A 57,671-nucleotide genomic window follows, 5' to 3' on the forward strand; every position below is an offset into this window, starting at 1 on the left:
CCATTGCGAACGCCGGCATGCCAATGCTGGTCAGCAACTCGTTCTCAAAAATCTTCTCCCTGTACGGCGAGCGCGTTGGCGGGCTGTCGATCGTCTGTGAAGACGCTGAAACCGCGATTCGCGTGCTGGGGCAATTAAAAGCGACCGTACGTCGCAACTACTCCAGCCCACCGAACTTTGGCGCGCAGGTGGTTGCTGCGGTGCTGAGCGACAGCGAGCTGAAAGCCTCATGGCTGGCGGAAGTGGAAGGGATGCGTACCCGTATTCTGGCCATGCGTCAGGAGCTGGTTAATGTGCTTAAAGAGACGGTGCCGGGCGGTAATTTTGACTATCTGCTGAAGCAGCGCGGAATGTTTAGCTATACCGGGTTCAGCCTGGCCCAGGTCGACCGCCTGCGCGATGAGTTTGGCGTCTACCTGATTGCCAGCGGCCGCATGTGCGTCGCGGGGCTGAATTCACGCAACGTACAGCGCGTGGCGCAGGCCTTTGCCGCGGTAATATAAATCCTTACTGACCGCTTTTACCCTCGCCAATATTTTGGTGAGGGTAATTCCCTCCCTGAAGTGTGATCATTCTCTTTTTATATGACATCTGAGCAGAAAAACCTTCCTATCCGCCTCAGCGGGGGGTAAGGTCTTGGTGCATTAATAAGCGTACACATTATTGAAAACTATAACGATTCGATTATTTAGGGAAAAATATGCGCAAGATCACCCTGGCCTTTGGGGCCATCTGCTTACTGTTCACGCTAAATAGCTCTGTCGTTGCTCGCGCCTCCACACCGCAGCCGCTGTGGACGGGCACCAATATGGCGAAACTCGCCGAACAGGCGCCAATACATTGGGTTTCCGTGGCTCAGGTTGAAAATAGCCTGCTGGGACGCCAACCGATGGCGGTCGGCTTTGATATTGATGATACCGTCCTGTTCTCCAGTCCGGGCTTCTGGCGCGGGCAGAAAACCTATTCACCCGGCAGCGATGACTACCTGAAAAATCCGCAGTTCTGGGAAAAAATGAACAACGGCTGGGATGAATTCAGCATGCCGAAAGAGGTGGCGCGCCAGCTGATTGCGATGCATGTGAAGCGCGGCGATAGCATCTATTTTGTCACCGGACGCAGCCAGACCAAAACCGAAACGGTATCAAAAACCCTGCAAGACGATTTTCTCATCCCGGCAGCGAACATGAATCCGGTTATTTTTGCCGGCGATAAGCCTGGTCAGAACACCAAAACGCAGTGGCTGCAGGAGAAGGGCATTAAAGTCTTCTACGGCGATTCGGATAACGATATTTCTGCCGCCCGTGAGGTTGGCGCACGCGGGATCCGCGTCCTGCGGGCATCCAACTCTTCCTATAAGCCGCTGCCGATGGCGGGCGCTCAGGGAGAAGAGGTGATTGTGAATTCAGAATATTAAGCTGACGACGGCTTAATTATGAATTGCTAAAACGGCAGCCAGCGAGCTGCCGTTTTTTTGTGCAAAATAGCGTGCCAAAGGTTTTACCTTTTCGCTTATTGCTGCACACTTAGGAAGGTTCATTAGTAGAAGGAGTCGCCTATGTGGCATCAGCAAACCCTGACGTTAGGCCCAAAATCACGGGGCTTCCATCTGGTCACTGATGAAATTCTCGGTCAAATCCGTGAACTGTCACGGGTGAAAACGGGCCTGCTGCATTTGCTGCTCCAGCATACATCTGCTTCCCTGACGCTTAATGAAAACTGCGATCCGACCGTCCGTTACGATATGGAGCAGCATTTTCTTACTGCCGTACCGGATAACGCGCCGTATGAACACGATTATGAAGGCCCTGATGATATGCCTTCGCACATTAAGTCGTCGATGTTGGGCGTATCGCTGATGCTGCCCGTTCGGGATGGGCGCGTCAGGCTGGGGACCTGGCAGGGTATCTGGCTCGGGGAGCATCGTATTCATGGCGGATCGCGCCATATCATCGCGACGCTGATGGGGGAATAAAAATGACAATTTCGGATTTATTGCAGTACTGCATGGCTAAGCCGGGCGCGGAACAAAGCGTACATAGCGACTGGAAAGCGACGCAAATCAAAGCGGCTGACGTACTGTTTGCGATGATAAAAGAGGTGGAGGACAACCGGCCCGCGGTCTCGTTAAAAACCAGCCCCGAGCTCGCAGAGTTGCTGAGGCAGCAGCATCGCGATGTGCGCCCCAGCAAACATCTCAATAAAGCCCACTGGAGCACGGTGTTTCTTGATGGCTCCTTGCCTGATTCACAAATTTACTATCTGGTGGATGCGTCATATCAGCAGGCGCTTGATTCTCTTACTGAGAACAAGCGTAAGCTGTTGTCATAAAGCGATATTCAACCCAGCAGCGCCATATCGATCAGACGAAGCAGCGTCGACTGAAGATGCGTCTGCATGGCGATATGCGCGTTGTTGGCGCGAATGCGGGCAATATCGCGCTGCCCTTGCAGAAGCAGAGCCAGGTCGTCATGGGTTAACCAGCCGCGCGTTTTCTCCTGCACGCGTAGATTATTCTGTCATAGCGCATCGCTATCGCTTAACGCCAGGCTAACTTGCTGACGAATCTGGCGATCTTCTTGCCTGAGTCATTGTCGGTCGACCGGCGCGGCCGCTGCATCGCTGATGAACTGCAGATAAGTTCTTCCAGCACCAGCACCAGCAGCTGCTGATATGCCGTGCTGCTGTAGCTATCAACCCAACTGCAGGCGGTCATCAAAAACAGCGCCGCGGCGAGGGGCAGGCGATAAACTCCAGGCTGTAAATACATGATGCATCCTGCAATTTATGGCTGTGGTGCTATCTGATAACAGATGCCGTCCGGCCGCAAATCACAAAATATCAGCGGGAAAAAATGAGAGGAAATGATGCCTCTTCCCGGGACGGGAAGAGGCAGATGAGATTACTTCAGCATGGGCTTGAGGAAGCGAGCCGTATAGGAGGCCTCGCACTCGGCGACCGTTTCCGGGGTACCGGAAACGAGGATCTCCCCGCCGCCGCTTCCGCCCTCCGGCCCAAGGTCAACGATCCAGTCAGCCGTCTTGATGACGTCCAGGTTGTGTTCAATCACCACGATGGTATTGCCCTGGTCGCGCAGCTGGTGCAGAACTTCCAGCAGCTGCTGAATATCGGCAAAGTGCAGACCGGTGGTCGGTTCATCAAGGATATACAGCGTTTGCCCGGTACCGCGTTTGGACAGCTCGCGCGCCAGCTTGACGCGCTGTGCTTCGCCGCCGGAGAGGGTAGTCGCTGACTGGCCCAGACGAATATAGGTCAGGCCGACGTCCATCAGCGTTTGCAGCTTACGCGCCAGCGCCGGTACCGCATCGAAGAACTCACGCGCTTCTTCGATGGTCATATCCAGCACTTCATGAATCGTTTTGCCTTTGTACTTAATCTCCAGCGTTTCGCGGTTATAGCGCTTGCCTTTGCACTGGTCGCACGGCACGTAGATATCCGGCAGGAAGTGCATCTCGACTTTGATCACGCCGTCACCCTGGCAGGCTTCACAGCGACCGCCGCGCACGTTAAAGCTGAAGCGGCCCGGCGTGTAGCCGCGCGAACGCGATTCAGGTACGCCGGCAAACAGTTCACGGACCGGCGTAAAGACGCCGGTGTAGGTTGCCGGGTTAGAACGCGGCGTACGACCGATGGGGCTCTGGTCGATATCAATGACTTTGTCGAAATGTTCCAGCCCCTGCACGTCGCGGTACGGCGCCGGTTCGGCGATAGTGGCGCCGTTGAGCTGACGCTGGGCAATCGGGAACAGCGTGTCGTTGATCAGCGTGGATTTACCCGACCCGGAAACGCCGGTAATGCAGGTGAAGAGGCCTACCGGCAGCGTCAGGGTCACGTCTTTCAGGTTATTGCCGCGCGCGCCGGACAGCTTCAGCACTTTCTCCGGATTGGCGGGCACGCGCTGTTTCGGCACTTCGATTTTACGCTTGCCGCTCATGAACTGGCCGGTCAGCGATTCCGGCACCGCCATAATATCTTCCAGCTTGCCTTCGGCCACGACCTGACCGCCGTGTACCCCGGCGCCCGGGCCGATATCGATAACGTGGTCGGCGGCGCGAATAGCGTCTTCATCGTGCTCAACGACGATCACGGTGTTGCCGAGATTTCGCAGGTGGATCAGGGTGCCAAGCAGGCGTTCGTTATCGCGCTGGTGCAGGCCGATAGAGGGCTCATCCAGTACGTACATCACGCCGACCAGGCCCGCGCCGATCTGGCTGGCGAGGCGGATACGCTGCGCTTCGCCGCCGGAGAGGGTTTCCGCCGAACGGGAGAGCGTCAGGTAGTTCAGACCGACGTTGACGAGGAACTTCAGGCGATCGCCAATCTCTTTCAGAACTTTTTCAGCAATTTGCGCACGCTGGCCGGAGAGCTTCAGGTTGTTGAAGAAGTCCATCGCGTGGCCGATGCTCATGTCCGAGATGGTCGGCAGCGGGGTATTTTCCACGAACACGTGCCGCGCTTCGCGCTTCAGGCGGGTCCCTTCACAGCTGGTGCAGGGACGGTTGCTGATGAATTTCGCTAACTCTTCACGTACCGCGCTGGATTCCGTCTCTTTATAACGGCGTTCCATGTTATGCAGCACGCCTTCGAACGGATGGCGGCGCACGGAGGTATCGCCGCGATCGTTCATATATTTGAATTCAATATTCTCTTTGCCTGAGCCGTACAGGACCACTTTTTGTACGCTGCTATTCAGCGTGCCCCAGGGGGCTTCAACATCGAATTCATAATGTTCCGCCAGCGACTTCAGCATCTGGAAGTAGTAAAAATTGCGCCGATCCCAGCCGCGAATCGCCCCGCCCGCCAGCGACAGCTCAGGGTTCTGAATCACGCGTTCCGGGTCAAAATACTGCTGCACGCCGAGGCCGTCGCAGGTCGGGCAAGCGCCCGCCGGGTTGTTGAAGGAGAACAGGCGCGGTTCCAGTTCGCGCATGCTGTAACCGCAAATCGGGCAGGCGAAGTTGGCGGAAAACAGCAGCTCTTCAGCTTTCGGATCGTCCATATTGGCGACGATGGCGGTGCCGCCCGACAGCTCCAGCGCGGTTTCAAAAGACTCGGCCAGGCGCGTGCTGAGATCGTCGCGCACCTTAAAGCGGTCAATCACCACTTCAATAGTGTGTTTCTTCTGCAGCTCCAGCTTTGGCGGATCGGAGAGATCGCAGACCTCGCCGTCGATCCTCGCGCGGATGTAGCCCTGCCCGGCAAGGTTTTCAAGGGTTTTGTTATGTTCGCCTTTGCGCTCTTTAATGATTGGCGCCAGCAGCATCAGGCGCTGACCTTCAGGCTGGGAGAGCACGTTATCGACCATCTGGCTCACGGTCTGCGCCGCCAGCGGGACGTCGTGATCCGGGCAACGCGGCTCGCCGACGCGAGCGTACAGCAGGCGCAGGTAGTCGTGAATTTCGGTAATGGTGCCTACCGTTGAACGGGGGTTGTGGGACGTTGATTTCTGTTCAATGGAAATCGCCGGCGACAGCCCTTCAATATGGTCGACATCGGGCTTCTCCATCAGCGACAGGAACTGCCGCGCGTAGGCGGAGAGCGACTCAACGTAGCGACGCTGCCCTTCGGCATACAACGTGTCGAAAGCCAATGAGGATTTGCCTGAACCCGAAAGCCCGGTGACGACAATGAGTTTGTCGCGCGGGATGACGAGGTTGATATTTTTGAGATTGTGGGTGCGGGCGCCCCGAACTTCGATCTTATCCATTCACCTTTCCCGGTAGATACGCGGATTGCCTGGTTTGTTAGAAGGACAAACGGCAGAAACGGCTAATTATGACACAATTTAACCTGTTTGAATATACAGTATTGGAATGCATTTTCCGGCGGGATGTGTAAAAATGTCGCACCGCGAGAGTTATCTGGAACCTACTTCCCAGCTATCAACATAGCACCTGGAAATGGTACACTCGCGCGTTTACACTATTAAGAAACGCATTCAGGAGACACAAACATGGCCAGCAGAGGCGTAAACAAGGTGATTCTCGTCGGTAATCTGGGCCAGGACCCGGAAGTACGCTACATGCCGAGTGGTGGCGCAGTTGCCAACATTACGCTGGCTACTTCCGAATCCTGGCGTGATAAAGCGACCGGTGAGATGAAAGAGCAGACCGAATGGCACCGCGTTGTGCTGTTCGGCAAACTGGCGGAAGTGGCCGGCGAGTATCTGCGTAAAGGTTCTCAGGTCTACATTGAAGGCCAGCTGCGTACGCGTAAATGGACTGACCAATCCGGTCAGGAAAAATACACCACCGAAGTTGTGGTTAACGTTGGCGGCACGATGCAAATGCTCGGCGGTCGTCAGCAGGGCGCAGGCGCCCCGGCAGGCGGCGGTCAGCAGCAGGGCGGTTGGGGTCAGCCTCAGCAGCCGCAGGGCGGAAACCAGTTCAGCGGCGGCGCGCAGTCTCGTCCGCAGCAGCAGGCTCCGGCAGCCCCTTCCAATGAGCCGCCGATGGACTTTGACGACGATATCCCGTTCTAATCGCGATTAACCGTTGTGAAGTCAGTTCTGAAAAAGCCCCAGCCCGGGGCTTTTTCTATTTTGAAACGCGGTTTTTCAGCGCTATTTCACCGTGAAGCGGGCGTGGCCGCAGCGGCTGGCGTAGCTGTCGCGGGCGGCATGACCGGATTTTTGGCGGCCGCTGTCGCCAGCTGCTTGCGCGCCATTTCATCCACAATCAGCCGGTAAGCGATGTAATATTTATAGATATTGCTGACATAGCTAACGGTCTCGGAACCGATCTTCTCGGCGGCCAGATATTCCACGTTGCCAAACCAGACGTTTGGATCAAAACCGCGCCTTTTGGTATCTGCCCGTAGCCGGGCAATGCGCGCGGGGCCCGCGTTATAGGAGGCGAACGAGAAAAGCGCCTTATCAAGCTGGGTCATCGGTTCATCGCCATAGTAGCGGTCTATCATCCAGCGCATATATTTCACCCCGGCATGAATATTGGGGTCGAGCAGTTTAATATCGCCGACGTTCAGCTCCCTGCCGGTGCCCGGCATTACCTGCATAACGCCAATTGCGCCGACGTGGCTACGTACAGACTGATTAAGCCGCGACTCCTGATAGCCCTGCGCCGCCATCAGCAGCCAGTCAACGTCGTAGCGATCGCCATATTTGCGGAAGATCTCCACCATGGTCAGAAATTTACGCCGCTCTTTTTGCGCTGCCGCGTTTTTAACATATCGGGCATCCTTCAGGTAGCGCAGCAGAATCGTATTACCCAGCTTGCTGCCCTGACGATTTTTGTTGATGAATTCATTAAGCAAGGCCAGCAGCTGCGGGCTGTTGTTGCGTACCGCCCAGCCGATATTGCCTTCGTTGCGCAGAATGATGTTTTGATGAACCTGAATGCTGGGGAAGACCTGCTTCCAGAACAGTGCCTTGTGGCGGTCGACGACGGTCAAGGGAATCAGGCCCGCGCTGAGCATCTCTATCAGATCTTCATCCTCCAGCGCTTCGGGCGCCGATGTGAGGGTGATGGGAGGCAAAGATTGCTGCGCAAAGCGCGCGTTGAGCGCAACCAGGCTCTCGTAATAGCTCGATGAGGTACGCACAAAGACCGTTTTACCGGAAAGCTGCTGCAGATTTTCCACTTTGGGGGAACCCGGGCCGGAAAGGAGCAGCTCCTGAACGTGAGAGTATATCGGCGCGGTAAAGGTCATCTCCTGCTGGCGGGCAGCGGTCTCCGTCAGGTTGGCGGCGATAATATCCCCTTTACCGGCGTTAAGCGCGCTGATGAGCTGGTCGCGGGCAACTGGCACAAAGATGATACGGACCTTAAGATGACGATGTTTAAGCTTTTTCTCCTTCGCCAGGCTTTGGTTAAGGCTACGTTCAAACTCCATAAAAATATCGTGAGTGGCGCCACGCTGAGTGCCTTTGTTAATAAAGAAAAAGGTTTTGCTGAAGGTGGTTAATACGCGAATAGTTCGCCGGTCGAGCATTCCGGGTAAATCTCCCTTCCAGGGCTGTAGCATATCGTCAACGTCGACCTTCAGGGCCTCTCGTTCCTCTGGCTCTGACAGTTTGTTCTCAGCGGCGGCGTAAACGGAGGTGAAGCATAGCAGGGCGGCAAAGCATGCGAGCCCGCCGACAAGGTATCGATAGAACGATGAAGTGTTCATGGCGCGGTGCTCCGCAGGGGGATTTTCTTATTTTAGTCAATTCCACGCCGTTAGCATCCCCGGCGATCGCGTATGCGAGTCGGCTAGTCCGCTATTTTAATTATTCTATTAATTTACAATGACGATATTTATCGTGAAATAATAAACCCACACGCCCTAATTAATTATGGAGATAATATGTCTGAATTGTGTTTTTTTAATGTGGATATACTTCAGTTATTTAACTGTTCTAAAAATAAAAAACGACTTTAGCTCTCTTATCTTTTTGTTTTTATTGATTTGTTAAAAATTATCCGTGCGGTGGATAATTATCCACTTGATAATAAATCTCATTTCTAATAACGTTGTGTGGCACAAGACTCCTATTACTGCTGTTCGGCGAATGCTGTCAAAGAATAGCACGGTGCGTTTATTTCTTCATTTTTGCCAGAGTAATAAATCTATTTTGGCTGCTCATTATTTATTGCTATTCCGCTATTTAAGCGGGAGGGCCCGGCTACGCCAAAAGCAGAGATACTGCGCTTGCATAAAAGTCATTACCGTTGTTTATCTGACTGATGAAGAAGACGTGCCCCGACAGCTAAAAAGAAAAACAGGGCATATTCCATGAAATACGATTCACACTACTCGCTGGCCGTACTAATCCCGATGGTCATCTGGGGAGGGACGCTGCCGGTTCAGGCCGCTGATGGCAGCATGCCAGACGATACGAAGATATCTGAAACGGCTGCGGTAAATGACGATGAAACGATGGTGGTCACCGCGGCGGCGCAGACGCTGCAAGCCCCCGGCGTATCGACCATCACCGCTGAGGAGATCCGTAAACATCCGCCCGCGCGTGATGTCTCCGAGCTGATTCGTACCCAGCCCGGCGTCAACCTCACCGGTAACTCCACCAGCGGCCAGCGCGGTAATAACCGCCAGGTCGATATTCGCGGCATGGGACCGGAGAACACCCTGATTCTGGTGGATGGTAAACCGGTGACCAGTCGTAATTCCGTGCGCTATGGCTGGCGCGGCGACCGCGATACGCGCGGTGATACCAGCTGGGTACCGGCGGAAATGATCGATCATATCGACGTGATTCGCGGCCCTGCGGCGGCCCGCTACGGTAACGGCGCGATGGGCGGGGTGGTGAATATCGTCACAAAACCGGCCACCAGCGAGTGGCATGGGTCCTGGAATACCTATATGAACGCACCTCAGCATCGTAAAGAGGGCGCGACGAAGCGGACAAACTTCAGCCTCAATGGTCCGCTATCGGATGAGGTCAGCTTTAATTTATGGGGAAACCTGAGCAAAACGCAGGCCGATGCCCAGGATATCAACGCTGGCCACGAAGCGGCGCGAACCGGTAGCTATGCGGGATCGTATCCTGCAGGGCGCGAAGGCGTGGTGAATAAAGATATCCACGGTAAGCTGCGCTGGGAATTTGCGCCGATGCAGGCGCTGGAGTTTGAAACCGGCTACAGTCGCCAGGGCAACCTGTATGCAGGCGACACGCAGAATACCAACACCAGCACGCTGGTGAAAAGTCTGTACGGGAAAGAGACCAACCGCCTCTATCGCCAGACGTATGGCGTCACGTGGACCGGCGGCTGGGATAACGGCGTGACCAGCAATACCTGGGCGCAGTATGAGCACACCCGTAACTCGCGTATGAATGAGGGACTGGCGGGCGGAACGGAAGGGATCTTCTCCAGCAGCGAATTCTCCGATATCGACCTGTCGGATGTGCTGCTGCACAGCGAGGTGAATATTCCGTTTACCCTGGGATTCGAACAGAATCTGACGCTGGGTACCGAGTGGAACCAGCAGCGGATGAAAGATGGCGTGTCGACCACCCAGTCGCTCTCTTATGGCTCCATTGACGGTATGTCGGCAACCGGACGCAGCCCCTATTCCAGCGCCGAGATTTTCTCGCTGTTTACCGAAGACAATATCGCGCTGACCGAGAGCACTATGCTGACACCGGCCCTACGCTTCGACCATCACAGCATCGTCGGCAATAACTGGAGCCCCTCGCTGAATCTCTCGCAGGGGCTGTCGGATGACTGGACGCTGAAGCTTGGCATCGCCCGCGCGTATAAAGCGCCGAACCTTTACCAGCTCAACCCGAACTATATTCTCTACAGCAACGGCCAGGGCTGTTATGCCAGCAGCTCAGCCTGTTACCTGATGGGGAACAGCGATCTGAAGGCGGAAACCAGCGTCAATAAAGAGATTGGCCTTGAGTATAAGCACAACGGCTATCAGGCGGGGCTGACCTGGTTCCGTAACGACTACCATAACAAGATTGAGTCGGGCTACTCGGCGGTGGGGACGGCCAGCAATGGCACCACCAATATTTACCAATGGGAAAACGTACCGAAGGCGCTGGTTGAAGGGCTGGAAGGTTCGCTGAATCTCCCGGTAAGTGAAACGGTCAACTGGAGCAACAACCTGACGTGGATGCTGCAGAGTAAGAACAAGACCACCGGCGATCGCCTGTCGGTGATCCCGCAGTTTACGCTGAACTCGACCGTCAGCTGGCAGGTACGCGACGATCTTTCGTTGCAGAGCACTTTCACCTGGTACGGCCGTCAGAAACCTAAACGTTTCAACTATAAAGGCGAGGCGGTATCCGGCAGCGAATTAAATGAAGTGAGCCCGTACAGCATTGTCGGGCTCAGCGCGACCTGGGATGTGAATAAAAACCTGAGCCTGACCAGCGGAGTGGATAACCTGTTCGATATTCGTCACTACCGTGCCGGTAATGCGCAGACAACGGGGAATTCGACGACCGGCGCTTATCTGTATGGCGCAGGGGCGGAGACCTATAATGAATCGGGCCGGACGTTTTATATCAGCGTGAATACGCATTTCTGATCAACCACCCAATCATCCGGCGGAATAATGAACTATTCCGGTTTTTTTTATTTTAGCGTCAAGGACATTGGGTTCGGATATAAATTATGACAAAATCTCCATGGCCTCTACACAATTAATTCAACATAGCAGCTTACACTGCTTCCTGTTGATCGGGTCTGCCTGATCCCAGAAACGATTAACGGTGGCATCCTGCCATTTCCATTCTAAAGTTGTTCCTCTTCCCCCTTCCATTCCCAACCGCAGCAATGCGGAGGAGGGGGAGCCTCTATCATCATATATTCAGGATTTTGCGCAGCTGGGCTGGCGTCATCATATAGTACCTTTTAAAGGTGCGGTTAAAGGCGCTGATATCTTCATAGCCCGCCAGAATACAAATATCAACGATGCGAAAAGCCGGTTTAACCTTTAATAAATCAAGGGCTAATTGCATCCGCTGCTGGCGGATATAGGCCATTGGCGACATATTAAAATAGTGACGAAACAGGCGAAATAGGTGCCATTCGGAATAGCCGGAAAAGAGGCTCAGCGCCCGCATGGTGAGCTTCTTCTCAAGGTTGTTTTTTATCCAGCGCACCAGCTCGCTCAGCACTGAACGCTGAATTTCATTTCGTGGCATGATATCGACTCATTTCATTATGATGGCAATCTGGCTGCATAATTTATTCACTATCTCTTCATTTTATCTACGGGGTTATAGGTTAGTTTGTGGCTGTTCCTGGTTTATCCCAGAGAGCATCATTCCTAACAAGATCTTTTTCCCCCTTTCAACCAATGCGAAAGGGGGCTTTTTATTTTTTTAATTAAAAAACAGGCGGTGTAGAATTTTAATGTTGCCTGGAAATGCTTATCTGACTGGGTGGGGAAAAGAAAGTTCCATTAAAAAATAATTTTTTCAACATTCTCACACATCCATTTTTTCTCCATTTTCTCGTCATAATTGCGTGCAATTCTGCGCCTCGTTCAGGTTATTTAAAACTGCGTCAGAATTTGTCTGGCGCACTGAACTGCATTATTCCCAGCAGGATATCTGCTATTGCCAAATATCTTTTAGACGACACCTCCATGCTAAAAAAAACGAGTCTCATCGCCGGTCTATTGATTTCCCCTTTAACGCTTTACGCATCAACCGCCTATACGGTAGATGACATTCGTTTCGAGGGGCTACAGCGCGTTACCGTTGGCGCTGCGCTACTGAGCATGCCTGTTCATACGGGAGAAGAGGTTTCTAATGAGGATATCAGCGATTCGGTCCGCGCCCTCTATGCCAGCGGCAACTTTGAGAACGTGCAGATCCTGCGCGATGGCAGCACGCTGGTGGTGCAGGTTACAGAGCGGCCAAGCATCGCTAAAATCAGCTTTTCCGGGAATAAATCCGTTAAGGATGATGCCCTCAAAGAGAATCTGGCCGCCACAGGTATTGAAGAGGGCAGCGCGTTGGATCGCAATGCGCTCACGGAAATAGAAAAAGGGCTCCAGGATTTTTATTACAGCGTCGGGAAATATAGCGCTCAGGTTCACGCTGTCGTCACGCCGCTGCCGCGTAATCGCGTTGATTTAACCTTTGTATTTCAGGAAGGGGTATCGGCAAAAATCGCGCAAATTAATATTATTGGCAACCAGGCTTTTAGCACAGAAACGTTGCTGGACCAGCTGCAGCTACGCGACAGCGTTCCGTGGTGGAACGTGATTGGCGATAAGAAATACCAAAAGCAAAAGATGGCGGCGGATCTGGAGACCATTCGTAGCTATTATCTCGATCGCGGCTATGCGCGTTTTACCATTAATTCGAGTCAGGTCAGTATTACCCCGGATAAAAAATCGCTGTATATCACGATCAATCTTAGCGAAGGCGATCGTTATAAAGTGACCAGTACGGTCGTGACCGGCGACATGGCGCAGCATAGCCAGGAAATTGAAGCGCTGGTGAAGCCTTTAGCGGGGAAATGGTACAGCGGCGCGGAAATTACGGCGTCTGAGAACAGCATTAAGACGCTACTGGGAAAATACGGCTATGCCTGGCCGCAGGTGAACACCGCGCCGGATATTGATGAGGCGAAAAAAAACGTCGTTTTGCATATTAACGTGGATGCCGGCCGCCGTTATTCGGTGCGTCAGATTCGCTTTGAGGGTAACGATACTTCCCGCGATGCAGTGCTGCGTCGCGAAATGCGCCAGATGGAAGGCGCGTGGCTGAATGACGAGAAGGTCGAGCAGGGAAAAACGCGGCTGGATCGTAGCGGATTTTTCGAAACCGTCGACAAGCAGATCGTTCCGGTTAGCGGTAGTCAGGATCAGGTGGACGTGGTCTATAAGGTGAAGGAGCGCAATACCGGCTCCTTTAACGTGGGTCTGGGCTTCGGTACCGACAGCGGCGTGAGCTACCAGCTCGGCGTCACGCAGGATAACTGGCTGGGGAGCGGCAATAGCGTCAGCTTCAACGGCACGCGCAACAGCTACCAGTCCTATATTGAGCTGGGGGCGACGAATCCTTACTTCACCGTGGATGGCATCAGCCTCGGCGGCAAAATCTTCTACAACAGTTACGATGCTTCTGATGCCGATTCCGGCAGCTACAACCAGCAAAGCTACGGCGTTGGCAGTACGCTGGGGTTCCCGATTAGCGAGAATAACGCTCTTAACCTGGGCCTGGACTATGTCCATAACCGCCTGACCAATATGGACCCGGAGCTCACCACCTGGCGCTATCTTAACTCGCGGGGTATCTATCCTGACGTCGTCACCAAAGATGGCGACAGCGGCGCCACCTATAGCGCCAATGACTATTTTGCCAGCGTTGGCTGGAGCTATAACAACCTCGATCGCGGCTTCTTCCCGCGCGCGGGGAATAAAAGCAGCCTGACCGCCAAGGTTACCGTGCCCGGTTCGGATAACAGCTATTACAAAGTCACTTTCGATACCACCCAATATATGCCGCTGACCGAGAGCAAAAGCTGGGTGTGGATGGAGCACCTGCGCGCGGGCTATGCCGATGGGCTGAACGGCAAATCGGTACCGTTTTATGATAATTTTTATGCCGGCGGATCGTCGTCGGTTCGCGGTTTTTCGTCGAATACGATTGGCCCAAAAGCGGCTTATTATCGTTGTAATGGTTCTGAAAGCAGCTACAGCGCCTGTCCGCTGGACTCGTCTTCCGATGCGGTTGGCGGTAACGCGATGGCGGTGCTGAACAGCGAGTTTATTGTGCCGACGCCGTTTGTGAATGACAAATACGCTGACAGCCTGCGGACGTCGCTGTTCCTCGATGCCGGTACGGTATGGAGCACCTCCTGGCAAAATACCGCCCAGACGCTGGCGGCCGGGATCCCTGACTATGGCGATCCGTCGCATATCCGGATGTCCGCCGGGATTGCGGTGCAGTGGATGTCGCCATTAGGCCCGCTGGTATTCTCATGGGCCGAGCCGTTTAAAAAATACGATGGGGATAAAGCTGAACAGTTCCAGTTTAATATTGGTAAAACATGGTGATACCGGCGTTTAATATGCGCACAATAGCTTAGATATTTTTGATTTATTCCCAGTGTAATATTACAGGCTACTGCTGTTGGTAGCCTGTAATTTATTGTCAATATATTCTTATTTATGTATGCTCATGACTGGTGCTGCCGTTGATTATTATGACTAACCATTCATTGTTATAATGCAATATTCACGCTACATCTTAGTGAGTATAAAGCACTTTGAGCATTGTCTGATATCACATTATTAATCGATCGCCTTGCGGTTAGCTATGATGAATGCTATCAATAATAGAGTCATTAATCAGCAATGCACGCAAGGATAGAAAATGAAATGGACTATTCATAATACTCTTGTCTGCCCACATTCCGGGGTGGCTTTTTCCTCAATTTCCAGCCTACGGTTTTTAAAGTTTATTCTTTGGTATGAGGCCGACATTTTATTACTGCCGGGCGAGTCGATAAAACTCTACTCATCGAGTGTGTTAATCAACGAGCAATATCACGCGGTAAAAGTTTATAACATCACGCGATACGATGAGGCGCAGTGGGAGAAGCTGCGGGAGCGGCCTTCCTGCCCTTATCATTCTACCGCCACGACGGCAGACTCCTGCCGTTACCAGGCGCTCTGTGCCATAAAACGCTGCCCGAACGACTTTCCACGCGCAGTACCGGGGCTGCCGTCGGGGCAGCGCGATCTGGGCCAGCGGATGCGTTAAAACCTGGCGGCTACCTTGCCATCGCTACGGTTTATGCTGGTGATGTATTTAGCTGTCGCAGAGGAGGGAATTGCTGCGCACCTGTCCGGGCCAGGGCGTTACTGCCCGGACAGGTACACCGGCGCCCGGCCTGGGTGGGCGGACATCAGGTCATCATCATCGGCCATTCAGGCGGAGTCTGGCTCATGACTTCAATCATCACGTCCTTGATATTGCCCCAGATTTTCGCCACGTCCAGCAGCGTGATGCCTAACAGACCGGTGGCGAACCAGCAGGCCGCGGCCAGGCCCATACAGCTACAAATCACCGCTAAACCGGCATAATCGCTTTTACGTAGCTGAATGTTTAACGAGCTGGCCAGAAACATCAGCACTGCGCTCACGAGCGGCCAGCGCAAAAGTACGACACTGGTAGTAATGGAAGCCATCAACCTATCCTCAACGAAATTTGGGAGCCTGTGACAACCGGGTGAGACTGACGATGGTACGGTGCTCTGGCTATCTTCAGGCAAACAAGATCGTAATGAAACAACGTTTTTGTTTCATCAACTAATGTGAACTATATCACACTTGTTCTTTTATTGACCAGCCCAAAAAAGGTCTTTTATGGCGCCTATTAACCATTCAAATAGCATGGTTAATAGGGAGGGGTAGGATTCTTCTTTCAGCGTGAAGGCCGATTATAAGGGATTCCCGGCGACTTTTCTTTTTTATATAGGTTTATGTTCTACGGATTTTGTTACTTATTCCGGCTAATTATACGGATAAACCGAATAACATAGTGGAGCTAATCTCATTCTGTTGAGAATGTTTCTCCAGACTTCTATAAGCCAGTATTATTCATAATTCATCGTCATGAGGTTTTTACGTCAAAGCATGGGTTGCTGAGATGCCCTGATTCATATCAAAGTAAGCAGAGTCATCGGGGTAGCTCACCTTGATTAAGGCGTATCGCATGGATAAGAAGCGGAAATGAATCATAGCGCGCCACGTAAGGCGTTGAGAATATTTGGCATCGTGTTAGTCATTCTGCTACCGGTGCTGCTGGCGTTGTGGTTTGCGCAGATACGCGCCAAAGCGGAAACCGGCGATCAGCTGCGGTTGTTTTCTCGGCTGGCGCTGCAAAAAACGGAGTTGGTGATTCGTGAGGCCGACGAAGCGCGGGATAAAGCCCGTTTGTATCAGGGAGAGATATGTTCGCCGCAGCATCAGCAATATCTGCTCGGGATTGTTCGCGGCCTGCTCTATATCGACGATTTAATCTACGCCAACGGCACCCATTTTTTCTGCTCCACCACGGTACGCCGCCCGACGGGGTGGCGAATTCCGGCCGCAACCTATACCAAAAAGCCGGATATCGCGATTTACTACTACCGCGAAACGCCTTTCTACCCAGACTACGCGATGAACTATATGCAGCGCGGCAACTATGTGGTGGTGGTGAATCCGCTCTCATACAGCGCGTTGATAACCAGCGACCGCAACCTCGCCTGGGGCGTTTTTGACACCAAAACCCGGCAGTTTTTTTCCGTCAGCAAGAATGCCGACCCCGCTGAGCTGCATCGTCTGATTCGCGCTGAAGAGGCTTTATTTCATCAGGATGGCCGCGTTTATACCATCGCCCATTCCAGCGTTCGCCCGATAGCCGTCATTATGTCGACCTCGCGCGTCAGCTATTATCAGAATTTTTATAACCAGGTCACGTTGACGTTACCGCTGGGGCTGATTTGCAGCGTATTGCTTTTACTGGTGTGGTCGCGCACCCGGCAGCAGTACCACTCTCCGCGTAAGATGCTGCAGCGGGCGTTGAGCCGTCGCCAGCTGTGCCTGCACTATCAGCCGGTTATCGATATTAAAAATCACCGCTGCGTCGGTACCGAAGCATTATTGCGCTGGCCGGGTTTTGATGGCCCGGTGATGAGCCCGGCGGAGTTTATTCCGCTGGCGGAAAACGAAGGGATGATCGCGCAGGTCACCGACTATGTGATAGAAGAGGTTTTTGCCGATCTTGGCGAGTTTCTGGCACGGCAGCCGCATCTGTACGTGGCGATTAACCTTTCCGCTTCCGATTTCCATTCTGCGCGCCTGATTGAGAACATCAACGAGAAGATCCGCCGCTACGCGGTCAAGGCGGAGCAAATTAAAATTGAAGTGACCGAACGCGGGTTTATCGACGTGGCGAAAACGACGCCGGTGATTCAGGCGTTCCGCGAGGCGGGATATGAAATCGCTATTGATGATTTCGGTACCGGGTACTCCAACCTGAACAACCTCCATGCGCTCAACGTCGATGTCCTTAAGATTGATAAATCTTTTGTCGACATGCTGACGAGCAACACCACCAGCCACATGATTGCCGAGCATATTATCCAGATGGCGAACAGCCTGCGCTTAAAAATCGTGGCTGAAGGCGTCGAAACGGCAGAGCAGGTCGCATGGCTCCAAAAGCGCGGCGTGCAATACTGCCAGGGATGGCACTTTGCGAAAGCGATGCCGCCGCAGGAGTTCATGCAGTGGCTGGCGAATGACCGCATCAGCCTCTGCCCTTATCAGCAGCCTTATCAGGCAGAAATTTGATGGCGATAGGCGGTAGGCGTACGGTCAAATTCGCGGCGGAACACCCGCGAGAAGGTCTGCTGCGACACGTAGCCGAGATCCATCGCGATATCAAAAATAGGGCGTTGGGTGGTTCTTAGCGCTTCCGCGGCGAGCAGCAGGCGGCGCTGGCGAATGTAATCTCCCAGCGTTTGATGCATCACGGCACGGAACATCCGCTGTAGATACCATTTCGAGTATCCCGATTTTCTGGCGACTATATCAATGTTAAGTGGTTGATCGATATGTTCATCAATCCATTCAATAAGCGTTTGGATAATATCCTGATGGGACATAAAGCGGCCTCTCTCAATTCTCGATTCGTCGTTTTGTCTGCGGGCGAGTATAATTCCTCAAGTTAACTTGAGGTAAAGCGCTTTATGGAAAAGAAATCACCCCGCATCAAAATGCTGCTGACGTCCGGCGAAGTGGCAAAACGAACCGGCGTGGCCGTCTCCGCGCTGCACTTTTATGAAAGCAAAGGGCTGATCCACAGCCAGCGCAACGCGGGCAATCAGCGGCGCTACCGGCGCGACGTCCTGCGCGCGGTGGCGATCATTAAGATTGCGCAACGTATTGGTATCCCGCTGGCAACCATCGGCGACGCGTTCGGCGTACTGCCGGAAGGGCATAACCTCAGCGCTAAAGAGTGGAAGATGCTGTCGTCCCAGTGGCGGGAAGAGCTGGACCGGCGCATCCATACCCTGACCGCGCTGCGCGATCAGCTCGACGGCTGCATCGGCTGCGGCTGTCTGTCGCGCCGCGACTGTCCGTTACGCAACCCGGGCGATAAGCTGGGCGAAGAGGGGACCGGCGCGCGATTGTTGGAAGATGACTAAAAAAACTAAAGCGCCACAACAGGGCGCTTTAGTTGTTTTCCGGTCTTGGTCTTTCGCTCTATCCCGCTGGTACGCAGGAGGGTTTCCCCCGACGTCGGCTCACCTCAGTATTGCGCAATCTTTGATGGAGGTTCCGGTTTGCGCCGACACTTTAAGTGTGGCTCTTTTCTCTGAATTTGCCTCTTCCGTTTGCCGAAAAATTCCCGTCATTCGCCGCCTGTTCCTATAGTTAATTTGAACAAACAGCGGGAGAGGCCCATGTTAACGGTACATCATCTCAATCAGTCACGATCGCAGCGCGTATTATGGGCGCTGGAAGAGCTGCAGCTGCCTTATCAGGTTGTCTCTTATCAGCGGGGAAAGGATATGCTCGCCCCGGCGGAATTAAAAAGCGTTCATCCGCTGGGCAAATCGCCGGTTGTCGAGGATAACGGTCATATTCTGGCCGAATCCGGCGCCATGCTGGAGTATTTACAGGAAACCTATGATAGCGCCCGGCGCTTAAAGCCCGAGTCGGTGGAAGATAAGCTGCAATATCGTTTTTGGCTGCACTACGCCGAGGGTTCGCTAATGCCCCTGCTGCTGATGAAGCTGGTATTTGCCAGCCTGGGTAAACCCCCGGTGCCGTTTGGCATGCGCACGTTGGGCAATGCGTTGGGCAAAGGGGTGCAAAAGGCGTGGCTTAACCGTCAGCTGGAAACCCATGCCCGCTTTATTGAGGCGCACCTTTCCCGCCAGCGCTGGTTTGCCGGCGCGGAGCTAAGTATGGCCGATATTCAGATGAGCTTTCCGGCGATGGCGCTGCTGGCGCGCGGCGGCGTGGATGATTTACCGCATCTGACGCAGTGGGTTCAGCGCGTAGAGCAGCGCCCGGCCTGGCAGAAGGCGATTGAGCGCGGGGGGCCGTTTACCTTACCCGGCGAGTAAACTATTACTAAAGCCGATGACCGACGAAAATTGCTATCAGCGCAATACAAAAATGTTACCGGATTGCGCATGGACGATAACGTTTGCGCATCGGCTGGTTATTTCCTGAACGTCATAAGCGAAATTTAGCGAAATACGACAAACTTCAGTTGAAAAGGCCCGTCTAAAGGCTGGATAATCGTTTGCCTTTTTATTTTGCTCATCATTTCCTCTGCTAACAGGGGGGGAGCAAAGTCATTCTTCACACCGTATTGGATGCGCGGAGTTAAACGTTTGCTTTTCACAGCCCCTGGCGCTGCGATGTAGCACAAGGAGATCGCGTTTAACTGGCAGTGGATGGTCCACCACGCATCCAGACGAACGATAAAAATTCTCAGGGGAAGTTTTCTATGTCTACGCCTTCTGCGCGTACCGGCGGTTCATTGGACGCCTGGTTTAAAATTTCTGCTCGCGGCAGCACCGTGCGTCAGGAAATCGTTGCCGGTCTTACCACCTTTCTGGCGATGGTCTATTCCGTCATCGTGGTGCCGGGTATGCTCGGTAAAGCGGGTTTCCCGCCGGCAGCGGTATTTGTCTCCACCTGTCTGGTTGCCGGCGTCGGCTCGCTGGTGATGGGCCTGTGGGCGAACCTGCCGCTGGCGATTGGCTGCGCCATCTCGCTGACCGCGTTTACCGCCTTCAGCCTGGTGCTGGGTCAGCAGATCAGCATTCCGGTCGCGCTGGGCGCGGTCTTTCTGATGGGCGTGTTGTTTACGGTGATTTCCGCAACCGGTATTCGTAGCTGGATCCTGCGTAACCTGCCGCAGGGCGTGGCGCACGGCACCGGGATTGGTATCGGCCTGTTCCTGCTGCTGATTGCCGCCAACGGCGTGGGCCTGGTTATCAAAAACCCGCTGGATGGTCTGCCGGTGGCGCTGGGTCATTTTGACAGCTTCCCGGTGATTATGTCGCTGATCGGGCTGGCGGTGATTATCGGCCTTGAAAAACTGAAAGTACCGGGCGGTATCCTGCTGACGATTATCGGCGTCTCGATTATCGGCCTGATCTTCGATCCTAACGTCCACTTCACCGGGATTTTCGCCATGCCGTCGCTGAGCGACGATAAAGGCAACTCGCTGATCGGTAGCCTGGATATCGTGGGCGCGCTGAACCCGGTCGTGCTGCCAAGCGTGCTTGCGCTGGTGATGACCGCGGTGTTTGACGCCACCGGTACTATCCGCGCGGTGGCCGGTCAGGCGAACCTGCTGGATAAAGACGGGCAAATTATTAACGGCGGCAAAGCGCTGACCACCGACTCCCTGAGCAGCGTTTTCTCCGGCCTGGTGGGCGCGGCACCGGCGGCGGTGTATATCGAATCGGCTGCCGGTACGGCGGCGGGCGGCAAAACCGGCCTGACGGCAGTGACCGTTGGCGTGCTGTTCCTGCTGATCCTGTTCCTCTCGCCGCTCTCCTATCTGGTTCCGGCATATGCCACCGCTCCGGCGCTGATGTACGTCGGCCTGCTGATGCTGAGCAATGTGGCGAAAATCGATTTCAACGACTTCGTCGACGCGATGGCGGGCCTGATTACCGCGGTCTTTATCGTGCTGACCTGCAACATCGTGACCGGTATCATGATCGGCTTTGCGGCGCTGGTGATTGGACGCCTGGTGTCCGGCGAATGGCGTAAGCTAAACTTGGGTACGGTGATCATCGCCGCGGCGTTGGTTATCTTCTACGCCGGCGGTTGGGCGATTTAACTTTTCCTGCTAACAACGGGCGGCTTTGGCCGCCCGCTTAATTTTTAAGCCACATCCTGTTTCCTTTTGCGTTAATCTGAGTAGCGTATTATGCCGAGACATGATGCCTCAGATGTAAAAAAAGAAACGCAGCAAACAGGGAACACATGGAAATATTCTTTACCATACTCATAATGACCCTCGTGGTCTCTCTCTCCGGGGTGGTTACACGCGTACTGCCCTTTCAGGTTCCACTCCCCTTAATCCAAATCGGCATCGGCGCGCTGTTGGCCTGGCCTACCTTCGGATTGCATGTCGAATTCGACCCTGAACTCTTTCTGGTTCTGTTCATTCCGCCGCTGCTTTTTGCCGACGGCTGGAAGACGCCGACCCGCGAGTTCATTGAGCATGGGCGAGAAATTTTCGGTCTGGCGCTAGCGCTGGTGGTGGTGACGGTGGTCGGTATTGGCTACCTCATCTACTGGATCGTTCCGGGTATTCCGCTGATTCCGGCTTTTGCTCTGGCGGCGGTACTGTCGCCAACGGATGCCGTGGCGCTGTCCGGGATTGTCGGCGAAGGGCGCATCCCGAAAAAAATTATGGGGATTTTGCAGGGCGAGGCGCTGATGAACGATGCCTCCGGCCTGGTCTCCTTGAAGTTTGCCGTTGCGGTGGCGATGGGCACGATGGTCTTTACCGTCGGCGGCGCGACGGTGGAGTTTTTCAAGGTGGCTGTCGGCGGTATTCTCGCGGGCTTCGTGGTCAGCTGGCTGTACGGGCGCTCGATGCGCTTCCTCAGCCGCTGGGGCGGCGATGAACCGGCGACGCAAATTGTGCTGCTGTTCCTGCTGCCGTTCGCTTCTTACCTGATCGCCGAGCATATCGGCTTTTCCGGAATCCTGGCGGCGGTCGCGGCGGGGATGACCATCACGCGTTCCGGGGTGATGCGCAGCGCGCCGCTGGCGATGCGCCTGCGCGCCAACAGCACCTGGGCGATGCTGGAGTTCGTGTTTAACGGCATGGTCTTCCTGCTGTTGGGCCTGCAGCTGCCGGATATTCTCTCCACTTCGCTGGTGGCCGCGGAAGCGGATCCCAACGTCGAAACCTGGATGCTGTTTACCGATATCATCCTGATTTATGCCGCCCTGATGCTGGTGCGTTTTGGCTGGCTGTGGACGATGCGCAAACTCAGCCAGCGTTTCCTGAAAAAGAAACCGATGGAGTTCGGCTCCTGGACCACGCGCGAGCTGCTGATCTCCTCCGTCGCCGGCGTCCGCGGGGCGATTACCCTTGCCGGCGTGCTGTCGATTCCCCTGCTGCTGCCGGACGGCAACGTCTTCCCGGCGCGCTATGAGCTGGTGTTCCTCGCTGCCGGGGTGATTCTGTTCTCGCTGTTCGTCGGCGTGATTGTGCTGCCGATTCTGCTGCGGCATATCGAGTCGAGCGATCATGTCCAGCAGCGCAAAGAGGAGCGTCTGGCGCGGGCGGCAACCGCGGATGTGGCGATTGTCGCGATTCAGAAAATGGAAGAGCGCCTGGCTGCGGATACCAAAGAGAATATCGATAATCAGCTGCTGACCGAGGTCAGTTCCAGGGTCATTGGTAACCTGCGTCGTCGCGCCGATGGGCGCAACGATGTTGAAACCTCGATGCTGGAAGAGAGCCTCGAACGCCGGTTCCGTCTGGCGGCGCTGCGCTCAGAACGCGGGGAGCTGTACCACCTGCGCGCTACCCGGCAGATCAGTAACGAGACGCTGCAGAAGCTGCTGCACGACCTCGACCTGCTGGAAGCCCTGTTAATCGAAGATCGCTAAACTTTTCCCGGTTCCCCGATGGCCTTCGCCGCTCGGGGAACCGGGATTTCACGATGCGCTAGCCGATGAACCCGCAACATTATGTACGCTATCATCACGGATTTTATTTGCCTGTGCGAAGAAAGGGAGTGCCTGGCAGATTAGAAGATCTGCGTAATTGCAGAGTAGTGAATAAAATAAAGGCGTTATCTTTTTAGAAACTGGATGAATTTTTTAGAGGTTTCAGAAAGAATGCCAAAATGAGTATAAATAAAGAAATCTCTTATGAAAATGGTATTTTCAATTGCTAGCGGTTTAATTAGGCCGGCGGTAAGTTCGAGGTGATATATCGGGGCTGGCATCGAGGTTAATAAATCACTGTTGCATATGAGGGATTTTATCGCGGATGATGAAGAGCATTCGATAATCGGTTTTGGCGGCGTCATGTTATTATCATGATAGACTTCGGTTAATATCTGCATAGGGGTGCTATCGTTTGGCGGCATAATCCACGAATATTCTTCAGTGTCCTGTAATTTCAAGTTTTTTTTGCCCTGTAACGGATGGTTGCTACGCGAAATAATCTGTATGCTATCCGTGAAGTTTATTTTTCCACGCTCGATGATTTTATCATTATGCGGCAACGGGCCGCATATGGCGATATCGATGTCATGAGTTAATAATGATTTAAAAAGCTCTGAATCTATGCGATCCTGGATCTTAATATAAATATCAGGAAAGGCCTGATGGAAGTTGTTTACTTTCTCGATAAAATGGCTGGATAGAAAACTGGATACGCAGCCAGCTCTGACTATTCCTTTCCCTGAACCATTAATAAGATCCAGTTCCTGGCGCGCTTTTCGCTCGGTGTTCATTAAGGTAATGGCATGAGGTAAAAAGGCCGTGCCCAGCTCGCTCAGTGAGACCCCATGCTTATGCCGTTCAAATAGCGTGGCATTCAAATCTGACTCAAGGCCGGATAACAGTCGGCTCAGGCCAGATTGCGTTATTCCAAGTTTGCTTGCCGCAAGAGTGAGGTTACCCTCTGAGGATACCATGATAAATGCCTGTATTTGCTTCATTTTTATAGACATGTCAAATACTCATTAAACGGTACGTTTTCGCATTGTATATCAATTTTATTCTATATTACTATCAATGGAAATTATGTAGACAGCATCAAGAAAATAAATTTTCCTGAAAGTGATGGGTAATTATTCATTAAACTAATTAATTGCTCATTGTAATCTTATATTCATGCCTGACGCGTAAGAATACAATGTGTGCCTGCGGGAGAAGTATCATGGCGATAGCGGGAAGGAGTCCTTAGTAAGAGTTTTAATCTGTTCGGCTTTAAATCACATATACCTGAAAATTGGTTCTGAAGAGAAATGACACTATGACAAATAACAGTATTCTCTTAATTCTTGGTGCCATCTTACCTGTAATAGTAACCGTTTTGCTTGGTTACATCAGCGGTAAGCGAAAAGATTTTGCGTGGGAGCAGGCTGGCGCGATAAATAAACTCGTCATGCTCTATGCTCTCCCCCTTAGTATTTTTAGTAATATGGTGATGACCCCGCGTAGTATTGTTATGAATATGGGGCCCGTTGCCGCCGCGATTATCGTTGCGCTAATTGTAAGTTTTTTAATTCCATTGCTTGTTGCGCGTTATATCTGCAGGCGGGATCTCTCTTTAAGCACGCTGCAGGCGCTGGCGATTGGTTCTCCTGCCGTTCCTTTTATTGGGACATCGGTGCTGGCTTTTTTATTTGGCACGGTAAGCGCATCGCTGATTACGGTATCAAGCATTACGCAAAACGTTTTTCAACTTCCGCTGGTTATGATATTAATGTCGTATGCTTCCGGCGACAAAAATAATACATCGTTTATCTCTAGCGTGATTAATGCTATTAAACAGCCGGTAGTCTGGTCGCCGGTTCTGGCTCTTATTATCGTGATAATGGATATCCATATTCCCGAGACCGTGGCCATGTCGTTAGGATTATTGGGTAAAGCAACCGGGGGACTGGCGCTGTTCTCGGCGGGTATTGTGCTCTATGCGCGTAGTGTAGTGATTACGCTGCCTACTATTATTACCGTTATAGCCAGAAATATTATCGTTCCCGGACTATGTTATTTCGCGCTGGTCGGCCTCGGTTTCTCAATGGAGCAAATTAAAGAAGTCGTATTGACGATGGCTATTCCAGTGGGATCGATTGCTATCATTATTGCAATGCAATATAAAACGGGTGAACAAGAAATGGCCTCGACCATGGCGTTGAGTATTATTGCCTCGATCCTGACCATGGGTGGATTCATCCTGTTAACCTTTTAATTATGCAGATAGAATAATCAGGTGAGAATATGCAATTAATTAATATATCTGCCGCGGAAATGATATTATATCGTTTGCAGGCGCTTGGCATTGAATTCATCTTTATCAATTCAGGAACGGATTATCCGCCGATGGTTGAGGCCTACTCTCGCTTAAAAAGCGAAGGGTGTTTGGTTCCTGAATTTGTTGTTTGCCCGCATGAAAACGCCGCGATTGGCATGGCCCATGGATACTATCTGGCAACCGGTAAAGTGCAAGCTGTGATGGTGCATACGAATGTCGGGTTGGCTAATGCCGCATGCGGGATTATTAATCTTGCCAATAGTAATATACCGGTAATCATTTTTGGCGGGCGCACGCCCATCAGTGAACATTCTCATTTCGGCTGCCGGAATACGCCTATCGGCTATGGCCAGGAAATGCGCGATCAGGCCGCGCTGGTTCGTGAATCGGTTAAATGGGATTTTGAATTGCGTTATGCCGATCAGGCCGGGGAACATGTCGATCGCGCCTGGGCGATTGCGAACTCTTTGCCCAAAGGACCGGTTTATTTAAGCTTGCCACGCGAGCCTTTGTGCGAAACTTTTGCCACCGACTCGGCCGCCCTGAACTGCCGCCCCTCCCAGCAGCCGATAAGTTTTTCCCCGGCTCCGGACTCGCTGTCAATGGCTGCCACGCTGATTGCCAACGCCAGGCACCCGGTTATCTTCTCGCAAAGAGGCGCAAGGACCCGGCAAGCCTTCGACCTGATTAGCACCTTCGTCGAACAGTGGGCGATTCCGGTGGTGGAATATTGGGGGACCGAGGTGACCATTTCCGCTGCCCATCCGATGTATGCCGGCAATGAGCCAGCTTACTGGTTGTCAAAAGCGGATGTGGTCATCGTCATTGACTCGCAGGCGCCCTGGATGATTGAGAGTATGAACGTTAATCCGGACTGCAAGGTTATTCAAATTGGTCCCGACCCGCTCTTCTCACGCTACCCGGTTCGCGGGTATCAATCTGATGTTAACCTGGCCGGTGAAACGGATACGATATTCAAATTACTGGATAATGCATTAAAACCTTATCTGGCGGAGAAAAGCGCGAGCGTCGAGGAGCGCTATTCCCATGTCGCTGCGCATAATAAAAAAGAAAGAACCACAAGAGATAACGTTGTTGATTCCGCAAACGCAGGGCCTATCGGCAAGCCATGGTTAAGCTATTGTCTGGGAGCGCTGGCTAATAAATACAACGGTAAAATCACATCTGAATTAACCACATTACCGCAGTTCGCCAACTTCATTCAGCCGGAAAGCTATTATCAGGAAGCACTCTCCGGCGGACTGGGTGAAGCATTCCCTATCGCCCTGGGATTACAGCTAGCCAATCGCGATGAATTAGTGATCGCCGCCGTTGGCGATGGTTCTTATCTGTTTTCCAATCCCGCGGTATGCCATCACATTGCCGAGGTAATGAAGCTTCCCGTGCTGGTTGTCGTTGGCAATAACGCTGGATGGGGCGCGGTGGCCGGTGGAACGCTGGCGCTATATCCGGACGGCTATGCGGCGAAAATGGATAAGGTTCCGGCGACATCATTTACGTTATCGCCCGATCTGGCAGCTATCGCTGCATCAAGCCGCGCGGCCGCGATGAAGGTAGATCGCGCTGAGGACTTACTCGATACCCTGGAGGAAGCCGTCAATATTATTCGTACTCAGAAGCGTTCGGTGCTGGTTGACGTCATTCTCGGGAAATAATACCTGACTGGCGGCCGCCGCCTTGTTGCTGGCGGTGGTATGCCAGAGATGACGACGCGTTCTCTTCTGGCTTTGGGGAAGGTTAATTAAGGAGATTGTATGACCGAGCATTGCGCTTTACCGGGATCGTTTAAGGCTGCCGTTGTCCGTCAGCCGGGCGGCCCTTTTGAACTGGAAACCGTCCAGTTAAATTCGCTTCAGCCTCATGAGGTCGTTGTTCGTATCGTGGCGACGGGGATGTGCCATACCGATATGGTTGCCCGCGATCGGCTCTATCCGATCCCGCAGCCTATCGTGCTGGGCCATGAAGGGGCAGGAGTGGTGGAGGCCGTCGGGGCGGAAGTACAAAAAGTGGTCCCCGGCGATCATGTCGTACTGACGTTTTTATCCTGCGGCGCTTGCCGTCCTTGTCTTGAGGGCGTGCCGGCCAGTTGTCAAAACTTTAATGCCCTGAATTTTTCCGGCCAGCGTAGTGATGGCAGCCATGCGCTATGCCACCATGGCAACCAAACGCTGCACGATCGCTTTTTCGGCCAGTCATCTTTCGCCGCGTTCTCCGTGGTCGATCAGCGTAATCTTGTTAAGGTTCGCCCGGATGCGCCGCTGGAGCTGCTTGGGCCGTTGGGTTGCGGTATCCAGACCGGCGCCGGAGCGGTGTTGAATGCATTAAAAGTAGCAGCCGGAAGCTCTTTTGCCGCCTTTGGCGGCGGAACGGTGGGATTAAGCGGCGTCATGGCTGCCTACGTCGCCGGGGCAACAACTATCATCGTCATTGACGTGGTTGAGGAGCGCCTGGCATTAGCGCGTGAGCTGGGTGCAACGCATGTGATTAACAGTAAGAAAGAAGATCCCGTTGAAGCTATCCGGCATATCACTGGCGATGGCGTTGACTTTAGCCTGGAGTCTACCGGGCGGCCTGAGATTGTCCGCGCCGCCGTTGAGGCGCTACGCCCACGTGGTATGTGCGGTATTGTCGGCGCCTCAAAAACCGGGACCACGTTCGCGCTGGATATGAATGATGTGATGCAAAACTGCAAGGTATTGCGCGGCATCGTTGAGGGCGACAGCATCCCGGATATATTTATCCCGCAGCTGGTTGAGCTGTATGTGCAAGGGCGTTTCCCCATTGATAAGCTGATACGTTTTTATCCCTTCGAGGAGATTAACCAGGCTGCTCACGATAGCGAGTGTGGGAAAACCATTAAACCCGTTATTCGAATCGGATAAAGGCAGGCTAGCGCAGCATACCTGCCGAGCTTTTGGCGAAAGGTATGCTTCCCACAAGATCTATCCAGCGATATCGTCGCTCAACCAAAATGCCTTACTACATTCCAGCCACGCCCGCGCGCTGTGCGACATATACACGCCTTCCCGCCAAATCATTCCCAGCTCCCAGCGCAGCTCGCTCTGTAATGGGATCCAGCAAAAGCTCCGCGGGTCGAGACGCTGGCAAATCGGTTCCGGCAAAATCGCAACGCCAATCCCTGTCTGCACCATGGCGGCCAGAAAATCCCACTGTCCGCTGCGCACGGCGATGCTCGGCTTGACGTCATGTTGAGCAAATAGCCGCATCAGCTGCTGGCTGAGGGCGAAATCCTCGTTGTAAATCACCAGCGGATACGCGGCGAGCGCTTCTGGCGACAATGACGCAATGCTTTCCCACTGCGCCGTCCTCGGCGTCAGCACGCAGAGCGGATGGCTGAACAGAGATAGCGTGGTCAGGCCGCTGGCCTCGTCAACCGGGAGCGCCGTCATGGCTAAATCCAGCTCGCCGTTGCTTACCGCTTGCTGCACGGTCAGCCCGCCAAATTCGGCGATTTTCAGTTCGACGCCCGCATAGCGCTGGCGAAAGCGGCTAATTGGTTCAGCCATCAGCATCCCGACCATCGGTGGGATGCCGAGGCGCAGCACGCCTTTATGCAGATGATTTATATCGCTTAGCTCCGACTCCAGCTGATGAAATTCGCCAAGAATAGCCTGCCCGCGCTCGAAAACCACCCTTCCGGTATCGGTCAGCAGCAGCCTGCGCCCGTCGCGGATCAGCAGGGTGCAGCTCAGCTCATCTTCCAGATTTTTTAGCATTTTGCTGATGGTGGGTTGCGTGACGAATAGTTTTTCCGCCGCGCGGGTAAAGCTTTGCTGGCGAACGACCTCGACAAAATAGCGCAGCGTTCGAATATCCATAATTATTCCCTGAGACTATACCTGTGATGATTTTAATTCATTTCTGCCGGGGCTGGCGGCTCTCTATACTGCCCGCCTGTCTTCTTTTTATGGAATGCCGCTCATGGCCTTTGCGCTGGCTCGCGTGACGCCTTGTATTATGCAACGCCTGCAGGTACCGGTTCAGGTCCTGATCTACGCCGGAGTGTTTGTCTGCGCTGAATATTTAGTTAACTGGCTGCATCTGCCGCTTCCGGCGAATCTGGTCGGCATGCTGATGCTGCTGGCGCTGATTGTTTGCCGCATTATCCCCCTAAACTGGGTACGGGCCGGCGCCCGCTGGCTGTTGGCGGAGATGCTGCTGTTTTTCGTGCCGGCGGTGGTGGCGGTCGTTAACTACGCGCAGTTGCTGATGGTTGATGGCTGGCGCATCTTTTTGGTGATTGGCTTAAGTACCATGATGGTGCTGGGCGCAACGGCGTGGGTGGTTGATAAAGTATATCGCTATGAAGTGAGCAGGATGAAACATGAGTGATTTTCAGCTAAGCGTCCTGTGTCTTCTGGTCACGCTGGGCCTCTATTTTTCCAACAAGCGGCTTTATCGTCGCTTCCATAAACTGCCCTTGATGCCGCTAGTTTTTACCCCGATTCTGCTGGTCATATTGCTGATTTTCGGTCATATCTCTTATCAATGCTATATGGGAGAGGCCCACTGGCTGCTGTGGCTTCTGGGGCCGGCGACGATCGCTTTTGCCGTACCGGTGTATGACAATCTGGCGATCATTAAGCGCCACTGGATGTCGCTGACTGCTGGAGTGACGACCGCATCGGTTGTCGCGGTCACCAGTTCGGTGTGGCTGGCGCGACTGTTTACCTTGCCCGATGAGATCCAGCGCAGCCTGGCGGTACGTTCGGTTACCACGCCCTTCGCGCTGGCGGCAGCCAAACCGCTGGGCGGCCAGCCTGATTTAGTCGCCCTGTTTGTCGTGGTTACCGGGGTATTTGGCATGGCGGTGGGCGATGTGCTGTTTCTGCGTCTTTCTATCCGCGAGGGGATGGCCAAAGGGGCAGGGTTTGGCGCGGCATCGCACGGCGCTGGTACCGCGCGTTCTTATGAGCTGGGGCCGCAGGAGGGCGTCATCGCCAGCCTGGTGATGATGCTTTCCGGGGTAGTCATGGTGCTGGCGGCGCCGTTGGTACGCTGGGCGCTGTTCTGACATCATTGAGCTCTTTTTGGCAGATGAGCCTGATGAGGGGTGATTTTTTGAATGCTTCTAATGACGAAGTTTAGCACTATGCGTTATTTTTCTTTTAGCGGTAATAATTCAATCAGTTGCGTGGATGATAGCATTTGGATGCGCTGGTGTTTTATTCTTAAATGTGTTCACGAATATTCTTAATGACTTTACGTTTTATTTGTAACTAAATGTGTCATTTTTGAAGGCATTTATTTGTTATTTGAATTTATATTAATTGTGATATTTTTTATGTGAATATGTGAGATTTATAATCACCTGATTTTATTTGATTATTTTTAAATTATATTTAATGGTTATTAATGTGAACTATTTATGATCCTGAAGGACACCTTATCTCATTCTTGAGGATTTCCCTGCGTTGAGTTATATTTGGGCTGTGAGCTTTTATTAATGAATGGATTCATGTGGAAGTAAAGCTCTTGTATTTTAGTGAATATAATGCAAGCGATTCATTCCCCTAAAATATACCGACGGTAGTTAAGTTGGTATCCAATCTCATTCGCTAATATATGCCCATAAACAATTGATGGATTGATTGTTCATCTGGATAAATAGGGGAATACAAATGAAAACCAATGTGAAAACGTTAGCTAAAATCCTGGCCTTATCTGCAGGATGCTCTCTGGTTGCAATGTCTCATGCGGATAACACCATAAAGTTCACCGGAACCGTTGCCGATACGACTTGTACCGCTACTATCGATAATGGCGTTACAGCTATTGAAATGGGCACTGTTTCGGTAGCAGATTTAAAAGCTAACACCTATAGCGCAGCAAAGAGTTTCTCTTTCACTTTGACCGGCTGCCCTACGGATGCTGGTGCACTGACTAAAGCCAAAATTACCTTTGGTGGTGAAGCAGATTCTTACAATAGTGATTATTTTAAAAACCAGGCTTCAGTGTCTCCAGCTACCAATGTTGCTGTCGCTATTTTTGATAACGCCGGAAATTTACAGAAGAACAATACCGAAGGTTCTGATGTGGATATTTCCACTGGCGAAGCCACCGTTCCGTTTACCGTAAAAATGGCTAAGTCTGGCGCCGCCGACCCAACTAAAGGTCCGGTAAGTACAACAGTAACTTATAACGTCACCTATTATTGATTAAGTGATAAATACATAAAGGGAAAGCAACTGCTTTCCCTGTTTGGACACGGTTATGAACAGATTATTATGCTTTTTCTTATTTTTTTTCTGCATTTCAGTATCGCAGGCGAGCGTGGTCGTTGGCGGTACGCGAGTTATTTTCGATGGAACAAAAAAGACCACGACGGTATCTGTTCAAAATAAAGATAATGTAACAAATATAGTGCAATCCTGGATCTCTATCGTTGATGATACCTCACCTGCGAAAGATTCATTTATTACTACCCCCCCTCTGTTCAGATTGAAAGCGGGCGAGCAGGGGTTTGTTCGCATTCTCCGCTCGGGTAAACCCCTGCCGGAAGATCGGGAATCTATGTTTTGGCTCAACGTTAAAGGGATTCCGGCCATGGACAACGAACCAGACAAAAACATGGTGCAATTTGCAATTAATTCCCGGATTAAGCTTATTTATCGGCCCGCTGCCCTAAAAAACGCGATTCCGGAAAATTTCTCTGAAAAACTGCGGTGGTCCAGTGAAGGAAGAGAAATCAAAGTGAAAAATAACTCTCCATTATATATGAATTTCTCCGCAATTTATATTAATGGCAAGGCGCTACCTGAGGCGTGGTTTGTCGCTCCTTATTCAACAATAAAAATACCGGTAGCAAGTGCAACTTCGTCTGGGAAAAGAGAAGTCACATGGAGTGTGATCAATGATTATGGTATGTCAGGGCCGAAATATACCGCCATCATCCAATAACGTAAGATGGAATCATGCATTTTCATTGAAAAGCAGCTATGTCGCCATCCTCTGCTGTCTTGGCGCACTTCCGTTATCGACTTCCGCTGGGGAATATTTTAATCCCCACTTACTTGAAGTCAATGAAACCGGCGCATCAGTCGTAGATTTATCCTATATTTCCCAGGCAAGCGTGCCTCCCGGTAAATATAACCTCGATGTCTATATTAACGAAAAATTTATTACCTCTGAATCTATCGTTTTTAAGCCGCAAAATGAAGGTGATGGCGCTTCTGCTCAGCCTTGTATCAGCGTAGCGCACCTGAAAGATTGGTCGATTAAAGTTGAAGACTACCCTGCGCTCACGGTGGCGGGCTCTGAATGCGCAAAATTGTCTGCGATCCCGGGATGGGAGACCTCGGTCTTGCTTCCACGCCAGCGAATCGATTTTACATTACCGCAGGTCGCCCTGCGGCACCGTCCGCAGGGTTACGTCCCGGAAAGCCTGTGGCAGCAGGGTATCACTGCCGGGCTGCTAAATTACAACATTTCCGGGCAAAAAACCGATCCGCGGCACGGTGGTGAATCGACATCCAGCCAGTTTGTCAGCTTGCAGCCGGGGCTGAACGTAGGGCCGTGGCGTTTACGCAATTACAGTACCCTTAATCATAATGAGGACGGCAACCAGTGGGACTCCGTCTATAGCTATATTTCTCGCGATATCCATGCCCTGAAAGGCCAACTGATATTAGGGCAGACTTATACTTCATCAGGCATCTTTGACAGCATTAGCTTCAGCGGTTTGCAGTTGAACTCTGATAAAGAGATGCTGCCGGACAGCATGAATGGTTTTGCTCCCGTGATAAAAGGGATCGCCCGTACTACGGCGGACGTTACGGTCTATCAGAACGGATACAGCATCTATAAAACCACGGTCTCTCCTGGAGCATTCGAGATAAACGACCTTTACCCCACCGGGAGCGCGGGCGATCTCTTTGTTAAGGTGAAAGAATCTGATGGTAGTGAACAGAGCTTTGTTGTGCCTTTTGCCTCGCTGGCGATTCTGCAGCGAGAGGGGCAGGTAGAATATGCTTTCAGCAGCGGGAAAACTCGCTCCGGAAGCTCAGGCGGAAAAGAATTCAATTTCCTGCAGTCTACCGTCGCCTGGGGGGCATTGAGCAACGTCACGCTGTACGGTGGTTTTCAGCAGCTGGAAGATAAATATAGCAATGCGCTGCTGGGGGCCGGGTTTAATCTGGGTTCTGTCGGCGCGCTCTCATTTGATGCTTCCCAGTCTTGGGCTGAGATAAAAGAAAACCCGGAAGCGGATAAAACCTCTTCCAGCGAGGGGCAGTCTTACCGCGTGCGGTTTAGTAAAGACTTTCCATTAACGGGAACCAACTTTTCCGTCGCAGGGTATCGCTATTCAACGCATGGTTATTACTCTTTGCAGAATTTCATCGATAACGCGACAGCTAATAGCAGCTGTTGTTCATCAAACGGGCGGACGAAAAATCGCTTTGACGCCTCGGCCTCGCAGATTCTCTCAGGCTTTGGTTCACTCTCCCTGTCGCTGGTAAGCGAGTCTTACTGGGATGATTCACGTATGGAGTCACTGGGTGTCAGTTACAGCAATACCCTTGGGCAGGTGTCATATTTCATCAACTACTCCTATAACCGAAATGTGCAAAGCTCCAGCCAGAACAGCGACAGTTCGCCATCCAGCGATAATATTATCTCGCTCACGGTGAGCGTACCGTTTGGCGCGAATACCTCAGCCAACTACAACATGAACAGCAGCCGGATGGGGGACACTACCCACAGCCTTGGTTTGAGCGGCGCGGCTTTTGCGGACCGATCTCTGAACTGGAATGTGCAGGAAGGGTACAACGCCAGCGACAAGAGCACCTCAGGCAACGTCAGCCTGAACTACCAGGGGTCTAAAGGCGAGGTGGCCGCCGGATATGGCTATGACAGCTATAGCTCTCACTATAATTACTCGCTGCGCGGCGGGATGCTCGCGCACTCCGGTGGAATAACGCTATCCCGTTATCTTGGAGAGAGCGTGGCGCTGATTGAAGCCCCCGGCGTCAGCGATGTGGCGGTACGAGGCCAGACCAACGTCATGACCGATTCCGCCGGATACGCTGTCGTGCCTTTTGTCCGGCCCTATCACGAAAATAGTCTCTCCCTTGATGAGCAGCAGGTCTCAGGAGCGGAAATTGATAACATCGTCAGAACGGTGGTACCGACGCGTAACGCTATCGTCAAGGTTAAATATGATACTTGGATTGGCTATAAGGCAATGATGACCCTGCGCTTTGGTAACAAAGAAGTGCCTTTTGGCGCGATCGTTTCACTGAGTGATGAAAGCCAGGATGCTAAAGAGAGCAGAAGCGCTATTGTGGGTGATGCCGGGCAGGTCTATCTGACGGGTCTACCAGAAAAAGGCCGCATGTTGGTGAAATGGGGCGATGAACAGAATTCCCAATGCCGTTTTAATTATGATTTTTCAGGCAATAAATCAACCGACGATATTATTTTTTATCAGGCGAACTGTCGATGAGTAATCTATGAATAGACACCCTATTTTAACGGCGGGAATGAAGTACGCTTCACGGGCGAGGAATATCGCTCTTTTGGTATTATGCTGTACTATTCAGCTCTTCGTGAGCGCTGCGGCCTGGGCCTATGATGCCAATAGCACCGTGAATTTTAATGTTACCGGCACGATAGAAGAACCCTCCTGTGAGGTGTCGATAAAACCGTCTGAAAATATCGACTTAGGTACGGTATCTTATCAACATATGACCGGAAAAGCGGGCGCTAATAGCGAAAACGTCCCTGTTTATCTTCAGTTTGAAAATTGCGCTCAAGGTACAGCCTCGGTCACTATTACCTTCAGCGGCTCGGGGTATGATAGTACTTATTCAATGATATATAAAAATGCCCAGACCGATAGTAGCGGAGCGAAAGGCGTTGGTTTACAGCTATTTAGCCTCAAGGATTCAAAGTCTCTGGGGCCAGGTGATCAATATATCTACACATTCAGTGACGGCGAGGGCGGTCACACTTTTGACATGATTGCCAGAATGTATACCCCCTATGGCCAGATAACTGCCGGGGGCGTAATTTATGCCGCGACATTTAATGTGTCTTACAAATAATGCATAACGTGCAGGGAAAGATATGTTTAAGACTATTTTATTACTACTGGCGTTAGGCTTCCCTATTTATGGCTGGTCATGCGATACGGGCACTAATTATGGCGATGTGTCGATGACGAATCTACCTGAAAAAATATTGATTAATGCGGGAAGCTACTCGGCAGGAACGATTCTTTATGATTCAGGGCAAATAACGCGTTCGCAAACCAGCGTGCTTAACTGTCAAAGGAATATATACGCTCAATTTGCATGGTCTTCCGGGAATATCGTCTCATCTGTTAGCGATGGAATATATTCGACTAACGTACCAGGTATCGGTCTGCGGGTAAAAGTGTGGTTAAATATTACCGGGGAATATAATGGCGATTCTGATGATTTTAATGCCGATTATAGCCAACATTATATCGGTGATGCAGACATGTATTTGGGAAAACCAACTGGATTTCTTGATAGTTGGGCCGGCACAAATTATACGCCAAAATATCAGCTGCAGCTGGTTGCTACTGGCGGAGCGATAGCCAGCAATAGCGCCCTGACGTTGAAGGACCCCGTCTCATCGGTTTCGATTAGAGATGGCAATAATACGATGGTTATTTCTCAACTGCACGTGAGCGGTACGACAAAAATCCAGCTGACGCCGATGGGCTGTACAGCGAGCACAACCGCGCTGAATTTTCCGATGGGCTCAGTTAACTCGAACGCGTTCAATCTCTCTGCTAAAGCCGGTTTTGCTCAGCAAACGCTTACCCTGAGCTGCGAGCCAGGAACCAACGTGACGATGCGTATTACGGCGACAGAAGCGGAAGGTGATAACCCTGATCATACCGTGATTGCGTTAACGCCTGGCGACAATGTCGCGACCGGCGTGGGGGTGCAGTTGAATATCAACGGCGCGCCGCTATCCGTAAACAATTCTACATACAGGGTCTTCGATGCCGTCAACAGAACGACGGTGACGAATCCAGGCGCAGAGTCTAGCTATACGATATTTTCTAACCCTGATAATCCGGGTGGCGCGGCGGCATCGAATTCATTAACGTTTACGACTAACTATTATAAAACCGGCTCTGAAATAACACCGGGAACGGCCAATGCCAGCGGAACGATAACCTTTAGCTATAATTAGAGTAAAGCGTTCCCCGACCATCGGGCCGGGGAACCGGTGTGATTAATGCGCCTGACCTTTCTCGATACCAATCCCGGTCTGCGAACGGATAAACTGGGCGCGGAACAGCTCGCGCTCGCGCGATCCTTCCGCGGAATTATCGGTTGCGGAGAAGAACCAGATACCGATGAAGGCAACGGCGATAGAGAACAGTGCCGGATATTCATACGGGAATATCGCCTTCTCGTGACCGAGGATCTGTACCCAGATTGTTGGGCCGAGGACCATCAGTATCACCGCGGTCAGCAGACCCAGCCAGCCGCCAATCATCGCTCCGCGGGTGGTCAGCTTCGACCAGTACATCGACAGGAGGATAATCGGGAAGTTACAGCTGGCGGCGATGGAGAACGCCAGGCCGACCATAAAGGCGATGTTCTGATTCTCGAACAGAATGCCCAGCAGAATCGCCACTACGCCAAGGATCAGCACGGTAATCTTCGAGACCTTCAGCTCCTGACGTTCGGTCGCGCCTTTACGGAACACGTTCGCGTACAGGTCGTGAGAGACCGCCGAAGCGCCCGCCAGCGTTAAACCGGCCACCACCGCCAGAATGGTAGCGAAGGCGACGGCCGAGATAAAGCCGAGGAACAGATTGCCGCCGACCGCGTCCGCCAGATGCACCGCCGCCATGTTGTTGCCGCCAATAAGCTGACCGGCCGCATCTTTGAACGCTGGATTCGCCCCCACCAGCATGATCGCGCCGAAGCCGATGATAAAGGTCAGAATATAGAAGTAACCCATAAAACCGGTGGCGTAAAACACGCTCTTACGCGCTTCTTTAGCGTCGCTTACGGTGAAGAAACGCATCAGAATATGCGGCAGGCCCGCGGTACCGAACATCAGCCCGAGGCCGAGCGACAGCGCCGATATCGGGTCTTTCACCAGTCCCCCTGGGCTCATAATCGCTGCGCCTTTCGGGTGGACCGCCATCGCTTCGCTGAACAGATTATTGAAGCTGAAGCCGACGTGCTTCATCACCATAAAGGCCATAAAGCTGGCGCCGAAAAGCAGCAGGACCGCTTTGATAATCTGCACCCAGGTGGTGGCGAGCATGCCGCCAAAGAGCACGTAGAGCACCATCAGCACACCGACCAGGACGACCGCAATGTGGTAGTTGAGGCCGAACAGCAGCTGGATAAGCTTACCCGCGCCGACCATCTGGGCGATCAGATAGAGCGCCACCACCACCAGCGAACCGCAGGCGGAGAGGGTGCGAATCGGCCCCTGTTTAAGACGATAGGACGCCACGTCGGCAAACGTATAGCGCCCGAGGTTACGCAGGCGTTCGGCGATCAGGAATAAAATGATCGGCCAGCCGACGAGGAAACCGAGCGAGTAGATCAGCCCGTCGTAGCCGGAGGTGTAAACCAGCGCGGAAATGCCGAGGAACGAGGCCGCTGACATAAAGTCGCCGGCAATCGCCAGCCCGTTCTGGAAACCGGTGATATTGCCGCCCGCGGTGTAGTAATCGCTGCGCGAACGTACGCGTTTTGACGCCCAGTAAGTGATATAGAGCGTCAGGGCGACGAATATCAGGAACATGATAATCGCCTGCCAGTTGGTCGGCTGGCGCTGTACCGCGCCGGTGATAGCATCCGCGGCATTGGCGGTAAAAGGGAGCGTGGCGGCGAGCGCCGTCAGGACTTTCTTCATGATGCTTTAACCTCGCTGAGAATGCTCTTCGTCAGCCGATCAAATTCACCATTTGCCCGCCAGACGTATATTCCGGTTAATACGAAAGAGATAACGATCACGCCGATACCAATCGGAATACCCCGGGTGACGCTGGTGCCCGCATGCAGCGGTGTGCCCAGCCAGCCAGGGGCGAAGGCGATAAGCAGAATAAAGCCCACATATATCACCAGCATAATCAGTGACAGGATGGCGGCAAACCTTTGCCGGGCTGCAACAAGCTCCTTAAAATGCGCACTATTTTCTATCCGCTGACAAATCTGATCGTTCATCGTAGCGTCTCCAGAGGTTCCCTTTTGTCATTCACGCGCCGGTCGTCGGCAACACTCATCCGCCCGGCAGCTAACTGTCGGGAATCAGCCTGTTTACCGCATTCCTGCTACCTGAAATCCTTCGGGAGTATGTATTTATGTCCTCTCCCCCGAAGGGAAGAGGGTGTAGGGGATCGGTTGGTTTACGATGGCATCGCGATGGCCTGCTTCTCTTCGAGCAGTTTTTCCACCACGCCCGGATCGGCAAGCGTTGAGGTATCGCCGAGATTACTGGTATCGCCCGCGGCAATTTTGCGCAGAATACGGCGCATAATTTTGCCCGAACGGGTTTTCGGTAAGGAATCGGTCCAGTGCAGCACGTCCGGCGTCGCCAGCGGTCCGATCTCTTTACGTACCCAGTTGCGTACCTCGGCGTAGAGCTCTGGCGTCGGTTCTTCGCCATGGTTGAGGGTCACGTAGGCATAGATGGCCTGGCCCTTAATGTTATGCGGAATGCCGACCACCGCCGCTTCGGCGATTTTCGGATGCGACACTAGCGCCGATTCAATTTCGGCGGTACCCAGACGGTGGCCGGAAACGTTCAGCACGTCATCGACGCGACCGGTGATCCAGTAGTAGCCATCTTCGTCACGGCGCGCGCCGTCGCCGCTGAAGTACATATTTTTAAAAGTGGAAAAATAGGTCTGCTCGAAGCGTTCGTGGTCGCCAAAAAGCGTGCGCGCCTGACCCGGCCAGGAGTCCGCGATCGCCAGGTTGCCCTCGGTCGCACCTTCCAGCGGCGTGCCTTCATTATCTACCAGCACCGGCTGGACGCCGAAGAAGGGACGCGTGGCGGAGCCGGCTTTTAGCTCGATGGCGCCGGGCAGCGGGGTGATCATAAAGCCGCCGGTTTCGGTCTGCCACCAGGTATCCATCACCGGGCACTTCTCGTTGCCGATTTTCTTCCAGTACCACTCCCAGGCTTCCGGGTTAATCGGTTCGCCGACGGAGCCGAGTATGCGCAGGGAAGAGCGGTCGGTACCTTCGATAGCCTTATCGCCTTCCGCCATCAGCGCGCGGATCGCCGTAGGGGCGGTATAAAGAATGTTGACCTGATGCTTATCCACCACCTGGCACATGCGCGCCGGGGTCGGCCAGTTCGGTACGCCTTCGAACATCAGCGTCGTCGCGCCGCAGGCCAGCGGGCCATACAGCAGGTAGCTGTGACCGGTGACCCAGCCGACGTCGGCGGTACACCAGTAGATGTCGCCCGGATGGTAGTCGAACACGTATTTAAAAGTCGAGGCCGCATAGACCAGGTAGCCGCCAGTGGTGTGCAGCACGCCTTTTGGCTTACCGGTGGAACCGGAGGTATACAGGATGAACAGCGGATCTTCGGCGTTCATCTCTTCAGGCTGGTGTTCCGCGCTGGCTTTCTCAATCAGATCGCTCCACCACAGGTCGCGCCCTTCCTGCCAGTCGATTTTGCCGCCGGTACGCTTGAGCACCACCACGTTTTCGATACTTTTGACGTTCGGATTCTTCAGCGCGTCATCGACGTTCTTCTTCAGCGGGATCGCGCGACCGGCGCGCAGCCCTTCATCAGCGGTGATCACCAGGCGGGAGTTTGAATCGATAATACGTCCGGCGACCGCTTCCGGCGAGAAGCCGCCGAAAATCACCGAATGGATAGCGCCGATGCGGGCGCAGGCCAGCATGGCCACCGCCGCTTCCGGCACCATCGGCATATAGATAGCGACAACATCGCCCTTTTTAATGCCGAGATCGAGCAGGACGTTGGCAAAGCGGCAGACATCGCGGTGTAGCTCGCGATAAGTGATGTTTTTGCTCTGGCTGGCGTCATCGCCCTCCCAGACGATGGCCGTCTGGTCGCCGCGCTCCGCCAGATGGCGATCGAGGCAGTTAGCGGCGAGGTTCAGCGTGCCGTCTTCGTACCATTTAATCGAAATATTGCCCGGCGCGAATGAGGTGTTTTTCACGCGCGTGTAGGGTTTCATCCAGTCAAGGATTTTGCCCTGCTCGCCCCAGAAGGCATCAGGGTCGGTGACGGACTGCTGATACTGCGCCTGGTACTGTTCCGGGTTAATCAGGCAACGTTCCGCAATAGTAGCGGGAATAGGGTGTTTATGTATTTGGCTCATGGCTTTTTTTCTCCTGTAGGTTGTTAAATATATGTCAAATAAACGTTAATAGTAGGGGCTTTGGCGGCTTTGTTTGCTATTTGGGGGGCAGATCACGCAATAAATAAATTGAATGAAAAGCAATCAAATGAAACTTTGAGGTGAAATAATTTCAGAAATGGATTTATAGAAATTGAATATATTAAATATTTTTTATAACAAATACTTATGCAACATAAGGTGGGGATATTAGCGGGTTTATGCATAAAATCAGAGTAAACCGCTGTTCTTAAAGACTTGCGCAGCATGCCGTGCAAATGATACTGATATTGCGCGTTAAATAACCCTATAAAGCAACGCAACACAATTCATACCCCTTTCAGTGGGCGCCATTACCTCCTGGAATGGTGCCTTTCATTGAGGAAGTCTGTAGTGAAGAAAAAAACAAAAGTCAGCCTGGCCTGGCAAATTTTGCTGGCCCTGGTGCTGGGCATACTTCTGGGCAGTTACCTGCATTACCACGCCGAAAGCCGTGATTGGCTGATCTCGAATCTGCTGACCCCGGCGGGCGATATCTTTATCCATCTGATTAAAATGATCGTCGTACCGATCGTTATTTCGACCCTGGTGGTCGGTATTGCGGGCGTGGGCGATGCGAAGCAGCTGGGCCGTATCGGCGCGAAAACCATTATCTATTTTGAAGTGATCACCACGGTGGCTATCGTGCTGGGGATTACCCTGGCCAACGTCTTCCAGCCGGGGAGCGGGATCGATATGTCGCAGCTGGCGGCGGTGGATATTTCAAAGTATCAAAACACCACGGCGGAAGTGCAGAGCCACGCGCATGGCCTGATGGGCACGATCCTCTCGCTGGTACCGACCAATATCGTGGCCTCGATGGCGAAAGGCGACATGCTGCCGATCATCTTCTTCTCGGTGCTGTTTGGTCTCGGCCTCTCCTCGCTGCCCGCCACCCACCGCGAACCGCTGGTTACGGTGTTCCGCTCTATCTCTGAAACCATGTTCAAAGTGACGCACATGGTGATGCGCTATGCGCCAGTCGGCGTGTTCGCGCTGATCTCGGTGACCGTGGCGACCTTCGGCTTCGCTTCGCTGTGGCCGCTGGCGAAGCTGGTGATTCTGGTTTACTTCGCGATCCTGTTCTTCGCGCTGGTGGTTTTAGGCATCGTGGCGCGGGTGTGCGGACTGAGCATCTGGACCCTGATCCGCATTCTGAAGGATGAGCTGATTCTGGCCTACTCTACCGCCAGCTCCGAGAGCGTGCTGCCGCGTATTATTGAGAAGATGGAAGCCTATGGCGCGCCGGCGTCGATCACCAGCTTCGTGGTGCCGACCGGCTACTCGTTTAACCTCGATGGCTCAACGCTGTATCAGAGCATTGCGGCGATCTTTATTGCCCAGCTGTACGGTATCGACCTCTCCATCTGGCAGGAAATTACCCTCGTGCTGACGCTGATGGTGACGTCGAAAGGGATTGCCGGCGTGCCGGGCGTCTCCTTCGTGGTGCTGCTGGCGACGCTGGGCAGCGTGGGCATTCCGCTGGAAGGTCTGGCCTTTATCGCCGGCGTTGACCGTATCCTTGATATGGCGCGTACCGCGCTGAACGTGGTGGGTAACGCGCTGGCGGTGCTGGTTATCGCCAAGTGGGAACATAAATTTGACCGCAAAAAAGCGCTGGCGTATGAGCGTGAAGTGCTGGGCAAATTTGATAAAACGGCGCAATAAAACAGCAGGCCCGGTGACATCGCACCGGGCTTTTTCTTATCGTTTACTGATCCTGTCGAACTCTTCACAGCCGGTATCAAACCCCTCCTGACAGCTGACGTTGAGCCAGTGCAGCGCTTTTTGCTTGTTCGGTTCGATAAAGCCTTTTTCTCCCTGCTGGAAAAGCATCCCGGCCCAGTACTCGGCGTAGCCGGTGCGGGAGAGGGCGGAGCTCTCTTTGAAATACTGCGTCGCTTTTGCGTCATCCTCCGGCGGATGAACGCCGCTGGCGTAGATCAGCCCCAGCAGCATCTGGGCATCGACGGCGGAGTCGCTTTCCGGATCCTGGGCGGCATGCTGTAACAGGGAGATGGCGTGCGGATAGTTCGGCGTACCGGCCTGCTGATTTACCAGCACCCGGGCGAGGACTATTTCTCCCGCCCTGCTACCCGTCTGGATGGATTTTTCCGCCAGCGCTTTCGCCTGGAGATAGTCGGCCTGCTGCGGGTTACGGATTTTGAGCTGGGCCAGCAGCGCCAGCGCATCGCCGTCGCCGTTGTCCGCCGCTTTCTGCGCCCAGTATTCGGCCTGCGGAAAATCGCCGAAGCTAACGTAGGTATCCGCCAGGTAATACTGCGCGCGCGGGTCGCCCGCTTCGGCCTGCGGTTTGTATTGGCTGCCGGGTTCCATGGCGCCTGCGGCGACGCTTGCCATCACCAGCAGTAAAAAGAGGTATTTCATTTTTTATTATCGGTAGAGGACATAGCGAGCAGTATAAAGGCAGGTGAAGGAGAAGAAAACGACGGGAACTTGTGGGGAATACTTATGTTTTACCCGAAGAGTCGTGCCGTCTGTTTCCCGGGGGCGGCGTAAACGCCTTGCCCGGGCTACGGATTCTGTAGCCCGGACAGGTGCGAAGCGCCGCCTCCGGGGAGGCGGCCTGATTAGCCCAGCGCGCTTTCGCGCAGACGGGTTTTCAGCTTGTTGTACTCGTCAATCACGTACTGCTCGGCGGCCCGCTGGTCGGCAATCGGCTCAATGTTGACGGCGCAGTACTTGTACTCCGGGGTTTTGGTTATCGGGCTCAGGTTCTCGGAAACCAGCTCGTTACAGGCGCCAATCCACCACTGGTAGGTCATATAAACCGCCCCTTTATTTGGGCGATCGCTGACCTGCGCGCGGGTGATGATTTTGCCTTTACGCGAGTTCACCCACACCAGCGCTTCATCCTCAATGCCTAAACGCTCGGCATCGGCGGTGTTGATCTGCGCGTAGCCCGGTTCATCCGCCAGCGCGGCCAGCGCCGCACAGTTGCCGGTCATCGAACGACACGAGTAGTGGCCGACTTCACGCACCGTCGACAGCACCATCGGATACTCGTCGGTGAGCTTGTCAATCGGCGCGACCCAGTCGCAGGTGAAGAACTGCGCCAGACCGTTCGGGGTATCAAACTTCTCTTTAAACAGATAAGAGGTCCCCTGGTCAGCGTCGGACTCATCGCGGCATGGCCACATCACGTAGCCCAGCTCGCCCATTTTCTCGTAGGTAGCGCCGTAGAAATCCGGGCACAGATGACGCAACTCGTCCCAGATCTCCTGGGTGTTGTTGTAGTGCATCTTATAGCCCATACGGGTGGCGATTTCGCTGATGATCTGCCAGTCGGTTTTCAGGTCCCACTTCGGCTCTACCGCTTTAAAGAAGCGCTGGAAGCCGCGGTCCGCTGCGGTATAGACGCCTTCATGCTCGCCCCACGAGGTGGACGGCAGGATGACGTCGGCCGCTGAGGCGGTTTTGGTCATGAAAATATCCTGGACGATAACCAGTTCCAGATCGTCGAAAGCCTTACGCACGGCGGACAGCTCGGCGTCGGTCTGGAGTGGATCTTCCCCCATGATGTACGCTGCCCGCACTTCGCCGTGCGCCGCGCGGTGCGGCAGCTCGCTGATGCGATAGCCGGTATGTTCCGGCAGGCTTTCAACGCCCCAGGCTTTGGCGAACTTCTCGCGATTTTCCGGGAACTTGACGTACTGATAGCCCGGATAGGTATCCGGCAGCGCGCCCATATCGCAGGCGCCCTGAACGTTGTTCTGGCCACGTACCGGGTTAACGCCGACGCTCGGCTTGCCGAGGTTGCCGGTCAGGATCGCCAGGCTGGTCAGCGAACGCACGGTCTCCACGCCCTGATAGAACTGGGTCACGCCCATCCCCCACAGGATCGCGGCGGACTTCGCGTTGGCGTACATGCGGGCGCAGGCGCGGATCTCCTGAGCGCTGACGCCGGTAATCTCTTCCACCGACTCCGGCGTATAGCCTTCGACGATTTTGCGATACTCTTCGAAGCCCTCGGAACGGCTGGCGACGAAGGATTTATCGTAGAGATCCTCTTCGATAATGACATGCCCGATGGCGTTGAGCAGCGCGATGTTCGAGCCGTTTTTCAGCGCAATGTGCATATCGGCGATGCGCGCAGTTTCGATTTTACGCGGATCGCAGACGATGATTTTCGCCCCATTGCGTTTGGCGTTAATCACGTGATTCGCCACAATAGGGTGTGAATCTGCCGGGTTGTACCCGAAGATAAACACGAGGTCGGTGTTGTCGATCTCGGTGATGGCATTACTCATAGCGCCGTTACCGACCGATTGGTGCAGACCTGCAACCGAAGGGCCGTGTCAGACGCGAGCGCAGCAGTCAACGTTATTGGTACCAATAACGGCGCGCGCGAATTTTTGCATCACATAGTTGGTTTCATTACCCGTCCCACGGGACGAACCGGTAGTCTGAATCGCGTCCGGGCCATACTTCTCTTTAATGGCGCTGAGACGAGTGGCGACGTAGTCGAGCGCCTCATCCCAGGAGACGGATTCCAGTTTGCCGCCGCGCTGGCGACGGATCATGGGGGTTTTTAGGCGCGGGGTCAGGATCTGGGTATCGTTAATAAAGTCCCAGCCATAATAGCCTTTCAGACACAGGGTACCCTGGTTGGTTTTCCCCTGTGCCGCCTCAGCCCGGACGATTTTGCCGTTATCGACCACCAGGTTAATTTTGCAACCTGATGCGCAATACGGGCAAACCGTGACGACTTTTTTCATCGGTCTTGCTCCAGTTAATCAATTGGCGCACACGCGCTATCGCGCCATCAATATGCATCTTCTATGCCATGTTTTCATTGTGGGTATCGACTGATAATACGTCGTTTTTTTGGGCGAAATGATGACGAAAAGCAGGCTATCGTCAGTTTTGACGTGTCGATGAAAATACCGCGCGACGGACGTCACGCGGCGTGAGGGTTATTTTTTGGCTACCGGCGCCTGGTAGCCGCCGCCCAGCGTTTTGATCAGCTGAATACTCTGAACTACACGCCGGGAATCGAGTATCAGTAACGACATCTCTTCCGCCAGCACCGGCAGTCTGGCTTCGGTCGCCAGCAAACGGCTGCTAAGCCCGCGTTTATAGGCCGCTTCGGCGGCGGCTTGGGTGTAGCGGAAAGCGCTGACCCGCTCAGCCTGCATTGTGCGCTCATCGTTCAGCGTTTGCAGGCGCGTGCCGTTGATAGCGACATCGCGCACGGCGTCGAGCACCGACTGGTTATAGCGCTCAATCAGCATGTTGCTGGAGGCGCGGGTGCTCTCAAGGTTCGCATTCAGGCGTCCGCCATCAAACAGCGGCAGCGTCAGGCCAGGAATAAAGTTGATCTGCTTGCTGCGGTTTTCGAACAGTTTATCCAGGTGAATGGAATCGACGCCGAAGAACGCTTTGATATCAAAGCTCGGGTAGAACAGGGCGCGCGCGGCGTTCACCTGATTCAGCGAAGCCTGGACATACCAGCGCATAGCCTGTAGATCCGGACGTCGGGCCAGCAAATCGTAGGAGAGCGTAGCTGGAATACCGGTTTGCACCCGCGGCAGAGATACGGGCTTGATCGCAGGGAGATCGCCAGCCCCCGCGCCGATCAGGGCGCGCAGAGTTTCACGAGTTTCGACGATCTGCCCTTTTACCGCGGCGATCTGTTTATCGACCGCCAGCACCTGCGCTCGGGCGCCGTGATAAGGCACCTGCGCCTCCAGGCCATGGGCAACCTTACTCTGGTGCGCTTCTACCGCATACTCAATGACTTCGCGGGTTTGTTGCAACAGGTCGAGCATCTGATAGCTGGCCTGCATGCTGTAGTAAAGCTGAGCGACGCCGGTGGAGATCGCCAGCTCTACGGTGGCTGTCTCGGCGACGGCGGCGTTTTGCGCGCCGATAGCCGCAGCAACGGCAGAACGGTGGACGCCCCATAAATCCAGATCCAGACCGGCGAGCAGCCCAACGGTGCCCTCGGTATAGTAGGGGCCGTCCATCGGCATGAGCCGACTGTCGGATTGGTCGGCGAACGGGCCAAGGAAACCATTGGTCGAAACGCGCTGGCGGTTGAGCATCCCCATGGCGGCAACCTGAAGCTGCGTACCGGCTTCCAGCAGATCGGCCTGCGATTGCGCTTTTTCTTCACGCAGTTTCGCTTCGGCAAGCGTGTGTGACCCGGAAAGCGAGCGCTGAATTAAGGCGTCCAGCTGCGGGTCATTGAACTGACGCCACCACTGCGCCTGCGGCCATCCCTGGCTGGCGAGATGGATATCGCTGGCCAGCTTAATCTGCTCTGGCTGCAGCTGTTGATGCGGCGTGGAATCTTTGCGCACCAGCGCGCAGCCGGAAAGCGCCGTAGCGCTACCGAGCAGGCCGCAGAGTAGTAAGCGTGAAAGGTTACGGGTCATAGTTGAGCGGCTCCTTGCACTTGCTCTTCGGCTGGCGTCAGCGCCGGGCGAGTCCAGTCCGGTAAACGGGCCATTTGCTGCATGACGCGTTGCTCCTGTTGATATAGCGTGGGTGAAATGGCGGTGTCGATAAGCTCGATGACCGGGGGCGTGCTGGCTGCGGCGGCCAGCCCGGCGGCGTATTTTTCCAGGGCATCGGCAAAACGCCCGGCCCGCTCCTGCAATAGCGAATTATCCAGCGCCTGGGCGTCATTCCAGGCGGCATCCCAGGCGTAGAGGATTTCGCGCCCCTGCTGAATAACCGCCTGGCTACGTTTCACCAGCAGCAGACGCTGGTCATCGTCAAGCTGGCGCTCCAGCGCCACCCGCTCGCAGATCTCTTCGCAGCTATTCAACGCCGCATGAACGCCGACGCGCAGTTGCAGATAGGTTCGCTGAGCGGCGGCTTCCTGCTGGCGCGGAACGCGGAGCAATTTGCCAAGCAGACCCAGCGCGCCCGCCAGCTTTTGCGGCAGAGTTTTCGCTTCGCTTTCCGGCCAGATAAAGGTGTAAAGCACCGCTGAAACGACGATGCCAATCATAATACCGAAGGCGCGATCGCGGATTTCCGCCAGGTCGTAAATCGGACCGAAGGCATTTTCCAGCGTCGCCAGCGCGAAGGTGACCACCATTTGCGTACCGATGTATGAAGAGCGTTCTGAGCCGGTGGCGATCCATGAAGCGATGAGAAAAACCGGCGCCAGCACCAGCAGCAGTTCAACGATATTATCCAGCCATGGCATCACAAAAATGGTCATCAGCAGGGCGAGAACCGCGCCGCAGAATGCGCCGCCGAAGCGCAGGGTCATTTTCTGATACGACGAGCCGAGATTGGGGTTAGCGACGATGATGCAGGTCAGCATGCAGGTGTGAATCCCTTCCCAATCGACGCCGGAATAAAAGACGTAGCAGATCATGCACGCCAGCAGCGTTTTCAGGGCGTAACGAATATAGTTCGGATTAGTGAAAGCATCCGGCGCCATGGAGGGTGGTTTGGTTGCAGGCGTGGGCGGCGTGTCCGGGTCCATTTGACCCAGCTGTCGCAGAATCTGACAGGCATTCTCCAGCCCGCATTCGCGTGCCGCAGCGGTCTCTTCAGCGCTCAGTTGCCACTCGCTATGCCAGGTCTCCCCGTCGCTAATGGCGTTTTTCAGGGCGGCGATTTCGCTTTGCAGCTTTTGCCGTAGAGAATCGATTGTCTGATTTTTGGCAAAGGCGGCGGCGTCGTAGCGGTTCAGCGTGGCGTAAAGGTAGGTCACCGTCGTGACGCAGGTTTGCCACCATGCGCTTCTTGCTCGCCAGTCGGCATCATCGGCCATACAGAAGACGTTCAGTTTTTGCAGCTCTAACGCTTCCTGTTCAATGCGCTTTTCAGGTAGCGGTTCGGCGGATTGCGTCAGGCGGCTGGCGGCGTCATCAAGCCGCGCGCACAGGGCTGCGCGCATCTGATCCGCCGCGCGGGCGGGAAACCACAGGACGCCGATCAGTACCATCAGCAGCGTCGGGTAGAGTCCCACGACGATACACCATAGCGTCAGACGAACGACGACTTCGGGGTAATCGAGCATTCCGGGGAAAGATTGCCCGTAGATTGAAACAATCGCCACGGCGAAGAAGACCAGCCCCAGGCGATGGGCGCGCATCATAAACATACAGCCCAGCAAAATTACGCCAGCGACGATCAGCCGCACGAGCGGATAGCTATAAGACCATTTGTAGATCAGAAATAAGCTGCCGATTTCCATCGCCGTGGCCACCACGAACAGGATCGCCACGAATTTGGTATAGAAGGCGTTGGACTGGATACCGTAAAACAGCACCGCCAGCGAAAGCGCCAGAAAGGGGATCTCGAAGGTCATTGAGATCAGCACCACCAGCAGGCAGCCAACCCAAAGCTGCATGGTTTGCGGCACTCTGCCGGGGCGCTCTTCGCTTAATTCCTCGCGAAAAAAAGCCAGCGCTTTGACCAGCGGCAGCGGCAGGTAATTAAGCGCGTTCATCATTGCGGCTCGAGAGTGGCGACCGCCGATGCGCCGATGCGGAACATCTCTGCGTCGGGTTTATCCACCATGATTTTTACCGGGAAGCGCTGGGCCACGCGAACCCAGTTAATCGAACGGGAAACCCGCGGCAGACCGCCCAGCACCAGACCGCCGTCGTCAGGCAGTACGCCGTAGCCGACGGAATCGACTTTACCGGCGAAGGTTTTGCCGCTGTCGCTCATCAGACGAATAGTCGCGGGTGTACCGGTGTGGATGTTTTTCAACTCCGTTTCGCGGAAGTTGGCGATGACGTACCAGTGGCGGGTATCAATCAGGGTAAAGAGCGGACGCATAGCGGAGGCAAACTGGCCGATGGAGGTTTTTAATGCGACCACCCGTCCATCGAACGGTGCGCGAACCGTCGCCATTTCAAGATGTAGTTTAGTGAGCGCGATATCTGCTTCAACGGCGACTCGCTGGGCAACCAGCGCATCGATGCCGCTGACCGCGCTGGCGGCCTGTTGCGCCTGGAGCAATACCGCATTAAGGTCGGCTGCGGCGGCGCGCTGCGCCGTTCTGGCGCGATCGACATCCTCTGCGGAAACAAAACCTTCCTTGAGCAATGGCTCGGTGCGGCGCAGGGTATCGCTGGCCTGTTTGGCCGCCGCGCGGGCTTTGGCGACCGTCGCCTGAACGGAGTCAGCGCCATATTTTTGCGCGTCTACGCTGCGCTGGGTGAGCATAATCTGTTTATCCAGCGCGGCAAGAGAAGCTTCGGCTTTCGCCAGGTTCATTTCATAGGTTCGGGGATCGATGCGAAACAGCAGATCGCCCTGCTTGACCTGCTGGTTATCGCTAACCGCCAGTTCGACAATGCGGCCGCTGACTTCCGGAACCACATCAATCGTATCCGCTGAAGCGTAGGCATCGTTAGTAGCGGGCGCGCTATCCAGCCGCCAGATGACAACGAGTAAAACGACGACGGCCAGTAGTACCAGAAGCAGAGCCGGTAATTTATTGCGAGGAATTTTTTTCGACGAACTTTCCATGAGTGCATCTCAATAGGGGTTAGAAAAATACCAGCCAGAACAGCATGGAGTAGAGAGCAAAGAGGGCGGTATAAATAACGCCTGCAAGCGCTGGCATTTTATATTTGAGCAGAATAACCCGCCGCGTGATGAGCGTAAGGATGACTCCGGCAATAATGCAGAAGAGCCATCCAGGATAATAGGCGCCAATGACCGGAATTGCCGGAGATAATGTACATCCCGTCAACAATGCGGCCGGAGTGAGCCAGCATATATTTTTTAGCTGCATCACAATACTGGATTTAACCGTTTGCATAATGAAATACATCCTGTCTATTGCGAAAAATATCCCGTGTGAATGTAAAACAGGAAAAAGAGGTCACAGTATCCCCATTTTTAATTGAGAGTGAAATGTCTTTATTAATCATCCGCATTCATAACTTATTTATATTTTTTATTGTTTTTAGGTGTTTATATTTCCCTCATGGATGTATTCGCTTCCGGAAAAGAATAGAAATTTCCGGAAGCGAGCCTGATTAATTAGGCGTAACGATATTCACCCACAGTTCAAATTGATCGAGCGTGGAGAAGATTTCATCCAGCTTTGCCGCATCGCCGGTGACTTTGGCTTTCCCTGTTTTCAGCAGATCGGCCATTTTGGCCTGGCCGGTCAACACGTCGTGCAGGTCAGCACGGCTGATAGTGAAGGATGCATCGGGCTTCTGCTGAGAAGCCTGGCGATAGTTGAGCACGCTATTGTTCAGCGTCAGATTCAGGGTTTCGCCTCGATCAAGATTGAAATTCAGGCTGATATTTTTGCCTGCCGCTTTCTCGCTATCCAGACGGACTGCCATGTAATCAAACAGCATTTCGACCGTCATACCCTTGATGGTGTCGGGTGAATTTGAGGTATTGTGGGTGAGTTTATGCACGCCTTCGCGCAGCTCTTTCGCGCCGGTTAAGTAGAAACCGCGCCAGGTTGCGGACTCCGCCTGATAACCCAATTGCTCAAAGGAATTCGCTTGCAGATCTTTTGCCGCCTGGTTTTGCGGTTCGGCGGCAATCACCTGCTTGAGCAGTTCTGATGTCCAGCGATAGTCGCCCTTGTCATAAGCTTTTTGCGCCAGCTCAATTGCCTGTTTTGCGCCGCCCAGCGCTTCGACGTAGCGTTTACCCATATCGACCTGGCCGTAGGGGTTGAGGTTGGCCGGGTTGCCGTCAAAGTAACCGAGATAGAAGTTATAAACCGCGCGGGCGTTGTGGCTTACGGAACCATAGTAGCCGCGGCTGGCCCAGTTATTCTCCAGCGCTGGGGGCAACTTAATCATGTTGCCGATTTCGTTCATCGTATAGCCCTGATTAGCCAGATGGAGCGTCTGGTCATGGATATACTTGATGGTGTCGCGATATTTGCCGATATAGTCGTTAATGTGCTGGTTACCCCAGACCGGCCAGGTATGCGGCATAAACAGTACTTCAGCCTGACTGCCCCACATATCGAGCGTTTCATTCAGGTAATCGGTCCATTTACTGGTATCGCGCGTTTTAGCGCCGCGCAGGGTGTAGAAGTTATGCAGCGTATGGGTGGTATTTTCTGCGGTACATAATGCTTTAAGCGCCGGGATATAGAAGTGCATTTCTGATGGCGCCTCGCTGCCCGGCGCCATTAAAAAGTCAAATTCCAGGCCATCGATATTCAGTTTTTCACCGGTTTTGGTTATCGATTTGGTCGGGGCGATGATCGTTGGGTTGCCCGCACTGATGGTGACGCCCAGACCGTTGCCGATATTGCCCTGAGCGTTATGGGGTAGCAACAGACCATAAGAGTAGAGAACCCGGCGGTTCATAATATTCCCGGCCAGCACGTTTTCGCTGATGGCTTCTTCCATAAACCCGGCTGGAGCAATAACCTGCACTTTGCCTGTTTTAACATCCTCTTCGCTGACGATACCTTTGACGCCGCCATAGTGATCGGTGTGGCTATGGGTATAGATGACGGCAACAATAGGTTTTTGCGGGCGATGCTGATAGTAGAGGTCGAGGCTGGATTTTGCGGCCTCCGGGCTGACAAGGGGATCAACAACGATGATACCCGTATCGCCTTCAATAAAGGTAATATTGGAAATATCCTGGCCGCGGACCTGATACATGCGTTCGGTGACTTTAAACAGGCCGGAAATACCGTTGATTTGCGACTGCCGCCACAGGCTGGGGTTCACCGTGTCGGGGGCTGGCGCATTGATATCGAATTTATAATCCTCCCCCCGATAATAGGTTTTCCCATCAGCATTTTTCAGAATACCTTGATTGAGAAGCGGGGCGATAAATCCCCGCTGCGCATCATCAAAGTCCTGACGGTCGTTAAAGGGTAGCGACTGAGTATATTGCTGGTTAATTTGCTGCGTATATTGCGTGGCTGGCTGGGCGGTTTCGCTCGCAAAAGAGGTGTTAACTAATAACCCTGTTGCGACAGCAATGGCAATAAAAGTCCTGTTCAAACGGAATAACTGCAAGTTATTCATATAAATCTCCATTTATCATTTGTATTGTGAATTTATTTAGTTAAAAGAAGGGCTGCTTTATTTCTTTCCCATAATAAGATGTTTTTTTATGTTTATAGAATAAGAAATGTGAGATGGGCACCTCTTTTTATGAGGTATTTGTGCGGATTGCGATAGGGTGATTAATGAAGTTATTACATTCAATTATGATTTATAAAATCAGGGGCATTTAACTGCATATGATTTATGGTCATATTATGGGCCAGATACCGATATGAGCGGCATCCGGCCTGACGTTAAATATCATACTGTAACAGGAAGGGGTAAATAACGGCTGCGTGCCAGCGCCGCCGCGCCCTGGGCGCCGTTAAACGCTGATGATGACGCGGCGATAAAGCGTACGGCCTGATACGGCAGCGGACGGCGAACGTAGGTTTTGACCATCGCGATTAAGGTATCGCGCGGGAAGGCGGGCATATCCATCACACCGCCGCCAAGAATTACCGCGTCGGGATCGAACAGGTTGACGCTGGTGGCGATAGCGCGGGCGGCGTGGTTTAGCAACGTCTGGACAAACGGCTCCTGCTCGGCGTGGACGAACAGTTCGCCCAGCTCGTACGCTCGCGGCTGCTGTTCATACCAGCGCTTGAGCGCAATGCCGGAGCAAACGGTTTCCAGACAGGCGGGGTTGCCGCAGGCGCAGGTGAGGGCGTCATCGCCCAGCGGAATATGCCCCAGCTCGCCCGCCACGCCGTGCGCGCCGGTCCACGGCCCGCCGTTCAGCCAGACCGCGAAGCCCATACCGGTGCCAAGATAGGCCGCCAGCACCTCCTGCTCCTGCAGGCCATTCTCCTGTACATCAAAAGAGAGCTGCAGATTCACATCGCGGGAAAACTCCACCGGGCAGCATAGCGCTGCTTCCAGCCGGTCGGCCAGGTTGTAGAGGTCGTCGGCGGCGAGAGGTAGATTGGGCGTTGAGATAATCGTCCGCTTGTCTTTTGCCACCAGCGCCGGGAACCCCATCACCAGCCCGCAGCAACGGGCGTCGTGCAGGGGCAGCTGCTGCTGCAACAGGTTTTTAATGCCGTTGACCAGGCCGTCGGCGCTAATCACGTCCGCGGTGCGCCGCTTTTCGCAGTGCAGCGCTTCGCCCTGCGCGGTTTGCAGGCAAAGGCGGATATGGGTCGCGCCCATATCCACGCCCGCAACAACGTTACGCTGTTTTTGCATGAGGCAGTACCTCGTGTTTCGCCGCCAGGATCTGCTCGACCATGATCTGCCACGCATCTTCAATCTTCTCGGCGTGATTAAAGAGGCCTGAAGTGCCGACGATAAAGACGTCCGCGCCCGCCGCCATCAGTTTTTGATAGGTGGCTTTATTGCAGGAGCCATCGATTTCGATCTCGTAGTTCAGCCCTTCGCGCTCGCGCCAGGCTTTCAGTTCGCCGATTTTTTCCAGCATCTCCGGGATAAACGGTTGCCCGGCGAAGCCCGGATCGACGGTCATCACCGTGATTTTGTCGGCTTTATGAATGTAGTACTTCATGGCCTCGACCGGGGTTTCCGGGTTGAGGATCAGCCCGACCTTCATGCCGTGGCGGCGGATCTCTTCGATCAGACGGAAGGCCTGGCCGTTAATCGTTTCCGGATGCAGGGTGATAAAATCCGCCCCCGCCTGCGCCAGCTGGCTAATGTAGTCCTGCGGGCGGGTGACCATCAGATGGCAGTCCAGCGGCTTGCTGGCCAGCTTTTTCACCTGGCCGACGAAAAACGGCGACAGGGTCAGGTTCGGTACAAAATGACCGTCCATAATGTCGATGTGAAAATAGTCTGCGTGCTGGTCGATAAACTCGATCTGTTCTTTGAATTTCAGCAGATCCATACACATTAAAGAGGGAGCAATTTTCATTATAAATTCCTTACTTACTGATAAGACGGTCGAGGGCGACAGCCGCGATGATTAATCCGCCCATTACCACCAGCTGGTAGTAGGTTTGTACTTGCAGAATGTTCAGTCCGTTATTGATGGTGCCGATAATCAGGCCGCCGATGACCACCGAGAAGATGCGTCCTTTGCCGCCGAAGAAGCTGGTGCCGCCGATGATGGCGCTGGCGATGGCGTAGGTTTCAAAGCCCATCCCCGCCAGCGGTTCCGCCGCCCCGAGACGCGCGGTGGAGACCACGCCCGCCAGCCCGGCGCAAACGCCGGAGATAATGAACACCAGCAGCATGTGGAATTTGACGTCGATACCGGAGTAGAAAGCGGAGTTCTTGTTGCCGCCCAGCGCGTAGATGTTGCGGCCCACGCGCATGCGGGTGGTCAGGAACCAGAGGATCACCGCCACAATCAGCGAGAAAATCACCGGAACCGGTATACCCAGCGGCGTGGCGGCGAAGAAGTTAACGAAATCAAACGAGAAGCCGTATACCGAGTTGGCATCGGAAATCACCAGGGTGATACCGCGAAAGATAGCGTTGGTGCCGAGGGTGATAATGAACGGGTGCAGGCCGGTCCAGTTGACCAGGCAGCCGTTGATGGCGCCCAGCGCGCCGCCGACCAGCACGCCGCCAATCAGCGCCGCGAGGAACGGATCGACGCCCGCCAGCATCAGCTTAGCGGTGACCATCCCGGAGAGCGCGAGGATCGCCCCGACCGACAGATCGATCCCGGCGACGAGGATCGCGAAGAATTCGCCCATGCCGATCAGGACGGTAACCGAACTTTGGACGAAGATCTGCGTAATGTTGTTGGTCGTCAGAAAGTACTCTGACGACAGGGTGCCGAAGATCGCGACGATAATGGCGAGGATAAAAAAAGTGCCGTATTTATCCCAGAATAGCGCGAAGTTAAACGGTTTTTTCTCGTCCATATCGCCTTTCACTCTTGTGGTAGTGCCCATGCCATAATCTCCTCTTCGCTCAAGTCGTCGCGATTGGTCAGGATTTGCGTCAGTCGCCCTTCGCAGAACACGGCAATGCGGTCGCAGACGGCGATAATTTCAGGTAGTTCGGATGACACCATCAGGATGACTTTTCCGTCATCGGCCAGCTGGCGCATCACTTTATAAATTTCGGCTTTCGCGCCGACGTCGATACCGCGCGTCGGCTCGTCAAAAATGATCACTTCGGGGCTGCAGCACAGCCATTTGGAAATCAGCACCTTCTGCTGGTTGCCGCCGGAAAGCTCGGTGATGTTCTGATCGACCGAATGGCACTTCAGCGCCAGCAGCTTGCGCTGCTCTTCCGCCGTTTTGCGTTCGTCGCCTTCGCGGAACAGCCCCATGGCCCCTTTGTAGCCGCCGCGCTTCAGGCTCTGGCTGACCGCCATGTTCTGAGCGATGGAAAAATTGGGGAAAAAGCCGTTTTCCCGGCGGCTTTCGGTGATGTAGCCCATCCCTTTTTTTAAGGCGTCCAGCGGCGAGCGGGGGGAGATCGCTTTGCCATTGAGATAAATTTCACCGCCGCTACGTTTATCAACCCCAAACAGGCAGTCCATGAGCTCCGTGCGCCCGGAGCCGACCAGCCCAGCAAAACCGAGAATTTCGCCGCGATTCACGCTAAACGAGATATCGCGTACCTTTTTCTTGTCATGGCTGGTAACGTTTTTCACTTCGAATACCGTCTCGCGGACGATATTGCCGGTGCTCTCTTTCATGGCGTTAAAGCGGTTTTGCAGCTCGCGACCGACCATCAGGCGTACGATGTCGTCGTTATTCACTTCGCTGACCATTCCGCTGCAGACGCTGCTGCCGTCTTTCATCACCGTGTAGCGGTCGCAGATGCGGCGTATTTCCGCCAGCTTGTGCGAGATATAAACAATGGCGGTGCCCTCTTTACGCAGCTGGTTCATGATCAGGAACAGATAGTCCACCTCTTTGTTGGTCAGCGAGGAGGTCGGCTCATCCATGATCAGCACTTTGGCGTCGAGCATCAGCGTTTTGGCTATTTCCAGCATCTGCTTATGGCTGATGGAGAGATTCGCCACCTTTTCGTCTAAATCGATCTTCAGCCCGACGCGCAGCAGCATCATTGCCGCCCGCACGCGCATCTCTCGCCAGTCGATGACGTTAACGCCGCAGACTTTTTTCGTCAGATGACGGCCAATATATAAATTCTCCAGCACCGTTAATTCATCAATGACGCTGAGCTCCTGATAAATAATGCCGATGCCGAGCTGGGCCGCTAATTTATGGTCCAGCTTGTCGTAGTTGACATTATTAATGGTAATGGTGCCTTTGGTCGGTTCATGGATTCCCGACAATACTTTCATCAGCGTTGATTTACCGGCACCATTTTCCCCTAATAACGCATGTATTTCGTGCGGGTAAATAGTTAAATCAACCGATTTTAATGCGTGAACCGGGCCAAAGGATTTGCCGATCCCCGCCATTGAAATATATGGCGTGAGCATAGAAAATTTCCTTCATTACCTCTGGGTGAATTCCCCTCTCCCAAAGGAAAAGGGGATTTACAGACTTACTTCGTCACCAGAATGGAATCCACCAGCGTAAACTGCGGGGCTTTATCCAGCGGGATCACCTTGCCGCTCTTCTCGGCATCGACCATCAGCTTCAGGCCCGTCGCGCCGATATCCGCCGGGTTCTGCGCGATAGTCGCGGTCATCTGTCCGGCTTCGACCATTTTGCGCGCTTCCGGAATACCGTCGGTACCGACCACCAGCACCTTGCCGGTTTTACCCGCGTTGGCGACGGCCTGGGCGACGCCCATCGCCATGGTGTCGTTGGCGCAGTAAATCGCTTTAACATTCGGGTTACGCTGCAGCACGTTCGTGGCGACGTCCAGCGCTTTAATACGGTCC

47 protein-coding genes and 1 pseudogene (2 of these 48 only partly in view) are annotated in these 57,671 nt (G+C 53.6%); 24 read left to right on the plus strand and 24 right to left on the minus strand.

Annotation, left to right across the window (positions count from 1 at the left end; translation table 11 throughout):
* From tyrB to CMQ96_RS16150, 4 genes are all read left to right on the plus strand, one after another.
* Window positions 1-503, plus strand: partial view of an aromatic amino acid transaminase gene (tyrB, locus tag CMQ96_RS16135; RefSeq protein ID WP_049087465.1) — the end only. The gene continues 691 nt to the left of window position 1, outside the view; the window shows 503 of its 1,194 coding nt (coding positions 692-1,194); the start codon falls outside the window, past its left edge; its stop codon occupies window positions 501-503.
* Between the two features lie 197 nt (window positions 504-700).
* Window positions 701-1,414, plus strand: coding sequence for an acid phosphatase AphA (gene aphA, locus CMQ96_RS16140; RefSeq protein WP_098067021.1), 714 nt, complete (start codon window positions 701-703; stop codon window positions 1,412-1,414).
* 141 nt (window positions 1,415-1,555) lie between these two features.
* The gene (locus tag CMQ96_RS16145) at window positions 1,556-1,972 is read left to right on the plus strand and encodes a secondary thiamine-phosphate synthase enzyme YjbQ (protein ID WP_024360189.1); all 417 of its coding nucleotides are present in this window, start codon (window positions 1,556-1,558) and stop codon (window positions 1,970-1,972) included.
* 2 nt (window positions 1,973-1,974) lie between these two features.
* Complete coding sequence (locus CMQ96_RS16150; protein WP_004127822.1) at window positions 1,975-2,328, plus strand: MmcQ/YjbR family DNA-binding protein; 354 nt, start codon at window positions 1,975-1,977, stop codon at window positions 2,326-2,328.
* An 8-nt stretch (window positions 2,329-2,336) separates the two neighbouring features.
* Here the strand turns inward: CMQ96_RS16150 and CMQ96_RS28680 are convergent.
* The 3 genes and pseudogenes from CMQ96_RS28680 to uvrA form a co-directional block, all read right to left on the minus strand.
* A pseudogene (locus CMQ96_RS28680) lies at window positions 2,337-2,501 on the minus strand (hypothetical protein); the annotation flags it as partial.
* A gap of 35 nt (window positions 2,502-2,536) precedes the next feature.
* Entirely contained in the window at window positions 2,537-2,767 is a 231-nt protein-coding gene (locus CMQ96_RS16160; RefSeq protein WP_065365704.1) for a hypothetical protein, read from the minus strand.
* Window positions 2,768-2,899: 132 nt separating this feature from the next.
* Window positions 2,900-5,725, minus strand: a complete 2,826-nt coding sequence (gene uvrA, locus CMQ96_RS16165; protein ID WP_004097797.1) for an excinuclease ABC subunit UvrA — start codon at window positions 5,723-5,725, stop codon at window positions 2,900-2,902.
* Window positions 5,726-5,971: 246 nt separating this feature from the next.
* Between uvrA and ssb1 the strand changes: the two genes are divergently transcribed.
* Entirely contained in the window at window positions 5,972-6,499 is a 528-nt protein-coding gene (gene ssb1, locus CMQ96_RS16175) for a single-stranded DNA-binding protein SSB1 (protein WP_004097799.1), read from the plus strand.
* Between the two features lie 86 nt (window positions 6,500-6,585).
* Here ssb1 and CMQ96_RS16180 read toward each other — a convergent pair whose 3' ends face one another.
* A complete protein-coding gene (locus CMQ96_RS16180) occupies window positions 6,586-8,148 on the minus strand; it encodes a lytic transglycosylase F (RefSeq protein WP_098067022.1) in 1,563 nt (520 codons plus the stop codon).
* A 606-nt stretch (window positions 8,149-8,754) separates the two neighbouring features.
* On the opposite strand from CMQ96_RS16180, the gene CMQ96_RS16185 reads away from it, so the two are divergent.
* Window positions 8,755-11,016 carry a TonB-dependent siderophore receptor gene (locus CMQ96_RS16185; RefSeq protein ID WP_082236843.1) on the plus strand — a complete coding sequence of 754 codons (2,262 nt, stop codon included), beginning with the start codon at window positions 8,755-8,757 and terminating at the stop codon, window positions 11,014-11,016.
* A gap of 274 nt (window positions 11,017-11,290) precedes the next feature.
* Here the strand turns inward: CMQ96_RS16185 and CMQ96_RS16190 are convergent, their stop codons facing one another.
* Window positions 11,291-11,635, minus strand: coding sequence for an AraC family transcriptional regulator (locus tag CMQ96_RS16190; protein WP_004137534.1), 345 nt, complete (start codon window positions 11,633-11,635; stop codon window positions 11,291-11,293).
* A 446-nt stretch (window positions 11,636-12,081) separates the two neighbouring features.
* Between CMQ96_RS16190 and bamA the strand changes: the two genes are divergently transcribed.
* Together bamA and iraM are read left to right on the plus strand one after the other, a co-directional pair.
* Window positions 12,082-14,505, plus strand: coding sequence for an outer membrane protein assembly factor BamA (gene bamA, locus CMQ96_RS16195; protein ID WP_024360192.1), 2,424 nt, complete (start codon window positions 12,082-12,084; stop codon window positions 14,503-14,505).
* Between the two features lie 319 nt (window positions 14,506-14,824).
* Window positions 14,825-15,214: an anti-adapter protein IraM gene (iraM, locus tag CMQ96_RS16200; protein ID WP_024360193.1), complete on the plus strand. Its 390-nt coding sequence runs from the start codon at window positions 14,825-14,827 to the stop codon at window positions 15,212-15,214.
* A gap of 145 nt (window positions 15,215-15,359) precedes the next feature.
* On the opposite strand, the gene CMQ96_RS16205 is transcribed toward iraM, so the two are convergent.
* Complete coding sequence (locus CMQ96_RS16205) at window positions 15,360-15,641, minus strand: YjcB family protein (RefSeq protein WP_004097808.1); 282 nt, start codon at window positions 15,639-15,641, stop codon at window positions 15,360-15,362.
* Between the two features lie 544 nt (window positions 15,642-16,185).
* On the opposite strand from CMQ96_RS16205, the gene CMQ96_RS16210 reads away from it, so the two are divergent.
* Window positions 16,186-17,790 carry an EAL domain-containing protein gene (locus tag CMQ96_RS16210; RefSeq protein WP_024360194.1) on the plus strand — a complete coding sequence of 535 codons (1,605 nt, stop codon included), beginning with the start codon at window positions 16,186-16,188 and terminating at the stop codon, window positions 17,788-17,790.
* Here the strand turns inward: CMQ96_RS16210 and soxS are convergent.
* Window positions 17,775-18,104: a superoxide response transcriptional regulator SoxS gene (gene soxS, locus CMQ96_RS16215; RefSeq protein WP_004097813.1), complete on the minus strand. Its 330-nt coding sequence runs from the start codon at window positions 18,102-18,104 to the stop codon at window positions 17,775-17,777. The two genes, CMQ96_RS16210 and soxS, sit on opposite strands and share 16 nt — an antisense overlap.
* 84 nt (window positions 18,105-18,188) lie before the next feature.
* On the opposite strand from soxS, the gene soxR reads away from it, so the two are divergent.
* The 4 genes from soxR (at window position 18,189) to CMQ96_RS16240 (ending at window position 23,106) form a co-directional block, all read left to right on the plus strand.
* Entirely contained in the window at window positions 18,189-18,647 is a 459-nt protein-coding gene (gene soxR, locus CMQ96_RS16220) for a redox-sensitive transcriptional activator SoxR (protein WP_098067023.1), read from the plus strand.
* A 258-nt stretch (window positions 18,648-18,905) separates the two neighbouring features.
* Window positions 18,906-19,574 carry a glutathione S-transferase family protein gene (locus CMQ96_RS16225; protein WP_024360195.1) on the plus strand — a complete coding sequence of 223 codons (669 nt, stop codon included), beginning with the start codon at window positions 18,906-18,908 and terminating at the stop codon, window positions 19,572-19,574.
* Window positions 19,575-19,963: 389 nt separating this feature from the next.
* The gene (locus CMQ96_RS16235; RefSeq protein ID WP_024360196.1) at window positions 19,964-21,313 is read left to right on the plus strand and encodes an NCS2 family permease; all 1,350 of its coding nucleotides are present in this window, start codon (window positions 19,964-19,966) and stop codon (window positions 21,311-21,313) included.
* A gap of 146 nt (window positions 21,314-21,459) precedes the next feature.
* Entirely contained in the window at window positions 21,460-23,106 is a 1,647-nt protein-coding gene (locus tag CMQ96_RS16240; protein WP_004137520.1) for a Na+/H+ antiporter, read from the plus strand.
* A gap of 185 nt (window positions 23,107-23,291) precedes the next feature.
* On the opposite strand, the gene CMQ96_RS16245 is transcribed toward CMQ96_RS16240, so the two are convergent.
* Window positions 23,292-24,179, minus strand: a complete 888-nt coding sequence (locus CMQ96_RS16245) for a LysR family transcriptional regulator (RefSeq protein WP_024360197.1) — start codon at window positions 24,177-24,179, stop codon at window positions 23,292-23,294.
* A 305-nt stretch (window positions 24,180-24,484) separates the two neighbouring features.
* On the opposite strand from CMQ96_RS16245, the gene CMQ96_RS16250 reads away from it, so the two are divergent.
* From CMQ96_RS16250 to CMQ96_RS16260, 3 genes are all read left to right on the plus strand, one after another.
* Window positions 24,485-25,423, plus strand: coding sequence for an AEC family transporter (locus CMQ96_RS16250; RefSeq protein ID WP_004137517.1), 939 nt, complete (start codon window positions 24,485-24,487; stop codon window positions 25,421-25,423).
* A gap of 29 nt (window positions 25,424-25,452) precedes the next feature.
* Entirely contained in the window at window positions 25,453-27,162 is a 1,710-nt protein-coding gene (locus tag CMQ96_RS16255) for a thiamine pyrophosphate-requiring protein (RefSeq protein WP_098067024.1), read from the plus strand.
* A gap of 99 nt (window positions 27,163-27,261) precedes the next feature.
* The gene (locus CMQ96_RS16260) at window positions 27,262-28,389 is read left to right on the plus strand and encodes an NAD(P)-dependent alcohol dehydrogenase (RefSeq protein WP_024360199.1); all 1,128 of its coding nucleotides are present in this window, start codon (window positions 27,262-27,264) and stop codon (window positions 28,387-28,389) included.
* A 60-nt stretch (window positions 28,390-28,449) separates the two neighbouring features.
* On the opposite strand, the gene CMQ96_RS16265 is transcribed toward CMQ96_RS16260, so the two are convergent.
* Window positions 28,450-29,346 carry a LysR family transcriptional regulator gene (locus CMQ96_RS16265; protein WP_024360200.1) on the minus strand — a complete coding sequence of 299 codons (897 nt, stop codon included), beginning with the start codon at window positions 29,344-29,346 and terminating at the stop codon, window positions 28,450-28,452.
* 103 nt (window positions 29,347-29,449) lie between these two features.
* On the opposite strand from CMQ96_RS16265, the gene CMQ96_RS16270 reads away from it, so the two are divergent.
* From CMQ96_RS16270 to CMQ96_RS16300, 7 genes are all read left to right on the plus strand, one after another.
* Window positions 29,450-29,860, plus strand: a complete 411-nt coding sequence (locus CMQ96_RS16270) for a CidA/LrgA family protein (protein ID WP_024360201.1) — start codon at window positions 29,450-29,452, stop codon at window positions 29,858-29,860.
* A complete protein-coding gene (locus CMQ96_RS16275; protein ID WP_024360202.1) occupies window positions 29,853-30,542 on the plus strand; it encodes an LrgB family protein in 690 nt (229 codons plus the stop codon). The genes CMQ96_RS16270 and CMQ96_RS16275 overlap by 8 nt, the downstream gene beginning before the upstream one ends.
* Window positions 30,543-31,149: 607 nt before the next feature.
* Complete coding sequence (locus CMQ96_RS16280) at window positions 31,150-31,686, plus strand: fimbrial protein (RefSeq protein WP_004137506.1); 537 nt, start codon at window positions 31,150-31,152, stop codon at window positions 31,684-31,686.
* Window positions 31,687-31,741: 55 nt separating this feature from the next.
* Window positions 31,742-32,428 (plus strand): fimbrial assembly chaperone, encoded by a 687-nt coding sequence (locus CMQ96_RS16285; RefSeq protein WP_098067025.1) that lies wholly within the window; start codon window positions 31,742-31,744, stop codon window positions 32,426-32,428.
* Complete coding sequence (locus CMQ96_RS16290) at window positions 32,382-34,973, plus strand: fimbria/pilus outer membrane usher protein (protein WP_098067026.1); 2,592 nt, start codon at window positions 32,382-32,384, stop codon at window positions 34,971-34,973. The genes CMQ96_RS16285 and CMQ96_RS16290 overlap by 47 nt, the downstream gene beginning before the upstream one ends.
* 7 nt (window positions 34,974-34,980) lie before the next feature.
* Window positions 34,981-35,574 carry a fimbrial protein gene (locus tag CMQ96_RS16295; RefSeq protein WP_004137499.1) on the plus strand — a complete coding sequence of 198 codons (594 nt, stop codon included), beginning with the start codon at window positions 34,981-34,983 and terminating at the stop codon, window positions 35,572-35,574.
* Between the two features lie 22 nt (window positions 35,575-35,596).
* Window positions 35,597-36,700: a type 1 fimbrial protein gene (locus CMQ96_RS16300; RefSeq protein WP_098067027.1), complete on the plus strand. Its 1,104-nt coding sequence runs from the start codon at window positions 35,597-35,599 to the stop codon at window positions 36,698-36,700.
* Between the two features lie 42 nt (window positions 36,701-36,742).
* On the opposite strand, the gene actP is transcribed toward CMQ96_RS16300, so the two are convergent.
* The 3 genes from actP to acs form a co-directional block, all read right to left on the minus strand.
* Complete coding sequence (gene actP, locus CMQ96_RS16305) at window positions 36,743-38,392, minus strand: cation/acetate symporter ActP (protein ID WP_004137497.1); 1,650 nt, start codon at window positions 38,390-38,392, stop codon at window positions 36,743-36,745.
* The gene (locus tag CMQ96_RS16310; protein WP_004127871.1) at window positions 38,389-38,703 is read right to left on the minus strand and encodes a DUF485 domain-containing protein; all 315 of its coding nucleotides are present in this window, start codon (window positions 38,701-38,703) and stop codon (window positions 38,389-38,391) included. The genes actP and CMQ96_RS16310 overlap by 4 nt, the downstream gene beginning before the upstream one ends.
* A gap of 182 nt (window positions 38,704-38,885) precedes the next feature.
* Complete coding sequence (gene acs, locus CMQ96_RS16315) at window positions 38,886-40,844, minus strand: acetate--CoA ligase (RefSeq protein WP_004137496.1); 1,959 nt, start codon at window positions 40,842-40,844, stop codon at window positions 38,886-38,888.
* 411 nt (window positions 40,845-41,255) lie between these two features.
* Between acs and gltP the strand changes: the two genes are divergently transcribed.
* The gene (gene gltP, locus CMQ96_RS16325; RefSeq protein WP_004109428.1) at window positions 41,256-42,569 is read left to right on the plus strand and encodes a glutamate/aspartate:proton symporter GltP; all 1,314 of its coding nucleotides are present in this window, start codon (window positions 41,256-41,258) and stop codon (window positions 42,567-42,569) included.
* 36 nt (window positions 42,570-42,605) lie between these two features.
* Here the strand turns inward: gltP and CMQ96_RS16330 are convergent, their stop codons facing one another.
* The 12 genes from CMQ96_RS16330 to alsB all read right to left on the minus strand — a co-directional run.
* Window positions 42,606-43,289 carry a tetratricopeptide repeat protein gene (locus CMQ96_RS16330; RefSeq protein ID WP_024360207.1) on the minus strand — a complete coding sequence of 228 codons (684 nt, stop codon included), beginning with the start codon at window positions 43,287-43,289 and terminating at the stop codon, window positions 42,606-42,608.
* A gap of 203 nt (window positions 43,290-43,492) precedes the next feature.
* On the minus strand, window positions 43,493-45,640 hold the full coding sequence (fdhF, locus tag CMQ96_RS16335) for a formate dehydrogenase subunit alpha (protein WP_077598917.1): 2,148 nt from the start codon (window positions 45,638-45,640) through the stop codon (window positions 43,493-43,495).
* 198 nt (window positions 45,641-45,838) lie between these two features.
* A complete protein-coding gene (locus tag CMQ96_RS16340) occupies window positions 45,839-47,302 on the minus strand; it encodes an MdtP family multidrug efflux transporter outer membrane subunit (protein WP_024360208.1) in 1,464 nt (487 codons plus the stop codon).
* The gene (gene mdtO, locus CMQ96_RS16345) at window positions 47,299-49,341 is read right to left on the minus strand and encodes a multidrug efflux transporter permease subunit MdtO (protein ID WP_098067028.1); all 2,043 of its coding nucleotides are present in this window, start codon (window positions 49,339-49,341) and stop codon (window positions 47,299-47,301) included. The genes CMQ96_RS16340 and mdtO overlap by 4 nt, the downstream gene beginning before the upstream one ends.
* Window positions 49,341-50,372 carry a multidrug transporter subunit MdtN gene (mdtN, locus tag CMQ96_RS16350; RefSeq protein ID WP_024360210.1) on the minus strand — a complete coding sequence of 344 codons (1,032 nt, stop codon included), beginning with the start codon at window positions 50,370-50,372 and terminating at the stop codon, window positions 49,341-49,343. The genes mdtO and mdtN overlap by 1 nt, the downstream gene beginning before the upstream one ends.
* Before the next feature lie 19 nt (window positions 50,373-50,391).
* On the minus strand, window positions 50,392-50,667 hold the full coding sequence (locus CMQ96_RS16355) for a YtcA family lipoprotein (RefSeq protein WP_024360211.1): 276 nt from the start codon (window positions 50,665-50,667) through the stop codon (window positions 50,392-50,394).
* 220 nt (window positions 50,668-50,887) lie between these two features.
* Window positions 50,888-52,873, minus strand: coding sequence for an alkyl/aryl-sulfatase (locus tag CMQ96_RS16360; protein WP_098067029.1), 1,986 nt, complete (start codon window positions 52,871-52,873; stop codon window positions 50,888-50,890).
* A 282-nt stretch (window positions 52,874-53,155) separates the two neighbouring features.
* Window positions 53,156-54,082: an allose kinase gene (alsK, locus tag CMQ96_RS16365; protein ID WP_098067030.1), complete on the minus strand. Its 927-nt coding sequence runs from the start codon at window positions 54,080-54,082 to the stop codon at window positions 53,156-53,158.
* Window positions 54,066-54,761 carry a D-allulose 6-phosphate 3-epimerase gene (alsE, locus tag CMQ96_RS16370; protein WP_004137478.1) on the minus strand — a complete coding sequence of 232 codons (696 nt, stop codon included), beginning with the start codon at window positions 54,759-54,761 and terminating at the stop codon, window positions 54,066-54,068. Before alsE ends, alsK begins: the two co-directional genes overlap by 17 nt.
* Window positions 54,762-54,771: 10 nt before the next feature.
* Window positions 54,772-55,752 (minus strand): D-allose ABC transporter permease, encoded by a 981-nt coding sequence (gene alsC / locus CMQ96_RS16375; RefSeq protein ID WP_004127887.1) that lies wholly within the window; start codon window positions 55,750-55,752, stop codon window positions 54,772-54,774.
* A complete protein-coding gene (alsA, locus tag CMQ96_RS16380; RefSeq protein ID WP_024360215.1) occupies window positions 55,731-57,263 on the minus strand; it encodes a D-allose ABC transporter ATP-binding protein AlsA in 1,533 nt (510 codons plus the stop codon). Before alsA ends, alsC begins: the two co-directional genes overlap by 22 nt.
* Before the next feature lie 65 nt (window positions 57,264-57,328).
* On the minus strand, window positions 57,329-57,671 hold the end of the coding sequence (alsB, locus tag CMQ96_RS16385; RefSeq protein ID WP_082236831.1) for a D-allose transporter substrate-binding protein. Its footprint extends 593 nt past the window's final position; only the last 343 of its 936 coding nucleotides appear in the window; its start codon lies off the right edge, out of view; the stop codon is at window positions 57,329-57,331.

This window comes from Klebsiella sp. MBT K-1, assembly GCF_002556465.1.
Taxonomy (GTDB): Bacteria; Pseudomonadota; Gammaproteobacteria; order Enterobacterales; family Enterobacteriaceae; genus Klebsiella; species Klebsiella grimontii.

Excerpts from the sequence above, each read along its gene's own strand:
- aphA (WP_098067021.1), top strand. The coding sequence starts at position 701 with ATGCGCAAGATCACCCTGGCCTTTGGGGCCATCTGCTTACTGTTCACG.
- CMQ96_RS16145 (WP_024360189.1), top strand. The coding sequence starts at position 1,556 with ATGTGGCATCAGCAAACCCTGACGTTAGGCCCAAAATCACGGGGCTTC.
- CMQ96_RS16150 (WP_004127822.1), top strand. The coding sequence starts at position 1,975 with ATGACAATTTCGGATTTATTGCAGTACTGCATGGCTAAGCCGGGCGCG.
- CMQ96_RS16160 (WP_065365704.1), bottom strand. The coding sequence starts at position 2,767 with ATGTATTTACAGCCTGGAGTTTATCGCCTGCCCCTCGCCGCGGCGCTG.
- uvrA (WP_004097797.1), bottom strand. The coding sequence starts at position 5,725 with ATGGATAAGATCGAAGTTCGGGGCGCCCGCACCCACAATCTCAAAAAT.
- ssb1 (WP_004097799.1), top strand. The coding sequence starts at position 5,972 with ATGGCCAGCAGAGGCGTAAACAAGGTGATTCTCGTCGGTAATCTGGGC.
- CMQ96_RS16180 (WP_098067022.1), bottom strand. The coding sequence starts at position 8,148 with ATGAACACTTCATCGTTCTATCGATACCTTGTCGGCGGGCTCGCATGC.
- CMQ96_RS16185 (WP_082236843.1), top strand. The coding sequence starts at position 8,755 with ATGAAATACGATTCACACTACTCGCTGGCCGTACTAATCCCGATGGTC.
- CMQ96_RS16190 (WP_004137534.1), bottom strand. The coding sequence starts at position 11,635 with ATGCCACGAAATGAAATTCAGCGTTCAGTGCTGAGCGAGCTGGTGCGC.
- bamA (WP_024360192.1), top strand. The coding sequence starts at position 12,082 with ATGCTAAAAAAAACGAGTCTCATCGCCGGTCTATTGATTTCCCCTTTA.
- iraM (WP_024360193.1), top strand. The coding sequence starts at position 14,825 with ATGAAATGGACTATTCATAATACTCTTGTCTGCCCACATTCCGGGGTG.
- CMQ96_RS16205 (WP_004097808.1), bottom strand. The coding sequence starts at position 15,641 with ATGGCTTCCATTACTACCAGTGTCGTACTTTTGCGCTGGCCGCTCGTG.
- CMQ96_RS16210 (WP_024360194.1), top strand. The coding sequence starts at position 16,186 with ATGAATCATAGCGCGCCACGTAAGGCGTTGAGAATATTTGGCATCGTG.
- soxS (WP_004097813.1), bottom strand. The coding sequence starts at position 18,104 with ATGTCCCATCAGGATATTATCCAAACGCTTATTGAATGGATTGATGAA.
- soxR (WP_098067023.1), top strand. The coding sequence starts at position 18,189 with ATGGAAAAGAAATCACCCCGCATCAAAATGCTGCTGACGTCCGGCGAA.
- CMQ96_RS16225 (WP_024360195.1), top strand. The coding sequence starts at position 18,906 with ATGTTAACGGTACATCATCTCAATCAGTCACGATCGCAGCGCGTATTA.
- CMQ96_RS16235 (WP_024360196.1), top strand. The coding sequence starts at position 19,964 with ATGTCTACGCCTTCTGCGCGTACCGGCGGTTCATTGGACGCCTGGTTT.
- CMQ96_RS16240 (WP_004137520.1), top strand. The coding sequence starts at position 21,460 with ATGGAAATATTCTTTACCATACTCATAATGACCCTCGTGGTCTCTCTC.
- CMQ96_RS16245 (WP_024360197.1), bottom strand. The coding sequence starts at position 24,179 with ATGTCTATAAAAATGAAGCAAATACAGGCATTTATCATGGTATCCTCA.
- CMQ96_RS16250 (WP_004137517.1), top strand. The coding sequence starts at position 24,485 with ATGACAAATAACAGTATTCTCTTAATTCTTGGTGCCATCTTACCTGTA.
- CMQ96_RS16255 (WP_098067024.1), top strand. The coding sequence starts at position 25,453 with ATGCAATTAATTAATATATCTGCCGCGGAAATGATATTATATCGTTTG.
- CMQ96_RS16260 (WP_024360199.1), top strand. The coding sequence starts at position 27,262 with ATGACCGAGCATTGCGCTTTACCGGGATCGTTTAAGGCTGCCGTTGTC.
- CMQ96_RS16265 (WP_024360200.1), bottom strand. The coding sequence starts at position 29,346 with ATGGATATTCGAACGCTGCGCTATTTTGTCGAGGTCGTTCGCCAGCAA.
- CMQ96_RS16270 (WP_024360201.1), top strand. The coding sequence starts at position 29,450 with ATGGCCTTTGCGCTGGCTCGCGTGACGCCTTGTATTATGCAACGCCTG.
- CMQ96_RS16275 (WP_024360202.1), top strand. The coding sequence starts at position 29,853 with ATGAGTGATTTTCAGCTAAGCGTCCTGTGTCTTCTGGTCACGCTGGGC.
- CMQ96_RS16280 (WP_004137506.1), top strand. The coding sequence starts at position 31,150 with ATGAAAACCAATGTGAAAACGTTAGCTAAAATCCTGGCCTTATCTGCA.
- CMQ96_RS16285 (WP_098067025.1), top strand. The coding sequence starts at position 31,742 with ATGAACAGATTATTATGCTTTTTCTTATTTTTTTTCTGCATTTCAGTA.
- CMQ96_RS16290 (WP_098067026.1), top strand. The coding sequence starts at position 32,382 with ATGATTATGGTATGTCAGGGCCGAAATATACCGCCATCATCCAATAAC.
- CMQ96_RS16295 (WP_004137499.1), top strand. The coding sequence starts at position 34,981 with ATGAATAGACACCCTATTTTAACGGCGGGAATGAAGTACGCTTCACGG.
- CMQ96_RS16300 (WP_098067027.1), top strand. The coding sequence starts at position 35,597 with ATGTTTAAGACTATTTTATTACTACTGGCGTTAGGCTTCCCTATTTAT.
- actP (WP_004137497.1), bottom strand. The coding sequence starts at position 38,392 with ATGAAGAAAGTCCTGACGGCGCTCGCCGCCACGCTCCCTTTTACCGCC.
- CMQ96_RS16310 (WP_004127871.1), bottom strand. The coding sequence starts at position 38,703 with ATGAACGATCAGATTTGTCAGCGGATAGAAAATAGTGCGCATTTTAAG.
- acs (WP_004137496.1), bottom strand. The coding sequence starts at position 40,844 with ATGAGCCAAATACATAAACACCCTATTCCCGCTACTATTGCGGAACGT.
- CMQ96_RS16330 (WP_024360207.1), bottom strand. The coding sequence starts at position 43,289 with ATGAAATACCTCTTTTTACTGCTGGTGATGGCAAGCGTCGCCGCAGGC.
- CMQ96_RS16340 (WP_024360208.1), bottom strand. The coding sequence starts at position 47,302 with ATGACCCGTAACCTTTCACGCTTACTACTCTGCGGCCTGCTCGGTAGC.
- mdtO (WP_098067028.1), bottom strand. The coding sequence starts at position 49,341 with ATGAACGCGCTTAATTACCTGCCGCTGCCGCTGGTCAAAGCGCTGGCT.
- mdtN (WP_024360210.1), bottom strand. The coding sequence starts at position 50,372 with ATGGAAAGTTCGTCGAAAAAAATTCCTCGCAATAAATTACCGGCTCTG.
- CMQ96_RS16355 (WP_024360211.1), bottom strand. The coding sequence starts at position 50,667 with ATGCAAACGGTTAAATCCAGTATTGTGATGCAGCTAAAAAATATATGC.
- CMQ96_RS16360 (WP_098067029.1), bottom strand. The coding sequence starts at position 52,873 with ATGAATAACTTGCAGTTATTCCGTTTGAACAGGACTTTTATTGCCATT.
- alsK (WP_098067030.1), bottom strand. The coding sequence starts at position 54,082 with ATGCAAAAACAGCGTAACGTTGTTGCGGGCGTGGATATGGGCGCGACC.
- alsE (WP_004137478.1), bottom strand. The coding sequence starts at position 54,761 with ATGAAAATTGCTCCCTCTTTAATGTGTATGGATCTGCTGAAATTCAAA.
- alsC (WP_004127887.1), bottom strand. The coding sequence starts at position 55,752 with ATGGGCACTACCACAAGAGTGAAAGGCGATATGGACGAGAAAAAACCG.
- alsA (WP_024360215.1), bottom strand. The coding sequence starts at position 57,263 with ATGCTCACGCCATATATTTCAATGGCGGGGATCGGCAAATCCTTTGGC.